Below are 57671 nucleotides of genomic sequence, written 5' to 3'. Positions count from 1 at the left end.
CGGTCGTACGTCATGCCGTTTCCGTTGCGGGTAGGGCACGCGACCTCGGTGACACCGGATTCGTCCCATCGACGGCGAACGTCTCCGGGTATGTCGGAGAAGAGCAGATAATGCTCGGTGGGGTGCCAGACCGGCCCCTCTACGAAGTGATAGCCGGCGCCCAGCGTCCGCACCGGCCCATCAAGGTCGAGCAGTAGCTCGAAGCGCGGCTCGATCGCTTCGTGGCGCTCGCGAGTGCTCAAGCCTTCTCCTGGAACCCCGTCAGTACAAATCGGCCCGGCCACTGATCCTCGATCTCCGAAACGCGGTGCTGGATGCGCCAGCGTCCGTCGGGATCCCGCTTCATTGTGTCCAGATACCGGCCCAGGCCCCAGATAAACGACCGCTCGCCGTCTCCCGCATCGAAACGGAACATGTAGCTCACCACGTTCGCGGTGTCGCCGTGCAGTTCGATGTGCGGGTTGAGCGCGAGGTGCTTGTGATAGAGGTCAGGAGCATGCGAGTGGCGGCTCGCGAAATCGATTGTGCCTGCGCGGCCTTCCCAGCGGTGGACCGAGCCATCCGGTCGCCTGTTTTCACGCACCGCGTCGTCTGTGAAGCAGTCCACCAGCCGATCGAAGTCGCCGTAGTCGAGGGCCTGGCCATACTGCGTCAGCGTGTCGATGATCGCGTTCCGGTCCTCCAAAGCCTGCATGCGCGCCTTGAGTGCCTCGAAATCGTCTTGGGACATTCCTGACTCCAGATCTGGTCGTGACAGGGACCCGGCTCACGCGGAGCTGAGCCGTTGCCAGCCTTGTGCAATCGTTTGCATTGTGCCACGAGCGCGAAGGAGAAGGCAATACCGTTCGGTGGGGGGTGTATCGGTGTCGATGGGACCTCGGTGCTAGGCCGTCCGCCGCGGAATCAGCCTCTGCAGCTGAGTCACGTGCGTGGGCGCGAGCTCCTGGAGTGTCGCGACGCCGAGCAGCTTCATCGTGCGCTCGATCTGGTCGCGCAGGATGTGAATCATACGGTCGACCCCCTCGCGGCCGCCCGCCATCAGCCCGTACAAGTAGGCACGGCCCACGAGGGTGAACTTCGCGCCAAGGGCGATCGAGGCGACGATGTCCGCGCCCGACATGATGCCGGTGTCGATCGCGATCTCGGTGTCGTTGCCGACCTCGCGCACCACTTCCGGCAGCAGGTGGAACGGGACCGGTGCGCGGTCGAGCTGGCGACCGCCGTGGTTGGACAGCACGATCCCGTCGACCCCGAGGTCGACGAGCTTCTTCGAGTCCGCGACGTTCTGCACACCCTTGACGACGATCTTGCCCGGGAACAGGTCCCGGATGACCGCGAGGTCGTCGAACGAGATCGTCGGGTCCATCGCGGCGTTGAGCAACTCGCCGACCGTGCCACCGGTCGAGCTCAGCGAGGCGAACTCGAGCTTGGGTGTGGTCAGGAAATCCCACCACCACCAGGGCCTCGGGATCGCGTTGACGATCGTGCCCGGGTTCAGCTGTGGCGGAATCGAGAAACCGTTGCGTTTGTCGCGCAGGCGTGCGCCCGCGACGGGGGTGTCGACCGTGAAGAACAGCGTGTCGAACCCGGCCTTGGCGGCGCGCTGCGCGAGGTCGTAGGAGATCTCCCGCTCACGCATGACATAGAGCTGGAACCAGTTGCGGCCGTTCGGGTTGGCTTCCTTGACCTTCTCGATCGAGGTCGTGCCGAGTGTGGAGAGCGTGAACGGGATGCCGGCGGCGGCCGCGGCCGCCGCGCCGGCGGTCTCGCCCTCGGTCTGCATGAGCCGGGTGAAGCCCGTCGGCGCGATCGCGAACGGCAAGGCCGACGGGCCGCCGAAGATCTCCGTCGACGTGTCGACCGTGTCGGACAGGCCGCGCAGAATCGAGGGGCTGAACTCGACGTCGAGGAAGGCCTGGCGTGCGCGGGCCAGCGAGATCTCGTCCTCCGCGGAGCCGTCCGTGTAGTCGAACGCGGCCTTGGGGGTGCGGCGCTTCGCGATCGTCCGGAGGTCGTTGATCGTCAGCGCGGCATCCAGCCGGCGCTTCTTGGCGTTGAGCTGCGGCTTCTTGAACTTCATCAGCTCGAACAGCTCGCTCGGCTTCGGAACCTGACGGGTCACCACGGTATGCCTTTCGGTGGGATTCGGGAGTCCACGTATGCGAGCAGGCGGTCGCGGCTGACGGCGATGTGTTCGGCCGTGAGACGGGCCGCGCGGGCGGAATCGCCGGCGAGAATGGCGTCGAGGATGCCTTGGTGCTGTTCCACCACGTCTTCGGCGCTGAGCAGGTGAGCTGCTTGCACCTGTCCGATGCAGAGCTCGACCTCGCCCATGATGAGCGCGTGCATGCGGGCGAGCCGTGAACTGGACTGGCCGGCGACGAGCGCGCGGTGGAACGCGATGTCGTGGTGGGCGAAATCGGCGCCGGCCTCGATCAGGGCACGGTGGGCGGCCAGCGCCGCGGCGGGGATGCCATCGAGGCGTGCGACTGCGGCCGACTCGACGACCGTGCGGCTCTCGTAGAGATCGGCGATCTCGGCCGCGCTGAGTTCGGGCACGCGTGCGGCTTTGTGCTTCTCACGGCGCAATAGCCCGTCCGCGACGAGCCGCTCGATCGCGGCCTTGGCGGTCTGGCGGGCGACCCCGAACCGTGTGGCAACGGCGGACTCGGTCACCGTCGAGCCGGGTGCGACATCCTGCGCGATGATGCTCGACCGCAAGGTCTCGTAGATCGCCTCCGGGAGCACACTCGCGTGCTGCTCTGCCGCCATCGCGCCTCCAGTTTCGTGACAGATTGGTTGACAATCTAGCGGATTGTCAACCAATTGCCAAGGACGCCTGCTCCGTGAGGCGCCTTCACCTAACATCAGCGCAAACGATTGCAAAACCGCGATGGCGAACGATACTCGCGTGCCTCAGCCGAGCCCTCTGTTGCTCTGTTTTCTCAATGATGAGGAGAAAGAACATGCTGCTGTCACATCGGAGGGGTGCGGTTGCCGCGATGACCGCCCTTGTCACGGCTGCGACGCTCACCCTGACGGCTTGCTCTTCGTCGGGCGGCTCGGGGTCGGCCGGTCCCATAGTCATAGCCAACTGGGGCGGGGCGCCGACCAAGGCGTATCAGTCGGCCTACCTCGACCCGTTCACCGCTGAGACAGGAATCGCGGGTCAGCAAGTGGATGCGCCGGGTGTGTTCGTCGCCCGCGCCGAGGCGCAGGCCAAGGCCTCGCGTGTGCAGTGGGACATTCTCGAATCGATCACGGGAGTGGACACCGCGCACCTCGCGAACGAAGGTCTTCTCGACCCGGTGCCGCCCGATGTCAAAGATCGGCTCGTGAGGACGGTTGGAAAAGAGAACGTCACAGATTACGGGTACCACAGCGGTAGTACGGCGATGTTGATCGTGTGCAATACCCAACGGGTCCCCGTATGTCCTCAGAACATGCAGGAGTTCTGGGATGTTCACAAGTTCCCGCAGAAGCGGGCACTCATCGGGATAAATCCCGTTTACCCGATCGCGCAGGCGCAGATCGCGCTGGGTGTGCCCAGGGACAAAGTCGCCTCAACGCCGATCGACGTGGATGCGACATTCGCGAAACTGAAGGAACTCCGCCCGTTCGTCTCCGTGTTCTACACCTCGTCCGACCAGGGCACCCAGGTGCTTCAGCAAGGAGAAGCCGACATGGCGATCTTCTACGCGACCCGCATCTACGACGAGCTCCTTCCGCAGGGCAATTACAAGGTGGTGTGGACCGACGGCGTTCTCGCGGACGGCACCAGCGTCGTACTCAAGGACGCGCCGAACAAGGCGGCCGCCTGGCAGCTGATGGAGTGGATCGCCGATCACCCCGAGCAACAGGCGAAGTTCGCCCTGGCCGCGTCGAAGGCGGCCGTGGACCCCAAGGCCCTGGACTACATGCCGGCGGACAAGCGAGAGCAATTCAGCAACGCGCCCGAACACAATGGACAGCTGGCAACCCCGAACATCGCCGACTTCACGGCGAAGTTCGACGAGATCAATCGACGTTGGCAGGAGTTCATCGCGGGTTGATCGGCGTCCTGAGGGGGAGGGGGCCGGCTCTTTCCGGAGCCCTCCTCGCCGGGGGCAACGCTCGAGAGAAGGGTGTCACCAGAATTGACCGTGTCAATGCAATTGCGACGTGAATGGACGCCGTTTATCCGGAAGCGCTACGCCCTGGTTGCGTTACTGCCGGCGGTGATATTGCTCAGCGTCTTCGTGCTGTATCCACTTGTGCTTCTGGTCGTGGAGTCGAGCACGAACGGCTTTGAAGCGTACGGACGAATTCTTGCGAGCGGGTCCGGACGAAAGGCGATTCTTACGACGTTCACGGCGAGCTTGATCGTGACAGCCGTCGTCCTCGTGGTCGGGAGCGTCATCGCGTGGACGATTCGCACGACGACTCGCCCATGGTTGCGCGGGGTGTGCTGGGCGTGCGTGTTGATCCCCTTCTGGATGGGAACAATCGTCAAGAACTACGCGATCATCCTGCTCATCTCGAAAGAAGGCGTGATCAACACCGCCCTGGGGTGGCTCGGTCACAAGCCCGTTCAGATGATGTACACCACGCCGGCGGTCGTGCTCGGTATCTCGTATTCACTCATCCCCTTTGCGGTGCTGACCGTTAACGCGGTATTCCAGACGATTGATCTGAACCTGCTCCGGAATGCCGAGGTGATGGGTTCGACGAGGTCGGGCGCGATCCTGCGGGTGATGGTTCCGCTGGCTATGCCGGGCCTGATAGCCTCCGGGGCCGTCGTTTTCGCGCTCGCGGTGGGTTTCTACGTCACGCCGGTCACGCTCGGGGGAGCCCAGGCGCCTTTCCTGGCGGGGCTCATCCAGACGAACATCCTGGAGTACTTCGACTATCCCGCGGCTGCCGCATTGGCGGTGATCCTCCTGGTGGTGGCACTTCTCGTGATGATCGTCGCGGTCGGGCTCGTCGGCACCGGAAGTATCCGTCGAGCGATCACGAGGTCGTGAAATGGCCGAGAAACTTGACAAACTGTCCAGGCTGTCCGTGCGGATCATTCTGGCTGTGGTGATTTTCGCTATCCTCGCCCCGGTCGCCGTGATACTCGTGATGTCCGTCTCGGACCAAGTCCGCTTCGCGTTCCCTCCAGACGGTTTCGGGTGGCGGCAATACCGGGAACTGTTCCGTAACCCGGTATGGATGCGCTCGATCAGGCTCTCCCTCTCTCTGGCGCTGCCCGCCGCCGCGCTCGCGGTGGGTGTCGCAGTGCCGGTCTGCCTTGTCGCGCAGCGCAGCAAAGTTCCCGGAAGGAATGTCCTGCAAGGCGTCGCGGTAACGAGCATCATCATTCCCATGTCCGCTCTGGCCGTCGGGCTGTTCGCGTTGTTCTCCCGGCTCGGACTCACTTCTTCGAATGCCGGTCTCGTCATTGCGGAGGCTGTCGTAGCCCTGCCCATTGTCGTGATCGGAATCGCTGCCGGACTGAGCAGGATTCCGCGCACTGCCGAGTTCGCGGCCATGACGATGGGGGCTTCCCTGTTCCGGTCTATCGTCGAGATTACTGGCAGGGCGCTCTTGCCCGCGATAGTGGCGAGCGCGGTGATGGGATTTCTCCACGCGTTCGACGAGGTGGTCATCGTCAACTTCGTGGGCGGGCCCGGCCAGGTCACGCTTCCCAAAGCGATTCTCGATTCTGTTCAGTACTCCATTGATCCGGTCATCACGGCGGCCGCATCACTTCTGATGCTCGGCTCCGCACTGTTGATGGTTGTCGCTGCGGTTGCCGGACGGCTTGTGATGAAGAGGCGGGAAGGGTGACGAACATGGCAGCGATCACGAACGACGATCAAGTGCTGGTGTTGGACGGCGTGGCAAAGCAGTACGGAGGGCTGGCGGCGCTCGCGCCGACAAGCTTCTCCGTCCAGCGGGGCGAGTTCTTGACTCTGTTGGGCCCGAGTGGTTCCGGTAAGAGCACGCTGCTCAAGCTCATTGCGGGTTTCGAGTCGCCCAGCAGCGGTGGGATCTGGCTTCGATCCCGCGACATCTCCGGTCTGAGTCCCGCCCAGCGTCAACTGGGAATGGTGTTTCAAAGTTATTCGCTGTTTCCCCACCTCACCGTGGCGAAGAACATCGAGTACGGACTCAAGCGCCGCAAATGGCCGTCGCACCGTCGTCGAGCGCGGGTGGCCGAGATCCTGGCGATCGTGAAACTCGAGCATCGGGCTCAAGCAGTACCGGCGGAGCTGTCAGGTGGCCAGCAGCAGCGCGTCGCGGTGGGACGTGCCCTGGCTTGCGACCCTGATGTGCTGCTGATGGACGAGCCGCTCGGGGCTCTTGACCGGACACTTCGGCTTGAAATGGAGTCCGAGATCAAACGGATCCACGGTGAACTCGGCACGACCTTCATATACGTGACGCATGATCAGCAGGAAGCGATGCACCTCTCGACCCGGATCGCCATCATGAACAACTCGCAGGTAGTCGCACTCGGCAGGCCGGACGACCTGTTCCGCAATCCTCCGAACGCGTTCACCGCGGAGTTCTTCTCCGATGCGACCACCGTCCCGGCGGAGATCGATTCGGAGAAACGCTTCCGGTTGGAGAACGACACGCAGGACTGGGAAGCGCCGGTAGGAATGTCGCCCGGCCGCTACATCTTCGGAATCAGGCCGCGTGTCGCGCGACTCGGAATCATCGAAGGCGCGCCGAGCCTGCGGGGTAGGGTGAGGAGCTCGATGCTTTTCGGGGACGAGGTCCGCTTGCTGATCGACTCGGATACCGTCAAAGGCCTTCGCGTGATCATCCCCACCCGTGCCAACGGTTTTTCCCCGGGGGAGCGCGTGGACGTATCCATCCCGTGGGAGGATGCGATTCTCCTGCCCAGGCAGACCTGAGTTCTGCGGGCGGCGCGTGCGATTCCGGCCGTCTCGCGCGGCCGGAATCGCGGTCAGTCCGGTATCTCGATCCGGAAACCTTTCGCCCACCTCTCGCGAATCGGCTGCTCGGGGATCAGAGAAAATCGGCGGCGAATCCCGGCCCGCGAACGCTCCAGCGCGGCCCGGATGCTCGGCCAATCGATACCCACCAACTTGCCATGCCGCTTCACGACCTGTCCGTCGACCATCACCGTGTCGACGAGGCTGGGGTGTCCGTAGGTCACGACCGCGGCGTAGGGATCTGACATCGGCGCCAATCCCAGCGAATCGGTTCTGAGCAGCAACAGATCCGCTTTTTTCCCGACGGCGAGGCTGCCTGTCACGTCGCCGAGTCCGATCGCTTCGGCTCCACACACGGTCGCGAGTTCAAGGACCTTCTTCTGGTGAACCTTGCGGGTCATCCTGAGAGGATTCCGCAGCGATCGCTCCAGCCGCCATTCGTTCAACAGGGCCCGCATCTGCCCGAACATATCGCCCGCAAAGTCGATCGTCGCATCGATCCCGATGCTCGACTGCCCGCCCATCGCGGTGAACCTGTTGACGACCGGATAAGCGCCATAGGTCATCTCGATTTCCACCGCGGAACTGATGGACGCACCACCATCGATGATCATCCGAAGTTCGTCGTCGGTGAGGTGGTTGCCGTGCACGAAGAGCAGGTCGGGACCTATCTTACCTGCATTGTGCAGCTCTCGTACCACGTTGAGCGGCTCGTTCGCGCTCATGCCGACGTGGACACTGATCCGTGCCGGCCCTAAGGTGCGGCTCCACCGCAGCTCCTCGAGCATCGAGTCGGCTTCGGACAGGGTTTCGAACTCGCGTGAAGCTATGCCAAAACGTACCCGGGCCGAATCGTCGGCGAAGAACTCGTCTCGGACGCGGGTCGCGTTCTGTTTGTGCCATTCGTTGAGCGGGCCGTTCACCTCGTGAAGCAGGCCAGGGAGCTCCGAGGGGTTTCGCCCCGGCGTGTAGGTGAGATTTCGATAGGTGCCGTAACAGAAGATTCCCCGGATTCCGGACCTGATGATTCCCTCTGCCAAAGCGTCCGAGTGGGCTTGCGACAACTGAAGGTGCGAGTGGTCAACCAATGTGGTGATGCCCGAATCGAGCGCCTCGAGTGCGCCGACCCAGTTTGCCAGGGCGGCGTCCTCGGGCTCGTAGCAAACGCAATACATGCCACGGATGTAGGTCATGTAGTCGAGAAGGTTCCAGTCGGTTCGCACACCATGCAGGGGTGTTTGCCACGTATGCCGGTGGGTGTCGACGAAGCCGGGGCACAGCACCATCCCCGACGCGTCGATGACCTCGGCGTCGTCGATAGTCAAATCCGGGGCGATGGCGGCGATGAGGTCGCCTTCGACGAGCAGATCTCCCGCCGGCAAGTCCTCGGACTCGCCGTTCATCGGAAGTATCGTCGCACCCTTGAACAGAATGCGTTGCTTGTTCATTCTCGTGACAGTATATGCAAACGATTGCATGGTCAAGGAGGGCGAGAGCAGGGATATCACTCAGGGCTCGAGGTCGGTCACTGCCTTACCGCTGGTCATGTCGAGCGGCACCGAAACATGGTCGTGTGTGATCAGCCAGTTCCCGTCGATCCTGCGGAAGCAGAAGGTCGCCCGGACCCACATCCCGCCCACCGCGACGCCGTTGTTCGCCCTGCCGCTGAGCCGTCCGAAGCAGTGTCCGAACGCGACACTTTCGTCCACGGTCAGTGTCAGGTCGCGGACCTCGTAGCTCACGGTCTCGAAGAGCGCGAACGCGGTCGCCCAGTTGTTCATTTTCGCGTCGATGCCGACGTGGTGCAGCGGCGGCTCGACGTCGAAGGACACGACGTTCTCCGCATAAAGCCGCCGAAGACCGCTCAGGTCCTTGGCTTCGATCCCTTCGACGAGGTCGCCGACGTGCTGCCTGAGCTCGGCTTCGTCCCGTTCGCGCATCATCAGTCCTTTCCGGGCGATCAAGCCGCCGTGACCGGCGCACCGGCACGCAGGCGACGCGACGGCGGTGCTCCAGGCGATGACCTGGTCCCGCCCGTGCTCGACCCCACCGCGACCTTCACCGCGGACGGCGGCGGGCTGGTCACCACCACGCTCCATCCGAGCAGACGACCGCATCGCCCGCATCTGCGCCGTCCGCAATCTCGAGGAACTTCGTCGATGGGCCAGCTAACCGTGTCCGGCTACGGGCGGTTCCGACTCGACGATGGCGACCTCGACGGGGCCGGAACGCACGCCGATGCGCATTCGTGGCGCGAAACCGTGCTCGCGGCGATGCTCCGCCATCAACTGCTGGATCCCGCGCGCGCAGCGCAGGGCTGCCGCGGAATCGTGGAAGCTCGCGGCGTAGCTGTGCTCGTCCTGCCATACGCGGTCGGCGCCGTGGTCCGCACAGCAGGAACGCAGGGTGCGGTCGAGCCAGCGGGTGAGGGCGGCCCAGGCCTGTTCGTCCAATACCGGTGACAGGCGTTCGATGTCGGCGTCGGCGTACAGGACCGTCACGCCTGCCGGGCCGGTCTCGACCGGGTCTGCGGCCCAGTCGAGCAGGTCGTCCGGGGAGGCCTGAGCACCCCGGCGGCACGCGCGGTCGAATTCCTCGGTACCGAGCTCGCCGTGCAGCCGGTCCAGTGCCGTGTCGAGGGCGCCTCGCGCCGTGGCCGGCACCGGGACACTGATGCGCTCACGCTGGGCTGCGGCCGCGCCCAGGAACGCGGCCGCGCGCCTGCTGTCACCGCACGCGAGCAGGGTGCGGCCGAGACCTTCCAGACTGGTGGCCATACCGGCGCGGTGTCCCGAGGCGGTGCACAGTGCGAACGCCGTGCGGAAGGAGTCGCGTGCGCGTTCCGGGTGGTCTCGCAGCGCCAGGTGGCCGGTGACCTGCAGGGCGGAGGCCTCGCCTTCGCGGTAGCCGATCGCCCGGTAGTGCTTCAGAGCCCGCGTGACGAGTTCGTCGGCGGATGTGAACCGGCCTTGCTGGGCGGCGATCGTGCTGCACACGTCCAGGCAGACCCCGAGGATCGTGTCCTCCCCGACGCGCCGCGCCACATCCAGGGCGGTCTGCGCGGTCGCTTCCGCGGCGGGCAGCTGATCGGCGTCCCGCAGCGTTCGCGCCAGGTGCACCAGCGCGATGGCTTCGCGCCAGCGGTCGGCGGATGCGCGCAGCGCCTGCACTGCCTGCTCGAGTGGAGCGTGCGCCGCCGCCGGATCGCCGCGAGCCCAGCAGACCATGCCGATTCTGGTCAATGCGTCGCCTTCCCAGCGGCGGTCGCGCACCGAGCGGGCCAGCGCGAGCTGTTCGCGGGCCAGGTCATGGGCGGCGTCGAGCTCGCCCAGCCCGAGGCGGAGCAGCGTCGCCGCGGCGAGCAGCCGCATCCGCAGACCGGCCTGGGACCGGTCGACGACCGCCAGCGCGGCATCGAGCCAGTGCAGTCCCTCCACGCGCGCGCCGGCGAGGTCCCACAGGTGCCAGAGCCCCGCCGCGAGCCTGGCGCCGAGTTCCGGGTCGCCCTGGCCGAACGCCCACGCCAGCGCGGCGCGCACGTTTTCGCCCTCCGCGCGAAGCCGGTCGAGCCGGCGTACCGAGCCTGCCCGGTAGAGCCACGGCTCCGCGTCCTCGACGACCGCCAGGTAGTGGCGGGCGTGGCGTTCGGCCATCATCGCGTCTTCCCCGCGTTCGGCGAGCCGGCGGCGGGCGTAGCGGCGCAGCGGTTCGAGCATCCGGTACCGGCCGCGGTCGGGGGAAACCTGTTCCAGCTGGACCAGGGAACGCGCGACCAGCCCGGACAGCAGGCTCACCACGTCCGTCCCGGGGAGGTGGGCGTCCCCGGCCACCGATTCGGCGGCGTCGAGGGTGAATCCGCCCGCGAACACCGACAGCCGCGCGAACAGGATCCGTTCCGGCGCACCGAGCAGGTTGTAGCTGCCGTCGCAGGCGGTGTCCAGGCCGCGGTGCCGTCCGCCGGCCGCGCCCTCGCGGGCGTCCAGGAGCCGCGACCGGTGATCGAGGTGGTCGAGGATGCGGCGCAGCGGCAGCGCGGCGACCTGCGACGCGGCCAGTTCCAGGGCGAGCGGCACCCCGTCCAGGCGGTGGCAGATGTCGCGGACCAGGCCGGCGTTGGCCTCGGTGACGCGGAATCCCGGCCGGGCCGTCGCCGCGCGCGCCCCGAACAACGACACCGCCTCGCCGGCCGCGACCCGTTCCCACGAGGCGTCACGGTCGGGTACCGCGAGCGGCGTCACGGTGCAGACGACCTCGCCGGCGATGCCGAGTGCTTCCCGGCCGGTGGCCAGGACACGCACCTCGGTGCCTGCCGCGGTGACGGCCTCGACCAGCGACCGGCAACCGCCGACGACGTGCTCGCAGTTGTCGAGGATCAGCAGGCCCTTGCGGTGGCCCAATGCCGCCGACACGGTGTCGAGCAGCTCCGGCCCGGTCTCGGCGCGAAGGCCGAGCACGTCGGCGACGGTGTGCGTCACCAGAGCCGGCGTCGTCAGCGAGGCCAGATCGACGAACCAGGTGCCTGCGGGAAACCGCGCTGCCACGGCGCGCGCGGTCTCGATCGCCAGCCGGGTCTTCCCGATACCGGCCGCGCCGAGCAGCGTCACCAGCCGGTGCCGGTCGAGCAGCGCGGTGACCTCGGCGCGTTCGCGGTCGCGACCCACGAACGCGCCGAGCGGCCGCGGTAGCCGGGCGCGGCGGCGGGGCGCGTCCGGCGGGTCGAGGGAGGGATGCTGTTGCAGCACGGCCCGCTGCAAGTCCCGCAGCGCGGGCCCGGGCTCGACGCCGAGTTCCTCGCGCAGTGCTCGGCGGGCCGCCGTGTAGGTCGCCAGCGCGTCGGCCTGACGGCCGCAGCGGTAGAGCGCGACCATGAGGTGCGCGCGCAGCCGTTCCCGCAGCGGGTGCTGTGTCACCAGGACCTCGAGTTCGCCCACGAGGTGCGCGTGCCTGCCGAGCGCAAGGTCGGTCTCCGCCTTCGCTTCCACGGCGTCGCAGCGCAGTTCGTCGAGCCGGTTGGCGGTCTCGGCCACGAACGGGGCGTCGATTCCGGCCAGTGCCGGGCCGCGCCACAGGGACAAGGCGTCCGCGAGTACGGCCGATGCCGTCGCCGGATCCGCCGGCAGGGCGTCGCGCGCCTGGCCGAGCAGGCGCTCGAAACGCGGCATGTCCACCTGGTCCGGCCGCGCCCGGATGGTGTAGCCGCCGGGCTCGGTCACCAGCAACCCGGTGGGTAAGGCCCGCCGGAGTCCGGCGATGGAGCCGTGCACGATCGTGGCCGCCGAGGCCGGCGCGGCCTCGCCCCACAGCAGATCGACCAGGCGGCCGACGGAGAGGTGAGTGCCGAGGTGCACCAGAAGAACCGCCAGCAGGGCATGCTGCCGCGGTGGCCCCAGTGGGATTTCGGCACCGTCGTCGCCGACCACGGTGACGGGCCCCAGGATCCGGAAATGCATGGGCCGGCCTCCTCGCCGTGTCCTCAATGGTGCCTCATGACCGGTATCCGTGGCGTGTAGCCGGCGTTTAGCCTCGCCGCGGAAGCTGGATGCGGTGGTACGACGACAGAACAGGAGCCCGGTCATGGATGCCATCGCAGACACCGCGCAAGCGGCACTGGACGCGGCCAGAGAGCTGCGCCCGGCCTTCCGCGGGGACCTCGTCCTCCCGCACGACCCCGACTACGACAACGCTCGACGGGTATGGAACGGGTGCATCGACCGGCGCCCCGCGCTCATCGCGCGCTGCCGCCGCACCGAGGACGTCGTCGCCGCGCTGGGCGCCGCGCGGGCGCGCGGACTCGAGATAGCCGTGCGTGGCGGCGGCCACAGCATCGCCGGGCTCGCGGTCGCGGACAAGGCGGTGACGATCGACCTGTCCGGCATGGGCGGCGTCCGCGTGGACCCGGGCACCCGCCGGGCGTCGGTCCAGGCGGGCAGCCTGCTGGCCTCGGTGGACCGGGAGACGCAGCGGCACGGGCTGGCCGTCACCAGCGGCTTCGTCTCACACACCGGGGTCGCCGGTCTCACCCTGGGCGGCGGATTCGGCTGGATGGCCCGCAAACACGGGCTTGCCTGCGACAATCTGCGTTCCGCCGAAGTCGTGCTCGCCGACGGCACCGTCGCCACGGCCGGCGAAACCCGCGACCGCGACCTGTTGTGGGGACTGCGCGGCGCGGGCAGCAACTTCGGAGTGACCACTTCCTTCGAGTTCGAGTTGCACCCGGTCGGGCCCATGGTCGCGACGGGAACCGCGTGCTACGCGCTCGACGACGGCGCGAAGGTGTTGCGGGCATTGCGTGAGCTCGCCGACGACGCCGGCGACGAAACCACGTGGGCGGCGTCGGTATGGGATGCCGATCAGGACGCCCCGCTGCCCGCCGAAAGCCACGGCAAACCCGTGGTGACACTGACATTCGTGCACGTCGGAGATGTGGACGAGGGACTGCGGCTCGGCCGGCGACTGCGCGCCGTGGCCTCCCCGTTGGCGGAGACGGTCGGCCCCGTCACCTACCTCGATCTGCAGTGCGGCAATGACGGTGCGTGGCGGCACGGGGTGCGGCGGTACTGGAAATCGCACTACCTGTGGGACCTGCCGGACGCGGCGATCGAGGCCTTCCTCGCGCGGGGAAACTCGGCGGGCAAGGGAAACTCGCCGATCACAGGATCGCTGCAGACCCGCGGCGGCGCCATCAGCCGCGTCGGGGAGCAGGCCACCGCGGTCGGCCACCGGGGCGCGAAGTTCGAGTTCCTCACCGCGAGCAACTGGACCGACGCGGGCGAGGACGACACCCGACGCGGCCTCATCCGGACGTACGCCGACGCGATGGCGCCGTACTCCCGTGGCGTCTACGTCAACAACCTCGGCACGGAAGGGGAGGACAGGGTGCGCGCGGCCTACGGCGAGGAGAAGTTCACGCGGCTGGTCAGCCTGAAACGGCGGTATGACCCGGAAAACGTGTTCCACCTCAACCAGAACATCCGCCCCTGACTCCGTGCGCCCCGACGTGGCTGGTCACCGCTGGTTTCCGTGCTGTTCCTGGCCCGGTTCGGGGACGCGCCCGACGGCGCCGAGCTGGACGGCGAGTGCGTGGGAGGAGTCGATGCCGTTGCCGGCCGCGTGCGTGCGGGGCGTGTGGGCGCGGTCGGGGCGCCAGTCGGCGACGGGCACCAGGCCGGGGTCGACGAGCGTGGTGCGGTGGAAGAGGTCGCGGATTTCCTCGCGGGTGCGCAGGGTCATGGTGCCCCGGACGTCGGCGTTGTACCGGTCGCATGCGGCGACTTGCTGCCGGCGAACGTGTTCGTCGTCGGCGGCCGTGGCGTGGCTGACCGCGAGGTAGCTGCCGGGGGCGAGGTGGGCGAGGTAACGGTCCACCAGGTCGGTGGCGTTGCCGGGAACGAAGGGCAGCACGGACACCATCAGCAGCGCGACGGGCCGGTCGAAGTCCAGCAGCTCGCGTACCTCGGGGTGATTCAGGATCGCGTCGGGGCTGCGCAGGTCACCCTCGATGCAGGTCGCGGTGGCGGCGGCGGCGAGCATGGTGCGCCCGGCCTGGACGGTGGCGGGTTCGCGGTCGACGTAGACCACGCGCGCCCCGGGCGCGTGCTCATGGGCGATCTCGTGCACGTTGCCCGCGGCGGGGTAGCCGGAGCCGATGTCGAGGAACTGGCGGACGCCGCCTGCGACCAGGAAGCGCACGACGCGCTGCAGCCAGTCCCGGTTGGCACGCGCGACTCCGCACAGGAAGGGAAAGGTCTTCAGGGCGGTGATCGCCGCGTCGGCGTCGGTGCGGGTGTGGTGGTGTCCCCCGAGCAGCCAGTCGTAGATGCCGGCCGGGGTCGCCGTATCCTGGTGCTGTTGCGACTGCATCCGCGCCTCGTTTCGCTGGGCCTTTCCTGCATTTCCCTGCTGCCGCTGGAAATGCAGTCGACGGTAGCCCAGAGCGGGTGGTGATCGGCAGAGGCCAGCAGCCTGGGGTGGCCCGCGCCCCGGCGTGGGGGTCACACCGGGACGCAGGACCTCGGCCACTCTAGCGCGAACCGATAGGCGAATCCAGTGTTTCATTTATGAACCGGTTCGCGTGCCGCTCACCGAGAGCGTACGGACGGCGTCTCTTTGGATGAAATTTCTGTTCTATCGAGTGTAACGGGTTCACCATGGCCGTATGACTGACCCGGCACGGTCCACAGTGGATCTTTTCGCCCCGGATGTCGCGGCGGAGCCCTACCCGGTCTACCGGGAGCTCCGCGACGCGGGACCGGTGGTGTACCTGGAAAAGCTCGGCGCCTACGCCCTCACCCGGTATGTGGACGTGCGCTCGGCGTTGCGCGACTGGGAGACCTTCGGCTCCGCCGAGGGGACGGCGTTCAACCCCGCGATGAACCAGAACGTGCAAGGCGTGATCCTCACCGCGGAGCCGCCCGAGCACGGCGCATTGCGTTCGGCCCTGCTCGAACGGCTGCGGCTGTCCTCGGTACGCGAGCTCGCCGCCTGGATCCAGGAAAGCGCGGACGCGATGGTCGTACCGCTCGTGGACAAGGGCGAGTTCGACGTGGTGACCGAGCTGGCGCGCCCGTTCCCGGCCAAGATCGTCGGCGAGCTGATCGGCCTGCCACCCGAGCTGACCGAGCGGTTCGTCCTCGGCAGCGACGCGGTGTTCGCCGCGATGGGCCCGATGAACGCGCGGACCGAGCAGGCCCTCGGGGTCATCGCCGACGTGCTCACCACGATCGGCGGGATCACCGCCGCCGATCTCGCGCCCGGCAGCATGGGCGAAGCCCTGTACCGGGCCGCCGAACGTGGCGAGATTCCGCCGGAGCACGTCGTGAAGCTGCTGTGGAACTACGCCGGCCCCGCCTTCGACACCACGATCCACGCGATCAGCAACCTCATCTGGGCGCTCGCACGCGACCCGGCCCAGTTCGATGTCCTGCGCGAGGATCCTGATCTCGTGCCGAACGCGGTCGACGAGGGGCTGCGGTACGAGCCGACCATCCAGATCTGGGGCCGCTTCTGCCGCACGGACGTCTCCTTCGACGGCGTCGTCCTGCCCGGCGGCTCACGGGTCGCGGTGCTCTTCGGCGCGGCGAACCGAGATGAGCGGCATTATCCCGAGCCCGACCGGTTCGACGTCGGGCGCAACGCGCGGGACCACCTCGCCTTCGGCTACGGCATGCACCGCTGCACCGGCGCCTCCCTGGCACACCTGGAAATCGCGTCCGTAGTCCGCGCACTGACCACCCGCGTGCGCGGGCTCGAACTGGGCGAGACAAGGCGGCATCTCAACCACACCGTGCGCGGCTTCGAACGCCTGGAGGTCCGGCTCAGCTAATACACGACCCGGCGGGCCGCGCGCGGCCTGCCGGTAGGCGCTCCCGCCGGGCCCGGCGCGGGCGGCGTTGGCCCCGGGCCCGCCGTGGACGGCGCCGCCGGGGTGCGCCGCCCCCGTGACCCGGGCCGAGGTCGGCGTGCATGGCGTTGCCGGCGAGCAGGAGGCGGGCGCCCTCGCCGGCGAAAAGGTCCTCGCCGAAGGCCTGGGTGGACATCGTCGTCATGCGGGCGAAGCGCAGCATCTCCGCCCCACCGTGCCGGCGCAGGAGCCGCAAGCCCGGGCGTACCGGCGGGAACGGCGTGAACAGGGCGTCGAGCAGGTCGTCGCGCAGGCGGGCGTAGCCGTCGTACTGCTGGCGCCAGGCGTCGCCGTCGCCGCGGGCGAAGCCGGCCACGGAGGCGGCAGTGCGGTCGAGGTCGCGGGAGAGCAGGGCGCACCGATCGTCGGGCAGCAGATGGGCCAGCACCGCCGGGGCATGCGACCACCGCAGCCCGTACCGGTCGAGTCCGAGGCCGGTCAGGATCGGGGACGCCGCGCCCAGTGGGTAGAAGGCGCTGCAGACGTCGTTGACGAAGCCGGGTTGGGTCAACTCCTCGCTGCGGACCGATCCGCCGGGGCGGCGGGCCGCTTCCAGGACGGTCACGTCCCAGCCCGCGTCGGCGAGGAGGTTCGCGGCGACGAGACCGTTCGGCCCGGCACCGACGACGACCGCGTCAGCGGCCTCCACACCGTTCATGACCAAGATCTACCCCGAATTCCCGCTGGTACACGCATGGGCAGGGCCTGGCGCGGGTAGGTGGAAGGCGATGGCTCACAACGGATTTCGGGAGTGACGATGACCAGCGGGCGCGGTAACGACGTGGCGGGCGAGCTCGGCGCGAACATCGGCGAGCTGGTGCGGCGGGAGCTGCGGGTCGCGGCTCGCGAGGTGCGCGCGAAGGGGGAACAGGGCGGCCTCGGTGTGGTGCTGCTGGGCGCGGCGGGCGTGTCGGCCCTGTACGCCGGGGGCTTCGCACTGCGCGGGCTCGTGCTGACGCTGGAGAAGGCGCTGCCGGAGTGGCTGGCGACGTTGTGCGTGGCCGGGACGCTGTCCGTGGGCGCCGGTGTGGCCGGGATGTTCGGATTGCGGCGGTTGCACGGCGCGTTGCCGCTGTTGCCGGAACAGGCATCCGCGGAGGCGAGCGAAGCCGTGCAGGCCGCGGTGCGCGACGGCGACAACCCGGCCAAGTACACCTAGGACATCCGCTCCCGTTGCGGGACCACGGTGTAGCGGGGGTCGTCGGCGGAGTGCTTGCCCGCGTGGAAGATTCCCCAGCGGGTCGCCGCTGACGCCGCGACCAGTGCGGCGCCGGACAGGCGGCGGATCACCCGGTTCCCGCCGAACAACGAGCCCGCCGCGCCCGCGACCGACAGGATCTTGCCGGCCCGGATGTACCTGCCGCCCTTGCCTTCGCGATACGGCTCCGCGACCATTCCCAGCCGCTTTTCCATACTCTGGAACGCCGCGAGCTCGACCCCGGTGCCCAGCAGAGCGAGGTTGCGGGCGGGCCCGCATTCCTTCTCCGGCGCGGTGAGCAGCCCGAGCCCGCCCGCCGCGGTGGCACCGGAACCGACGAAGACGTACGGCATTTCGCGGTAGCCGTCGTGCCAGGCGGGCACCGCGGTGTCGCTGATCAGTGCCGCGGTGTAGGCGGCCACACCGGGACCGAGCAGCGCGGAGCCCGCGGTCGCGGTGGCGCCGATGCGCGGCAGTTTCCCCGTCAACGCGGAGAAAGCGGACGCACCGGCGAGCGGGCCGTACGCGGCCAGCAGCCACGACCCCACGTTCATCGGTGAGCTGGTCTTGAGCACCCGGAGCATGTTCAGAAACCGCGCAGGCCGGCCGAGGTCGTGGATCAACGCGGCCAGCGACAGGCTGACCGCCGAGAACGCGCCCGTCTTCGCGGCCCGCGCGAGCTTGGGCCGTCCCGTGGCGTGCGCGCCCGCCCCGAGCAGCGACGAGGCACCCGCGAGACCGCCGAGGAAGAGGTAGCCCGGAATGTCGGGGGAGTGCCAGACGGGCCCGTTGATGACCGGTTTGCCGTAGTACGACGTGAATTCCGAATCCGGCACCACCGGTTGTTCGCCGCGCTTGCGGCGCCCGGTGGCCACGCCGGTGAGGGCCTCGCGTCCGGGCCGGGAACTTTCGCTCATGTCCGCCTTCCGATCACCGAACCCGCGAACGCCGCGAGTGCGCCACCTGCGAGCATCGCCGCGGCCTTGGTGACGTGCCGCCACATCGCGGGCAGGTCGCGGGTGGTGACCACCGGATCCGGTGGCAGGCCGTACACCTCGGGTTCGTCGAGCAACAGGAAAAACGCGCCGTCACCGCCGACGCCGTCGTCCGGGTCGTCGCCGTAGAGCCGCGCGTCGCCGATCCCGGCCTCGTGCAGTTGGCCGACGCGATGCCGGGCGCGTTCACGCAGTTCGTCCAGCGGTCCGAACTGGATCGAGTCGGTGGGGCAGGCCTTGGCGCACGCGGGTTCCATGCCCTGGCCGAGCCGGTCGTAGCACAGCGTGCACTTCCACGCGCGGCCGTCGTCCTTCCGCTGGTCGATCACGCCGTACGGGCACGCGGGAATGCAGTAGCCGCAACCGTTGCAGATGTCCTCCTGGACGACGACGGTGCCGAACTCGGTGCGGAACAACGATCCCGTCGGGCAGACGTCCAGGCATGCCGCGTGCGTGCAGTGCTTGCAGACGTCGGAGGCCATGAGCCAGCGGAAATCGCCGTCTTCGCCGCCCTGCTCGGCCATCGCCAGGACGTCGGTGTCGTGGTGCAGCCCGGGATCCTGCCGCGCGAGCGGTTTGCGTTGTTCGATGAAGGCCACGTGCCGCCAGGTGTCCGCGCCGAGGCCGACGGTGTTGTCGTAGGACATCCCGGTCAGTTCGAAACCGTCGTCAGGGATCGCGTTCCACTCCTTGCACGCGACCTCACACGCCTTGCAGCCGATGCACACGGTGGTGTCGGTGAAGAAACCCATGCGCGGCGGCGGGTTTTCGTACCCGAGCGACACGTCAGACCTCCGTTCCGGTCTCGTCGGTGATGCCTGCCCGCTGCTGGTACTCGCGCACCAGCTCCAGCCGCGCGGGACCCCGCGGACGCCGTCCGGGCCTGATGTCGCAGGTCAGGGCCTTGACCTCCTGGATGTGGGTGTTCGGGTCCAGCACCATCGAGGTCAGCTCGTTGACCGCGTCACCGGCGGACAGGCCGTTCGGGCCCCAGTGGTAGGGCACGCCGACCTGCTGGATCGTCCGGCCCTGCACGCGCAGCGGGCTCATCCGTTCGGTGACCAGCACCCTGGCCTCGATCGCGGTGCGCGCGGTGACGATCGTCGCCCAGCCGAGATGGTCGAGCCCGCGTTCGGCCGCGAGTTCGGGGGAGACCTCGCAGAACAGCTCGGGCTGCAGCTCGGAGAGGTAGGGCTGCCACCGCGACATGCCGCCTGCCGTGTGGTGCTCGGTGAGCCGGTAGGTGGTGAGCGGGTACGGGAAAACCTCGCTGCCGGGGGCGTTTCCGCTGGGCTGGAGCCGGTTGTTCTTGTGCGGCAGCAGGTGCCGCACGGGGTTGTGCTCCTGTGCGTAGAGCAGGTTGGAAAACGGTGACTCCTGCGGTTCGTAGTGAGTGGGCAGCGGGCCGTCGGTCAGTCCCGCGGGCACGTAGAGCCACGCCTTGCCGTCGGCCTGCATGATGAACGCGTCGGTGCCGGTCAGCGCGTCCGGTCCGGTCGCGCCTTCCTCCGGCGTGAAGTCCGGCGGCTTGGTGGCCTTGAAGTCGGCGACGTCATGCCCGGTCCAGGTGCCCTTGTCCGCGTCCCACCACACGAGCGCCTTGCGTTCGCTCCACGGTTTCCCGTCCGGATCGGCCGAGGCACGGTTGTAGAGGATGCGCCGGTTCGCCGGCCACGCCCAGCCCCACTCGTTCGCGACCCAGTTCTGCTCGCTCGTGGGCTTGCGGCGGGCGGCCTGGTTCACGCCGTCTTTGTAGACACCGCAGTAGATCCAGCAGCCGCACGCGGTCGAGCCGTCCGGTTCGAGCTGTTCGTAGCTGGACAACGGTTCGGCCTTGGCGTTCCAGCCGTTGATCTCGGCCAGCACGGCTTCGGCCTCGGGCTCGTCGAGTTCGCCCTTCGTGGGGTAGTCCCAGGTCAGTTCCAGCACCGGCCGGTCGCGCTCGCGTTGTTCGTCCGAAGTGGACTCCGCCATCGTCGCGGCGAGCAGTTTCTCCCGGATCTTGCGGCCGAGATGGTAGGTGAACCACAGATCGCTGCGCGCGTCGCCCCGCGGTTCGATCGCCTGATGGTGCCACTGCAGCATGCGCTGGGTGTTGGTGAAACTGCCGTCCTTCTCGGTGTGCGTGGCCGCGGGCAGGAAGAACACCTCCGTGCCGATGTCCTCGGTACGCAGCTCCCCGGACTCGATCTCCGGGCCGTCCTTCCACCACGTCGCGCTCTCGATGAGCGAGAAGTCCCGCACGACCAGCCAGTCGAGCGCGGCCATGCCCAGCCGCTGCATCTTCGCGTTCGCCGAGCCCACCGCGGGGTTCTCGCCGAGCAGGAAGTAGCCGGTGCACGTGCCTTCGAGCTGGGCCATGACCGTTTCGTAGGTGCTGTGGCTGCCGGTCAGCCGCGGCAGGTAGTCGAAGCAGAAATCGTTGTCCGGGCGCGCCGCGGGACCCCAGTACGCCTTGAGCAGGCTCACCAGGTACGAGCGCAGGTTGCCCCAGTACCCCTTGCGCGTGCCCTCGGCCTCGACGAAGGTGTCCAGGTCCTCGTTGGTGTGCGCGTGCGGCATGGGGATGTAGCCGGGCAGGAGGTTGAACAGCGTCGGGATGTCCGTCGAGCCCTGGATCGAGGCGTGCCCGCGCAGAGCCAGGATCCCGCCGCCGGGACGGCCGATGTTGCCCAGCAGGGCCTGCAGGATCGCGGCGGTGCGGATGTACTGCACCCCGACCGTGTGCTGCGTCCAGCCCACCGCGTAGGCGAACGCGCTCGTGCGGTCACGCCCGGAGTTCCCGGACAGCAACGCGCACACCTGCCGGAACTTCTCCTGCGGCACCCCGCAGATCTGCTCGACCGCCTCCGGCGTGTACCGGGCGTAGTGGCGCTTGAGGATCTGGAAGACACAGCGCGGGTGCTGCAGTGTCTCGTCGGTCCTGGGCTCGCCGCCGATCTCGGCGCCGCCGGAACCGTGGGCCTCGCCGCGCCCGGCCTCGCGAACCGACGCGCCGCGGCGCGTGCGCGCGTTCCATTCCTGGTCGCGCTGGCCGGAGGCGGCCTGCATCTCGGCACCGTCGTACTGCCACGTCTCGTGGTCGTAGCTGCGGTGCTCGCGGTCCAGGCCGGAGAACACCCCGTCGAGGTCCTCGGTGTCGGCGAACTCCTCGCCGACGATCGTGGCGGCGTTGGTGTAGGCCAGCATGTACTCCCGGAAGTACTTCTCCTCGCTGAGCACGTGGTTGATGATCCCGCCGAGGAACGCGATGTCACTGCCCGCGCGCAGCGGCACGTGGATGTCGGCCAGCGCGCTGGTGCGGGTGAACCGCGGATCGACGTGGATCACCTTCGCGCCCCGGGCCTTGGCCTCCATCACCCACTGGAACCCGACCGGATGGCATTCGGCCATGTTCGAGCCCTGGATGAGGATGCAGTCGGCGTTGGCCAGGTCTTGCTGGAACGTCGTGGCCCCGCCACGACCGAAGGAGGTCCCCAAACTGGGAACCGTGGAGGAGTGTCAAACACGCGCCTGGTTCTCGATCTGCATCGCCCCGAGCGCGGTGAACAGCTTCTTGATCAGGTAGTTCTCTTCGTTGTCCAAAGTGGCCCCGCCGAGGCTGGCGAAGCCCAGCGTCCGGCGGGTGCGGGCCCCGTCGACCTCCCACTGCCAGCCCTTGGCGCGGCTGGCGATGGTGCGCTCGGCGATCATGTCCATCGCCGTGTCCAGGTCGAGGCGCTCCCACTTCGTCCCATGTGGACGGCGGTAGAGCACGTGGTGCTCGCGCGCGGAGCCGGTGGTCAGCTGCAGGCTCGCCGACCCCTTGGGGCACAGGCGGCCACGGCTGACCGGAGAGTCCGGGTCGCCCTCGATCTGGGTGACCGCACCGTTTTGCACATAGACGTTCTGCCCGCAGCCGACGGCGCAGTAGGGGCAGATCGATTTGACCACCTTGTCCGCCCCGGCGGTGCGCGGCGTCAGGTTCGCGCTCACCCGGCTCTGGGCGGCCGCGCCGTGCCCCGTGGGATCGTGCCGGGTCCATTGCCGGTAGACCGGCCAGCCTTCGATCCAGCGCCGCACGCCCATGACCACCTCCGTCTCGCTGCCGCGGCTCTCGCTTACCCCGGATTGGCCGCGCTAACCGCCCGCGGCGCGCATTTGCCCGTCGAGACGGACTCGTTCGCCGATCCACGCGTGCACCACGCCGCGGCTCGTGGGGTTCTCGTGCGCGGGATCGGCCAGGTCCTGGCTCGCGGGGGCGAGCCCGCGCGCCTCGCGCTCCTCGGGGCTGGGCGTGTCCCCGCCGTCGGCGGGCAGTCCGGTGCCGATCAGGTAGGCCAAACCGGCGGATATGCCGAACCGGCGGCCGATGTCGCGGTAGTCCATCCCGCGCGCGGCCAGGTCCTGGATCTGCGCTTTCGTCGGCATCGATTCCTCCTTGCACAGCAGTATCACGCCCAGTGGTGCGCGCTGCAAAACTTGTAGTAGGCAAATGTTTCGTGGGTTTGGGAAGAAGGAGAAGGGGGTAGGTCCGGGCGGACCAGCAGCGCGCGGAAAAACCGGGAGGCCGGGTGGAGTTCCGGGACGCCTTCAGCCGGATGATCAGCTTCGAGGGGCTGATCGCCGGGATCGTGTTCGTCGTCGTGGCGGTCGCGGTGACACTGGCGCTGATGCTGAGCCGAAAGCGTTCGGGCGACACCCGCCGGCGCAGCTCCCACCCCGTGGTGGAGCTGACCTATGCGATCCTGCTGGCCGGCGTGGCCGGGGTGCTGGCCTATGTCACGGCTTCGGCGAACAACTCCCTGCAGGGCCAGGTCAAGCCCGCGGCCGCGGCACCCGCCGCCACGCGGGTCGACGTCGATGCCTTCCAGTGGTGCTGGCGCTTCCACTATCCGCAGAACGACCGCTCCGTCACCGGTGTCTGCGGGGAGAACGACACGCAGATCCCGACGCTGGTCGTTCCCGTGGGTCAGCCCGTCCGGCTGGACATCACCTCCAGCGACGTCCAGCATTCGTTCTGGGTGCCCGATCTGCGGGTCAAGGTCGACGCGTTCCCGGCGCACGACAACAGTGTGACGCTCACGTTCGACCACGAAGGACAGTGGCTGGGCCGCTGCGCCGAGTTCTGCGGCTCCTACCACACGACGATGCATTTCTGGGTCCGCGCGGTCTCACCGCAGGAGTACCAGCGCTGGCTCGCCCAGGGCGGCCAGGCATGACGGCGACCGAGACCCGCGAATCCGGGCTCCAGCCCGAGCGCAGGCCCTGGCTGACCACCACCGACCACAAGCGCATCGCGATGCTGACCATCGCGACCGCGCTCGTGCTGTTCTTCCTGATGGGATCGCTCGCGCTGCTCATGCGCGCGCAGCTCGCCCAGCCCGGCGAGCGGATGATGAGCAACGAGACCTACAACGAGCTGTTCACCATGCACGGCTCGGGCATGATCTACCTCGTCATCACGCCGATCGCGCTGGCCTTCGGGCTGTACCTGGCGCCGCTGCAGGTCGGCGCGCCGACCGTCGCGGCGCCGCGGCTGACGATGCTCGGGTTCTGGCTCTACCTCTTCGGCGCGATCACCGTGCTGTCCGGGTTCCTGCTCACCAGCGGGCCTGCGGCCGAAGGCTGGACCGCCTACACCCCGCTGTCCAGCGCCCGGTTCTCCCCGGGTTTCGGCACCGACCTGTGGATCACCGGGAACTTCGCCGCGAGCCTCGGCATGATCCTCATCGCGGGCACGGTGCTGTGGACCGTGCTGCTGCGGCGCGCACCCGGCATGACGATGCTGCGCATCCCGGTGTTCAGCTGGTCGGCCGTGGCCACGAACCTCATGGTGCTGGCCGCCTTCCCCTCCCTGCTGGCCGCGCTCGGCATGCTCGCGATCGGGCGCATGGCGCCCGACGTGTTCGCCAACGACATCTGGAACATCGGCTACCAGCATCTGTTCTGGTTCTACGGCCATCCCGTGGTCTACGTGATGTTCTTCCCGTTCGTCGGGGCCGTGGCCGAGGTGCTGTCGACGTTCGCGCGCCGCCGGTTCTTCGGGTACAAGCCGGCGGTGCTCTCGCTGCTGGCCTTCGCCGCGTTGTCGATGAGCGTGTGGGGCACCACATGTTCACCACCGGGCAGGTCAGCGACAACTACTACTCGCTCACCTCGATCTTCCTGCTCGTGCCCGCCGGGCTGGAGTACCTGGGGATGATCGGCACGATCGTCGGCGCCCGGATGCGCTTCACCGTGCCGATGTTGTTCGCGCTCGCGTTCATCCCGCAGTTCCTCGTCGGCGGGCTGACCGGGATCATGGTCGGCACCCCGGTGCTGGACTACCACATGCAGGACAGCTACTTCGTCGTCGCGCACTTCCACTACACGCTGGTGGCGGGCAGCCTGTTCGGGCTGTTCGCCGGGTTCTACTTCTGGTTCCCCAAAGCCACCGGCGTGCTGCTGGACAAGGGCCTGGGGCAGCTGCACTTCTGGCTCATGGTCGCCGGCACGAACCTGACGTTCCTGCCGATGTTCTGGCTCGGCGTGGCCGGGATGCCGCGCCGGGTCGCCTCCTACCTGCCCAACGACGGTTTCGGCACGGCCAACCTGCTGGCCACCATCGGGGCCGGGCTGCTCGGCCTGGCCATGGTCACCTTCGCGGTCAACCTGGTCGTGTCGTACCTGCGGCGGCACACGCGCCGCGCGGGCGACAACCCGTGGGACGCGTTCACCCTGGAGTGGGCCACGTCCTCGCCTCCGCCGGTCCTCAACTTCGACGAGAAGCACCCGATCCCGAAGGTGCGCGGCTTCGCGCCGCTGCTCGATCTCGCGGAGGAACGGGCATGAGGCCGGGCCTGGTGGTGCTGGGGTGGGCCGCGTTCAACGCGGTTCTGGCCTCGATCATGTTCGCCTACGGGGAAAGTCTCGAGTTCATCGGGCTCTACGCGGCCGCGGTGCTGATCACGGTCGTGGTGGGGCTCGTGGTCATCGCGGCCTCGCGTCCGCGCTCGCGCCGTCGGATCCGGACGGCGGCGGGCAGCCGGTCGGCCGGGTTTCTCGCGCTCGCCGCGATCCTGTTCGCGCTCGGATTCCTGTTCACCCACTGGATCAGCTACCTCGCGCTCTTTCCCTTGCTGGCAGGGGGATTCTCGTATCGCCGGGAGCGGCTGCCTGCCGGGGTGGTACCGGCCAGGACCGGTGTGCGCAGCACGCCGGTGGTCCCGCAGGAGGAACACCCGGCGGCCGACCGGGTCGCCCGCATGGTCACGGCCGGCGCGCTCGCCGCCCGCGCCTTCTCGGCGCTGCGCCCGGGCAGGAGGCGGTCGTGATGGTGCACATGGCGATGATGGGCCTGCTGACTTCGGTGCTCGCGCCGGTACTCGTGCTCGCCGGGCAGCGGTTCGTGCCGTGGCAACGCGTTCCCGCTTCCGCGCTGATCACGCTGCCGGTGTTCCTCGTGCTCCACGGCGCGCTCACGATCGTGATGGCCCGGCAGGAGTTCCCGGTGGTGGTGGACACCGCGCTGCACGCCGTGTTGCTCGCGGGTGCGATGTGGTTCTGGCTGCCGGTGCTGCGTCCCGGTCCCGGCCTGCCGGAGCCGGCGCGCGCGGTGTACCTGTTCCTCGCGGCCCCCTCACTGGACCTCGCGGCCGTCGTCCTGATCATCCTCGGCGACGAGACCGGCGGGCTGGCGATGATCGTCGGCATGTTGCCGCTGGGACTCGTCGCCATCGCGGTGACCTGGCGCTGGATCACCCGTGAGGAACGCCTCGCGCAGCAGCAGGAGGTGGGTGCGTGAAGCAGAAGATCGCCGACGCGGCGGAGGCGGCCGACGAGCGCTATCTCGCCGCGAAGCTGTTGCGCCCGCGCCTGAACAAGGTGTTTCCCGAGCATTTTTCGTTCCTCTTCGGTGAGCTCGCGCTCTACAGCTTCGTCACGCTGTTGCTGACCGGCACGTATCTGGCATTGTTCTTCGACCCGTCGATGAGCCAGTTGACCTACCACGGCCCGTATTCCGCTTTGGACAATTCGGAGATGTCCAAAGCCTTCGCGAGCACGATGCGCCTGTCGTTCGAGGTGCGTGGCGGGCTGCTGGTGCGCCAGATCCACCACTGGGCGGCCAACGTGTTCGTCGCCGCGATAGTGGTGCACCTGCTGCGCGTCTTCTTCACCGGTGCGTTCCGCAAACCGCGCGAGGCGAACTGGGTCATCGGCATCTTCATGCTGCTCATCGCGATCGCGGAAGGGTTCTGCGGTTACTCGCTTCCCGACGATCTGCTCTCGGGCACCGGCGTGCGCATCATGTCCGGCATCATGCTGTCCGTTCCGTTGATCGGGACGTGGGCCAACTGGCTCGTTTTCGGCGGCGAGTTTCCCGGTGAGATCATCATCTCCCGTCTCTACACGCTGCACATCCTGCTGCTGCCCGGGATTCTGCTCGCGCTGGTCGCCGTGCACCTGGCCGGTGTGTGGTACCAGAAGCACACGCATTTCCCGGGCAAGCGCGGCACCGAGCGCAACGTCGTGGGTACCCGCATGTTCCCGCCGTTCGCGCTCAAGAGCATCAGTCTGTCGATCATGACGACCGGCACCCTCGTCGTGATGGGCGGGCTGCTCCAGATCAACCCGATCTTCCACTTCGGGCCCTACCTGCCGGGGGAGGCGTCGATCAACTCCCAGCCCGACTGGTACCTGCAGATGATCGACGGGGCGATGCGGCTGTGGCCCGAACTGCGCATCGACCTGGGACACAGCTACACGATCCCCTCGGTTTTCTGGCCCGCGGTCGTGCTGCCGCTGCTGCTGTTCGGCGGCATGCTCGGGTATCCGTTCGTGGAGCGGAAACTGACCAGGAGCCGCGGCATGCACAACGTCGCCCAGCGGCCCCGCGACGTGCCGGCGCGCACGAGTTTCGGCGTCATGGTCCTGACCTTCTACGCCCTGCTGATCGTGGCCGGTGTCGACGACGTGATCGCCTACGCCTGGCGTATCCCGATCGAGCGCATGGTGTGGATCGGCCGGATCGGGGTGCTCGTGCTGCCGCCGCTGGCGTACCTGATCACCCACCGGATCTGCCGGCTGCTGCAGCGCGCCGACCGCGACGTGCTGCGCCAGGGTGTGCACACCGGCCTCATCGAACTCCGCGACGGCGGCTACTACGTGGAGCTCAACCAGCCGCTGGAACCGGAGCCGGGCGAGGAGTCGATGCGCTACGCCCGCTACCGCGGCAACCCCGTGCCGCATCTTCCCGGCGACCTCGAGACGAGCGGCGCCGACCAGGCGCGGCGCCGGTGACGAGACCGATCATGCGAAGCGCAAAGTTTGCACACAGCGGATGTTTCTCGCCGGAATGCCCCGGGTAGCACCTCAGCACACGCCGAAGGCTCGCGAACGGGAGCAGCCGATGAAGGTCGCCGACTACGTACTGGACAGGATCCGCCACTGGGGCGTGCACCGGGTGTACGCCTATCCGGGCGACGGCATCAACGGGATGCTGGGCGCCTTCGAACGGGCGAAGGGTGATCCGGAGTTCATCCAGCCCCGGCACGAGGAGATGGGCGCGTTCATGGCCTGCGCCCACGCCAAGTTCACCGGCGAGGTCGGGTGCTGCATGGCGACCTCCGGGCCCGGTGCCATCCACCTGCTCAACGGCCTGTACGACGCGAAGCTGGACCATCAGCCCGTGGTGGCCGTGGTGGGGCAGCAGAAGCGGATCTCGCAGGGCACGCACTACCAGCAGGAGGTGGCCCTGGAGCACCTGTTCGCCGACGTGTCGGAGTTCGTGCAGGTGTGCATGCACCCGGCGCAGGTGCGGCACGTGATCGACCGCGCGTTCAAGACCGCGCTGACCACGCGCAGCGTCGCGACCGTCATCATCCCGGAGGACATCCAGGAGGAGAAGGCCCAGCCCGCGCCGCCGAAGACGCACGGCGCCGTGTACTCCAGCGTCGGGTGGAGCCGGCCGCGCATGCTGCCCAACGAGAACGAGCTGCGCGTGGCGGCGGACGTGCTCAACGAGGGCAAGAAGGTCGCCATCCTGGTCGGGCAGGGTGCCGCGCACGCGGCCGACGAGGTCGTGGAGGTGGCCGAGAAACTCGGCGCGGGGGTGGCCAAGGCGCTGCTCGGACGTGAGGTGCTGCCGGACGGGCTGCCCTTCGTCACCGGGCCGGTCGGACTGCTCGGGTCGAAGGCGAGCGACGAGATGATCATGAACTGTGACACGCTGTTCATGATCGGCACCAGCTTCCCCTACAGCGAGTGGCTGCCCGACGAGGGCAGTGTGCGCGGTGTGGAGATCGACATCGACGGCCGCATGATCGGCATCCGCTACCCGATGGACGCGCACCTGGTCGGCGACTCCAAGGAAACGCTCAAGGAACTCCTTCCGCTGCTGGAGCAGAAGACGGACCGTTCGTGGCGGGAGAAGATCGAGAAGAACGTCCGCACCTGGAACAGGATCCTGGACGACCGCGCGAGCCAGCATTTCAACGGTCTGGTCAATCCGCAGACGGTGGCGCACGAACTGTCGCCCCGGCTGCCCGATGATTGCATCCTGACCGCGGACTCGGGATCGGCGACCAACTGGTGGGCGCGCTATCTCAAGCTCCGTGCGGGCATGCGGGCATCGTTGTCCGGGACGCTGGCCACGATGGGCCCTGGCACGCCCTATGCGATCGCGGCGAAATTCGCCTACCCGGACCGTCCGGTGATCGCGTTCATCGGGGACGGTGCGTTCCAGATGAACGGGATGAACGAGATGATCACCGTGAAGCGCTACGCCGACCGGCTCGGCGGACCGCCGCTGGTGTTCTGCGTGTTCAACAACCAGGACCTCAACCAGGTCACCTGGGAACAGCGTGCCATGGCCGGTGAGCCGAAGTTCCCCGGTTCGCAGGACATCCCGGACGTGCCCTACGCCCGCTATGCCGAACTGCTCGGGCTGCGGGGCGTCTACTGCGACCAGCAGGAGCGGATCGGGCAGGCCTGGGACGAGGCGCTCGGCGGCACCGGCCCGGTCGTACTGGAGTTCAAAGTGGACGCCGACATCCCGCCGATCCCGCCGCACATCATGTACCAGCAGGGCAAGAAGGCCGCCAAGGCCGAGCTCAAGGACCCGGACAAGGTCGGCATGGCCGTGCGGGGCTTCCGGCAGAAGCTGGCCGAGTTCTACGAACAGCTTCCCGGCCGAGACTCGTGACCGACGGGGTACGCATCGACCGGCTGGAGGCGCACGCCTTCACGATCCCGGTCGACGGACCCGGCGGGCAGGAGCAGGACGGCACCCTGTCCTGGAAGGCCACCACGGTCATCCTGGTCCTGGTGCACGCCGGGGGTGAAACCGGACTCGGCTACACCTACGGCGCTCCCGCCACCGCCGCGTTCGCGCAGCACAAGCTCGAGCCGGCCGTGCGTGACGGCGACGCGATGGCCCCGCCCGCGCTCACCCGGCGCATGTTCGCCGAGATCCGCAACGCCGGCCGCCCCGGGCTGGGCGCGATGGCGGTGTCCGCTGTGGACATCGCGTTGTGGGATCTGAAGGCGCGGCTGCTCGGCGTCGCGCTGACGACGCTGCTGCCGGCGTGTCACGACCGCGTGCCCGTCTACGGCAGTGGCGGTTTCACCAACTATCCGGACGAGCGCCTCGACGCGCAGTTGTCGCACTGGGCGAGCCAGGGGATCGGCAGGGTGAAGCTCAAGACCAGCCGTGACCCGGCCGCCGACCCGCACCGGCTCGGCGTCGCACGGGCGGCGGTGGGCGAGGACGTCGAGCTCTTCGTGGACGCCAACGGCGCGCTGACCCCGAAAGAGGCGCTGTACTGGGCGGAACGTTTTCACGGCGAGTGGGGCGTGACCTGGTTCGAGGAGCCGGTCAGCTCGGCCGATCTGGAGGGACTGCGCAGGGTGCGTGACCACGGCCCCGCCGGCCTGGAGATCGCGGCGGGGGAGTACGCGTTCGTGGCTCGCGACTTCACGAATCTGATCGGCGCCGTCGACTGCCTGCAGGCCGACGTGACGCGCTGCGGCGGCATCACGGGTGTGCTCACGGTGTCCGGGCTTTCCGCGGCCCATCAGCTCGACCTGTCCGCGCACTGCGCCCCGGCGGTGTCGGCGCACGCCTTCCGTGCCGCGGAACGGTTGCGGCACCTCGAATACTTCCACGATCACCTCCGCGTCGAGTCGCTGGCCTTCGACGGACTGCCGCACCTCGACGGTGGCGCGCTGCGGACGGATCCCGCGTGCCCCGGCCATGGCCTGACGGTGAAATGGCCGGACCTGGAACCCTACCGGGAGACTTCACGATGACCACTTTCCGCGACGTCCCGGCCAAGACCGAGCCCGCGATCCCCGGGCCGCCCCGGGGCAGGCAGAAGATCGACGTGACCTCGCTGGAGCGCGCCCTGCGGGAAGCGGTCGCCGGGGAGGTCCGGTTCGACCGGGGCTCAAGGGCCCTCTACGCCAACGACGCGTCGAACTTCCGGCAGGTGCCCATCGGCGTCGTCGTCCCGCGGACGCTGGACGATGTCGTCGCCACCCACCGCGTCTGCCATTCCCACGGCGCGCCCGTCCTGAGCCGCGGCGGCGGCACCAGCCTGTCGGGCGAGACCGTGAACTACGCCGTCGTGATCGACCACTCCAAGTACCTCACGCACGTCGGTGAGATCGACGGCGCGCGGGGGACCGTGGTGTGCGAGAACGGTGTGATCAACGAGGACCTCAACCGGGTGACCGGCGAGCACAACCTGGTCTTCGGCCCCGATCCGTCGTCGCACTCGCGGTGCACGATCGGTGGCAACGTCGGCAACAACTCCTGCGGCATCCATTCGGTGCAGTCGCAGCTTTACGGCCCCGGCCCGCGGACCTCGGACAACGTCGAGGCACTGGAGATCGTCACCTATGACGGTGCCCGGTTCTGGGTCGGCGTCGGCGAGGAGCCCGATGTGGACCGCATCATCGCCGAAGGCGGCCGCAAGGGCGAGATCTACGCCCGGCTGCGGGATCTGCGGGACCGCTACGCCGAGCACATCCGCCGCGGTTTCCCGTCGGTGACGCGGGTTCCGCGCCGCGTGTCGGGCTTCAACCTCGACGAGCTGCTGCCGGAGAACGGTTTCAACGTCGCCCGCGCACTGGTCGGCACCGAGGGCACCTGCGCCACGGTGCTGCGTGCCGAGCTCAGGCTCACTCCCGCGATGCTGCAGCGCACGCTGGTCGTCGTCGGTTTCGACGACCTCGCCGACGCGGCCGACGAGGCCATCGAGATCGTGGAGAAGTGGCAGCCGATCGGGCTGGAGGTGTTGGACCGGGAGCTGATCGAGGATCAGCGGGAACTGAACATGCACGTGGAAGATCTGGCCGAGTTGCCGCACCGTGAAGGCAACGCGTGGCTGCTCGTGCAGTTCGGCGCGGACAGCACCGATGTGTCGCTGCAGCACGCGCAGGACTTCCTGCGCTGGCTGGAAAAGAAGAAGAAGTTCCCGCCCGAGCGGATGCTGGTGTCCAGGAGCGTGCAGGAGGGCGGCAGCAGCGAGGACCTGTGGACGATCCGGGAAGGCGGGCTGGGTGCCACGGCGTTCGCGCACGGCCGGGACCAGTGGCCGGGCTGGGAGGACTCGGCCGTGCCGCCCGAGCGAATCGGCGAGTACGTGCGGTCGCTGCGTGAGCTGATGCACCAGCACGGGCTGCACGGAGCGATGTACGGCCATCTCGCGCAGGGCTGTATCCACTCGCGCATCGACTTCGATCTGCGCACCCGCCACGGCGTGCTGGCCTACCGCCGGTTCCTGGAAGCGGCCGCCGACCTCGTCTGCTCGTTCGGTGGCTCGCTGTCCGGGGAACACGGCGACGGACAGCAGCGCGCGGAGTTGCTCGACCGCCAGTACGGACCGGAACTCGTCGAGGCCATGCGCGAGTTCAAGCTGATCTGGGACCCCGCCGCGAAGATGAATCCGGGCAAGGTGGTCGATCCCTATCGGCTCGACGAGAACCTCAAACTCGGGCCGGACTACAACCCGCCGCGCGGCGACACGAAGTTCGCCTACGAGCAGGACGGCGGCGATTTCGCGCACGCGGCGCTGCGTTGCGTCGGGGTCGGCAAGTGCCGCGTCCCGCATGCCGAAGGCACGATGTGCCCGAGCTATCAGGTGACCCGCGAGGAGAAGCACACCACGCGCGGCCGCGCGCGGCTGCTGTTCGAGATGCTCCAGGGCGAGGTCATCACCGACGGGTGGCAGTCCCGCGAGGTCGCCGACTCGCTGGATTTGTGCCTGGCGTGCAAGGGATGCACCAACGACTGTCCGGTCAATGTGGACATGCCGACGTACAAGGCCGAGTTCCGGCGCCACCACTACCGGTCGTGGCGGCGGTGGCGTCCGCGGCACGCCTACGTCTTCGGCTTCATCGATCAGGCGGCGCGGCTGGCGGCCCGGATGCCGGAACTGGCCAACGCGGTCACCAGGGCACCCGGGCTCGCGCGGCTCGCCCGCTTCGCCGCGGGCATCGACCCGCGCAGGCCGTTGCCGGAATTCGCCCCGATGACGCTGCAGCAGTGGTTCCGGCGGCGCGGTGGCACCAGGAGTCCGCACGGGCGGCCCGTGGTCGTCTTCCCCGACACGTTCACCAACCACCTGCACACCGACGTCGGCGTGGCCTGCGTCGAGGCGATCGAGGCCGCGGGCTGGCGCGTCATCATGCCCGAGTCCCACGTGTGCTGCGGCCGGCCGTTGTACGACTACGGTTTCCTCGACACGGCCGAGCGGTACCTGCGCCGTGTCGTCGCAGAGCTGCGCGAATACGTCCGCGACGACGTGCCGGTCGTCGGCATGGAACCCAGCTGCCTGGCCGTGTTCAAGGACGAGCTGATCAAGATGCTTCCGCACGACGACGACGCCCGCCGGCTGAGCGGAAACGCCTACCACTTCGCCGAGTTCTTCGGGGCCTTCGACATCCCGGTGCCCCGCGCCACGGGGCGCGCGCTGCAGTGGACGCACTGTCACCAGCGCGCGACCGGCGGGCCGGGACCCGAGCGGCGGCTGCTGGAGCGGATGGGCCTGCGGGTGGACGGTCTCGACGGCGGCTGCTGCGGTCTGGCCGGGTCGTGGGGTTTCGAGGACGGCAAGTACGGCATCTCGATGGACTGCGGCGAGCAGGCGCTGCTCCCGGCGGTTCGCGCCGCTGACCCCGAGACGCTTCTCGTGGCCGACGGGTTTTCGTGTTCGACGCAGATCGCCGACGCGGACACCGGGCGCACCGCGCTGCACACCGGGCAGGTGCTCGACATGGCCGGGCACGGTCGCCGTGCGCCGCGGCACAAGCCCTCGCCGTCGAAGGCGCGGCGCGCGGCGCGCACCGCCGGTCCGGTGGCGGGTGGTCTGGCGTTCGCCGCGGCCGCGGTCTGGACCGTGCGGGGTGTGCGTTAGGCATGTCGGCGGTACTGGAGGATTACGCGCTCATCGGCGACACCCACACCGCGGCGCTGGTCAGCCGGGACGCCTCGGTCGACTGGCTCTGCCTGCCCCGCTTCGATTCCGGGGCTTGTTTCGCGGCGTTGCTGGGTGATCACCGGCACGGCTACTGGTCGCTGCGGCCGAGGGGCGAGGGCTGGCACGTGCGCCGCCGCTACCGCGGGGACAGCCTCGTCCTGGAGACGACGTTCAGCCGTGGCGGGGAGGCGGTCCGGGTCGTGGACTGCATGCCGGTCCGCGGTGAGCGCCCCGAACTGGTGCGGCGGGTGGAGGGCGTGGCCGGCCGCGTCGCGATGCGCTGTGACCTGGTGCCGCGCCCCGACTACGGTTCGATCACGCCGTGGCTGCGTGCCGACGGCCGCGCCTGGACCATGATCGCCGGACCGGACCGGCTCACGCTGGACGCCGGCCCGCCCGTGACGGAGTCCACTGAGGACACTCTCGCGAGCGAGTTCGCGGTGGGCGAAGGCGACGTGGCGGACTTCCGGCTGTCCTGGCGGACCGGCCCGGATTCCGGCACCGCGTGGCAGGGTGCGGGAGCGGTCATCGACGACACCGAACGGTGGTGGCGCGACTGGGCCGCGCGGTGCGCCTACGACGGCCCTTACCGGGACGCGGTCGTTCGTTCACTGCTCACCCTCAAGGCACTGACCTACGCGCCCACCGGCGGAACCGTGGCGGCGCCCACGACGTCCCTGCCGGAGCGGCTGGACGGGGTCCGCAACTGGGACTACCGGTTCTGCTGGCTGCGCGACGCGACCTTCACCCTGCTGGCGTTGCTGGATGCCGGGTACGAGCGGGAAGCGGGGGAGTGGCGTGAATGGCTGTTGCGGGCGGTCGCCGGCCGCCCCGAACAGATGCAGGTCAGCTACGGGATCGACGGCAGGCGCCGGCTCCCGGAGCTCGAGCTCGACTGGCTGCCCGGCTACGCGGGTGCGCGGCCGGTCCGCGCCGGGAACGCGGCGGCCGGGCAGTACCAGCTCGACATCTACGGCGAAGTGATGGACGCGCTGCACCAGGCCCGCGCCCACGGCATTCCGCCGGACGAGGACGCGTGGCGGCTGCAGCGCGGCTTGATGGACTTCCTGGAGGGCAACTGGCGCGACCCCGACAACGGGATCTGGGAGATGCGCGGGCCCCGGCGCCAGTTCACCCATTCCAAGGTGATGGCCTGGGCCGCCGCGGACCGGGCGGTGCGCGCGGTCACCGACTTCGGGCTCGACGGGCCTGCCGACCGCTGGCGCCGGCTGCGTGAGGAGATCTTCGACGAGGTGTGCGCGAAGGGCTACGACCCCGGGCGCAACACCTTCGTGCAGCACTACGGCTCCACATCACTGGATGCCGCCCTGCTGACGATCCCGAACGTCGGCTTCCTGCCCGCCGAGGACGAGCGGATGCGCGGCACGGTCGCGGCGGTGGAGAAGGACCTGGCCGCAGGACCGCTGGTGTGGCGCTATCGCGGCGGCGGCGGTGAGAGCGACGGCCTGCCCGAGGGCGAGGGCGCCTTCCTGGCGTGCAGCTTCTGGCTCGCGGACAACTACATCCTCCAGGGCGAGCGCGACCGGGGACGCGAGCTGTTCGAGAGGATTCTCGGGCTGCGCAATGACGTCGGGCTGCTTTCCGAGGAGTACGACCCGCACGAGAGGCGGCTGCTCGGCAACTTCCCGCAGGCGCTGTCCCACATCCCGCTGATCACCACCGCGTTCAACCTCGCGGGGCCGGGCGGCCCGGTGCAACGCCGGGCCGTCACCGGCGAGGACTGAGCATCCGCCGGCGTTTCCGCGGCGCGGCCGCGCCGGCGGCCATCCCGGTTCCCAGCGTGCTGCCGCCGACCCAGTACTCGCGACGGCGAGGTGGGCCGGCGGCCACGCCATGGCTGAGAAGGGAGAATGGCGTGGTCGCCGGTCGGTTCACCGCTCTGGGCGGTGGTCTGTTCGCGCCGGGCTCACTGCCCGACCTTGATTCCGGGTTCGCCGTACTCGTACTGGATGACCTGCTTGGGGATGCGGCCCGGGATGTTGGGTTCGGCACCGATCTTGCCCATCGGCAGCACCACCCGCTTGTAGGTGGCTTCCAGCACCATGGCCGAGCCCGTGTACCAGGCCAGCACCGCGGAGGCGAGCAGGAAGTACGCGGCGATCGTGCGCAGGGTGCCGACGTCGGCGATCAGCGCGATCGCCAGCAGGGTCGACCCGGTGGCCAGCGCCAGGAGCACGAGCATGACCGCGGTGTTCTCGGCCAACGCGGCGAACACCCCGGTCCAGGTCACCGCGGCCAGCCCGATGAACCAGAACCCGAACGCGGTCGCCGCGAGCGTGCTGGTCGAGGTGCCGGGAAGCCCGCCGAGACCGACGAACAGCTGGTAGATGCCGTAGCCGATCCAGAACGAACCCCACGCGCCGTGGATGCCGGTGGCGAGCGCATCGCGGGCACGGAAGGACCACATCGCCGCGAGCAGCTGGGCGATCCCACCGAAGGCGAACGCGAACGGCGCCAGGATCAACGGGGTCGTGGTCTCGTCACCGAACCAGCCCGCCATGTTCGCCGCGACCATGAAGGTGGAGACGGCGAAGCCGAACAGCCCGAGGATCGACGGTGCCGCGATGGGGCTGAGGTTGATGTGGGTGTGGTCGCGCCAGAACCCGAAGTCGGCCCCGCCGCCGTTTCGTTGCCCCGCATCGGGGGTGGTGGGTGTCATGATGTGCACTCCTTTCTCTGTCCCGGTTTTCTTGGCCGGTCACATGGCTTCCTTGATGCCCCGCCGGATCAGCCGGGTGTTGACCGGCCAGGCGGTGAAGAAGCCGACGATCATCCCGATCTGCATCAGGAACCAGTAGGCCGCGTCGCTGGGGTGCAGGTGGTGCGGGGCGGGGAAGAACACGAACGCCGTCAGTGCCATCCAGCCGAACAAGCCCACCTGGAACGCCGTCAGGGACAGGAAATCGGCCTTGACGGCCTCGACGAGCCCCTTGCGCAGGCTGAGCCCGCGCATGGGGGCGATCGCGAAATACTGGAACACCACGCCCAGCGCCAGCGCCAGGATGTAGTCGCCGATGTAGGAGGCGTAAACGGCCTCCCCCGCGACGGTGGCGCCGATGCTGAACAGCGCGAACTCGGAGACGATGTCACCGAGGGTGCAGCCCGCACCACAGTGTGAGACGCCGACCGCCGTGGTCGCGTAGCCGGGCTTGTCCGGCGGGTCGCCGTGTTCACGCTGCCAGCGGCGTGATTTCGGGCGGCCCCACCGGTGGTAGCCCACGGCCGCGGCCGGCCCGAAATACAACGCCGTGACCGGCCAGACCGCTTCCATCACCGGCATCCGCTGCCGGTAGCGGCGGACGTAGATGTCGAGCAGGATCCAGATCGCGCTGGCGAAGCCCAGGCCGAGCCCGCACCAGGCCAGCACGGTCAACCACCGCGGTGCCACGATGCACCCTTCGGCACCGGCCGCCACACCACTGCATCCATGTCACGCCCCGTTTCGACGTCGACTGCCTTCACCGCGCACATACCCGGTGGGGGAGCGCCTGACACGGGGATCGGAGAAATTTGTGCGCCACGCAAAAGTTGTCCAGGGCGGATGTGGTGGGCTGGGCTGCGACGAAAGGCCGGATGCTCTTGTGCGGCGCTGGGTCATTGCCCCGCCGCCGCTCCCTGTTCGGTGCGGCTCTGGGAGCCCTGCACCAGCGGTGATCGCGACAGCAGGACCATGCCCGCGGCGACGGCCGCGGCGCCGGCGAGCTCCGCGACGAGCCGTCCGGCGCGCAGCGCGTTCTGCAGTGGGAAGATTCCCGCAGACGCAGCCGGGCGCGGAACACGACCCGGGACAGCAGGAGGGTGAAGCCGACTTCCAGGATGAGAATCGGCTGCACCAGCAGGATCGGTCCGCCGGCCAGTGCCGCGACCTGCAGGGCGAACCCGAGCAGGATGGTGGCGATCCCACGTGAGCGTCACGCGCCACCTCCATCCACCCCGGTGGTTTCCCCGGCAGTGGCGATCACGCGTGGCCGGCTCGGAAGGCCGCTACGCGATGAGCCTTCCTGCCCGGTCACAGAAGCCGAGCTCGTCGACGGCGGTCTCGATCACCTGGTAACCGCCGGCACGGCCTTCGTTCCAGTGCGCCATGTCGGCAGGCCCGAGCACCCGCTGGATGTGGTCGGACGAGGGCATGGCCAGCAGCAGGGTCGCCAGGCGCGACACCAGATGCGCGGGCGCGACATCGGTCACCATGATGTGGCCGGCGTCGTACCGCCCGGACCGGGCGAGCACGCGCACGGTGCCAGGGGGAATGGCGCCGCTGACGGTCCACCGTCCGTAGTGCCTGCGGTCCAGCGCCATCGCGTCCAGCTCACCCCTCAGCAGTGACTGGACCGGTTGTTCGCCGACGGCGGGGCCCGCCCGGAGATCGACCGTGTTGCCGGGGACCAGTCCGGCTTTGCGGAGCATGAGCTCGGGTACGAGTGCCGCCACGGGTGGGCCTGGCTGGCCGACGCCGACCGACTGGTCGCGCAGGTCGGTGAGCCGGCGATGCGCCGAATCCGCGCGCACGAGGATCAGGGACGCCTCGTCGCGATCACACTCGCGCATGACCAGGGGACGCACGCGTCTTCCGAGGACCTCAGCCCTCCGGCGCGTCCGGACCCACGTCAGCGGTAATACGAACGCCAGGTCGATGCGCCCGTCGACGGCGTCCTCGATCAGCCGTTCCTCGGTGAGGTAGAGGACGAACTCGAACAGCAGCCCGTGGGTCAGCAGCCATCCCTCGAGCGTCGTCCAGGCGGAGAGGGTCTGCGCCCCGCGGGCGACGAGGCCCAGCCGGAGCTTCATCGGTGTCGTCCCATCACGTGCGCCAGCCCGGGTTCCGGTGCCACGGTCAGCCGAGGTAGCTGCCGAGCCTGGCGGCGAGTACGTCCTCGGTCATCTCGTGCGGCGGTGGTGATACCGGTCCGCTCCAGTGGCCGGCGACGAGGTCGTCGACGAAAGCGCGCACCACGGATGGTTTCGGTAGCGGGTCCGGGCCGCCGAGGTAGCCGATCACGCGCGGAGTGTGACCGGGGTCGGCGTCCAGGCCCACGAACCAGCCCTCGCGGTCGTTCCAGGCCAGCATCAGGTCCTCGTCCGGGAAGCGGGCGCTGCGGCGTGCCAGCGGTATGTACGCGCCGGCCGTGTCGGCGACCTCCGTGACCGCGGCGGTAGGAGGCAGTCCGAGCTGTGCCGATACCGCCCGCACGTAGCACTCCAGGCCTCGTTCCACCCGTGACCGTTCCTCGGGCTTCGTCAACATCATTTTGGGCACCGCTTTTCCTGGTGACGCGAAGGGCCGACCTTCTGATATCCGTTGCGGCACCCGCCGAAACCCATCACCTCTCATGCGGGCTTGTTTTGTTGCATGAGACAAATGTTGCTCATGCCCGTTTGCGGGCGTTCGATTCGGGGAAGGCCGGAGCGGGCAGGGATGCCGGAGGAGACCGCGGTCGCGAGCCCGCGGTGACGACGACGCGGAGGTGGTCGTGAACCCCGACCGGAACGGCAGGTGTCAGCCGTGAACATGCGGACCTTCATCAGGGAGTTCCCGACCGTCCACTTGGTGATCGGTGTCATCGGGAACGTCATCTTCTTCGTCGGCAGCGTGCTGTTCCTGTGGTCGTGGTCGGAGATGCCGGCCATCTGGCTGTTCATCGTCGGTTCGTTCGGCATGATGCTCGGTGCCATCGGGCAGGCCGTCTACATCCACGAGCGGCACCGGCTCAACGGCGCCCCCGGCCGGCCCGCCCCACAGCGGAATCCGGTCTACAGCGCCGATCCGGAAAGCGGCTGAGTTCGCATGTCCTGGCTGACCGGGCACTGGCCGGAGATCGGTGTGGTCTGCGGCAAGACACTGCTGCTCGCGCTGACGGCGCTGATCGGGCTGCGGCTCGCGCCGCGGCGTGCGCTGGCCGAGATGAGGATCTTCGACTTCGTCACCGCGGTGGCGATCGGGGCCGTCATCGGCCGGAACGCGACCTCGAGCGACACCTCGTTCCTGCTGGGGTTCGCGGCACTGGTGACGCTGCTGCTCACGCACACCGTGCTGGCGAGACTGCGGTTGTTCGCGCCGGTCGGGCGCGTCATGGATCATCCGGTGCGCGTGCTCGTCACCGACGGGGTGATCGACCGGCGGCAGCTGCGCAGGTGCCGCCTCACCGAGGACGACCTGCGCGCCGCGCTACGCCAACGAGGCGTGCGCTCGCTCGGCGATGTCCGGTTCGTGCTGTTCGAATCCCAGGGCGGCCTGACGGTCGTGCACGGGGCCGGCGCGGAAAGCGACCTCGTCAGGCCGGTGGCTCACTGACCCGGTCCTCATGCGACACCCGCCCGGGACGCGCTCGCACCGCTGTCGCGGAAAGAGGCCGCCACCCTCCTGCGCGAGTCGGCACAGGCCCTGCTGGCCGCGGCGTTGACGACGGGCTGATCGTCTTGGGCGCCGTCGCTCACCGTGCGGGCAAAGCTTCAGAGGTGGTGATCGGGTTCGCCCCGGCGGTGATCGCCTCGCGGGCGTGCCTCGCGTCCTCGGCCGACAACGCCATTTCGGCCAGCGCCTGGCATTCGGCCAGTGTGTGCGCGGCCAGTGCCAGCCGGACGGCGGCGAGGGAGGCCGGTGCCATCGACAGGCTGGTCACGCCCACACCCGCCAGCACGAGCGCGAGGTAGGGATCGCCGGCCGCCTCGCCGCAGACCCCGACCGGTTTCCCGGCCCGGCGTCCCGCTTCGGCGGCGTGCCGCACCAGCTCCAGCAGCGCGGGCTGCCAGGGATCGAGCAGGTCCGCCAGCTCGCCGGCCATCCGGTCCGCGGCATAGGTGTACTGGCCGAGATCGTTGGTGCCGATGCTGGCGAAATCGCATCCGGCGAGCACCTGCTGGGCACGCAGCGCGGCCGCCGGGACCTCGATCATGGTGCCCGCGACGCCGAGCCCGTGGGAGCGCGCCCGCGCCGCGAACGCCGCGGCCTCGGCCGGGGTGGACACCATCGGCGCCATGACCCAGACCTCGGCGTCGTGCTGGTCGCGCGCCGTGGCGATCGCCGCGAGCTGCTCGTCCAGGATGCGTGGCTGCCGCCGGTCGAGCCGCAGCCCGCGCACGCCCAGCGCCGGGTTCGGTTCCTCGCCCTGGCCGAGGTAGGGCAGCGGCTTGTCCGCGCCCGCGTCGAGTGTGCGGACCACGACCTTCCGGCCGCTGAACGCGGCGAAAACCTTGCCATAGGCCGCACACTGCTCGTCCCGCGCGGGAGCCTCGGTGCGGCCCAGATACAGGAACTCGGTGCGCAGCAAGCCGACGCCTTCGCTGTCCGCGGCGGCCGCGGCCGACAGATCGGCGGCCCCGCCGAGATTGACCAGCAACGCCACGGACGTGCCGTCTTGGGTGCGGCCGGGCCCGCGGGCGGCCGACAGGGCGTCGCGGTGCGCGGCCCAGGCGCTGAGGGCGCGTTCGACCTCCTCCGCCGGCGGGGTCACCACGACGGTGCCCGTGGTGCCGTCGACGAGCAGTTCCGTGTCGTCGGTGATCCCTCCGGCGCGGTGGCAGGCGACGACGGCCGGGATGCCCAGCGATTTCGCGAGGATCGCGGTGTGGCTGGTGGGCCCGCCTTGTCCGGTCACGATGGCCAGCACCCGCGAGGGGTCGAGGGTGGCCGTGTCCGCGGGTGCGAGATCGGTCGCGACCAGCACGAACGGGTGACCCGGATCGGGTATCCCCGGCATGGGCAGGCCGAGCAGGCACGCGAGGGTCCGCCGGCACAGGTCGGCGAGGTCCGCGGTGCGTTCGGCGAGGTAGCCCCCCGCGGCCTCCATCGCCGACCGGAACACGTCGAACGCGGCGGCCACGGCGTGCGGCAGGGATTTCCCGCCGGCGAGCGCGGCCGAGACCTGCTCGGTCAGCGCCGGGTCACGGACCATCATCGCCTGGGCGAGCAGCACGTCGGCGGCCTCACCCGTGGCTCGCGCCGCGCGGGATTCGAGATCCGCAGCGACCGCGGCGAGCGCCTCCCGTGCCCGGCCGGCCGCCGCGTCGGCGTCGGGCTCCGGCCCGGTGTCCGCGGGCAGCGCGGGCGGCTCGGCGAGCCGTGCCACCGGCCCGGCCGCGACGCCGGGGCTCACGCCGATCCCCGTGACCACGCTGTCGTCGACCGCCGTGCTCATGACGCCGGAGCCGTGTCGTGGTCGTGGGCGATCACGGCGGCGACCGCGTCGAGCGAGGCCTCGGCGCCCGGGCCTTCGGCGCGGAGCACCACCTCGTCACCGCAGCGTGCGCCCAGGCCGAGCACGGACAGGATGCTGCGCGCGTCCACGAACTCCGTGGCGGGAGCCTTGGCGATGGAAACGGCGGCGGGCTGCTTGCCGGCCTCGGAGACCAGCAGCGCGGCGGGACGGGCGTGCAGGCCGACCGAGGAGGCCACGACCACCTTGCGTTCTGCCATGACTGTCATTCCTTTCTTGTGTCCACAGTGGACCTCAGGCGGTGACGGGACGGGCGTCCGCGGCGGTTTCGCTGGGGGAGACGGCATTCGTGCGCGCCGCGCCGACGTGCTTGGCGACGATCACGCACAGGGTGGTGACCAGCGAGCCCGCGACGATCGCGACCAGGTAGCCGAGCGGGTGGCCGATCAGGCCGATGACCCAGATTCCGCCGTGCGGGGCGCGGGATGTGGCGCCGAGGGTGACCGACAGCGAACCGGTCACCGCGCTGCCCGCCATGAGCGAGGGGATGACGCGCAGCGGGTCGCCCGCCGCGAACGGGATCGCGCCCTCGGTGATGAACGACAGCCCCAGCAGCCAGGCGGCCTGGCCGGCCTGCTGCTCGGCCCTGGTGAACAGCTTGCGGCGCAGCACGGTCGCCAGTGCCAGCCCCAGCGGCGGTGTCATGCCCGCGGCCATGACCGCGGCCATGATCGTCAGGTTGCCGGAGGCGAGTGCGGCCAGGCCGAACGAATAGGCCACCTTGTTCACCGGCCCGCCCATGTCGAACCCCATCATCAGGCCCAGCAGCCCGCCGAGCATCCAGGCGTTGGTGCCGGACAATCCGTTGAGCCAGTGCGTCATCCCGGTCTGGGCGGCCGCGATCGGCTGGCCGACCACGACCAGCATCAGGAACCCGACGGCGAACACCGAGATCAGCGGAATCACCACGACGGGCATCACGCCGGCCACGCCACGCGGCACCTTGAGCTTCTTCAACGCCGCGGTCACGGTGCCGGCGAGCAGGCCCGCGACGAGCCCGCCGAGGAACCCGGCGTTGATCGCGACGGCGGCGAGGCCGCCGACGACGCCGGGGGCGATGCCGGGACGGTCGGCCATGGCGAAGGCGATGAACCCGGCCAGGATCGGCACCATCATCTTGAACGCCAGCGACCCGAGTTCGAACATCACGCCCGCGACGCCGGCGGTGTGCAGCAGCTGCGACATGTCGGTCACGCCGGGGTAGTGCACGCCCTCGAAGGTGCCGCCGCCGACGACGGCGCCGACCTTCGCCCCGCCGATGATGAAGGACAGCGCGGTGAGGATGCCCCCGGCCGCGACGAACGGGATCATGTAGCTGACGCCGGTCATCAGCCACTGGCGCAGGCGTGTGCCGAACCCGGCGCCCGGGTCCACCTTCGTGCCCGGCGCCGGCCCCGGCGCGACGCTCTTCACCGTGTCGGGCCGGGACTTCGCGGCCGCGACGGCCTCCTCGATGAGTCCGGCCGCGTTGTTGATGCCGCGTTTCACATCGGCGGTGACGACCGGCTTGCCCGCGAACCTTTCCTTGTCCCGGACCTCGACGTCGGCGGCGAACACCACCGCTTCGGCGTCGGCGATGCGCCCGGCCGGCAGCGGTTCCGAGCCCGCGGCGCCCTGTGTTTCCACCAGGATCTCGTGGCCGGCGGCCTTCGCGGCCTGCTCGAGTGCCTCGGCGGCCATGTAGGTGTGTGCGATGCCCGTGGGGCACGACGTGACGGCGACCAGCTTCATCGGGCCAGCACCTCCTTCCGGACCAGTTCGACGACGGCGCCGGCATCGGGCGCGCCCAGCAGTGCGTCCCGGAACGACTGGTGCACCAGCCTGCGTGCCAGCGACGCGAGGATCGTCATGTGTTCCGAGCCGCCGCCCTCGGGCGCGGCGATCAGGAAGACGAGGTGCGCGGGCCCGTCGGACGCGCCGAAGTCCACGCCCGACGCGCACCGGCCGAAGGCCAGGGTCGGTTCGGTGACGTGACGCGAGCGCGCGTGCGGGATGCCGATCCCGCCTTCGATGCCGGTCGGCATCTGCTCTTCGCGAGCCTTGACGTCGGCGAGGAAGCCCTCGGCGTCGGTCACGCGCCCTGCCTTGACCATGCGTTCCGCGAGGCTCTTGGTCACCTCGTGCCGGTCGGCGCCGGCGAGGCCGAGGTCGACCAGATCGCCGTTGATCAGCTGACTCATGTGCGGTTCCCTTCTGTTGCCTCACGCCCCGGCGGGCTTGCCGCGCCCGCCGAGTACCCTGTCCGGGCTGATGTCGGAGTTGATGACGACGGCCGTGCGGTCGAGATCGGCCGGCCCGGGCAGATGGCTGCCCGGGAGCGCGGCCGCCGCGGCGCCCCAGGCGAGTGCCTCGCGCAGGGCCTTCTCCCCACGGCCACCGGCGGCGAGGAACCCGGCGAGCATGGCGTCGCCCGCCCCCACCGTGCTGCGCACCCGTGCCACCGGAGCCTCGCCGTGCACGACGCCGGTGCCGTCGACCAGGAGAGCGCCGTCCGCGCCCAGGCTGGCCAGTACCGCCCGCGCGCCGTGGTCACGCAGCTGCTGCGCCGCTTTGACCGCGTCGCCGAGCGTGCGCACCTCGATGCGCGCGTACTCGGCCAGTTCCGAGCGGTTGGGTTTGACGACCTCGGGCGCGGCGGGCAAGCACGCGGCCAGCGCCGCGCCCGAGGAGTCGATCGCGGCGTTGACGCCGCGCGCGTGCGCGATCTCGACCAGCCGCGCGTAGAAGGCGGCCGGCATGCCTGGTGGCAGGCTGCCGCAGCCGGCCAGCCAGCCCGCGCCACGCTCGAGCGCACGCGTGGCGGCCTCCAGCAGCCGTTCCGCCTCCTCGGCGGAGAGCGCCGGGCCTGCCTCGTTGAACTTGGTGATCGTGCCGTCGGCCTCGGCGACCGCGATGTTGGTGCGCACCGGTTCGCCCACGCTCACCCGGCTGGTGGCCACGCCGGCGGCCGCGAGCAGGCCGGTCAGCTCGCTGCCTTCGGCTCCGCCCGCCACCAGTACCGCCGTGGTCGGATGTCCTTGTTTCGCCAGCGTGCGGGAGACGTTCACGCCCTTGCCGCCGGGATGAACCAGCGCGCGTGGCGCGCGATGCACCCGGCCGCGGGTCACCGCGGCCACCTCGACCGTGCGGTCGATGCTCGGATTCGCGGTCACCGTGACGATCACGCGCGCACCACCCTCGGCCCGGCGGCGGACAGCTCGGCCGCCGCGTCCTCGTCCAGCCCGGCGTCGGTGATCAGAACGTCCACATCGGACAGAGAGCCGAAGCGGGCGAGGCAGTCGTTGCCGAACTTGGTGTGGTCGGCCAGCACGACCACCCGGCGGGCCGCGGCGATCATGGCTCGTTTGACGGCCGCCTCCCCGGTGTCCGGTGTGGTCAGTCCGCGCTCGGCGGAGACGCCGTTCGTGGCGATGAACGCGACATCGACGTAGGTGTCGGCCAGTGACCGCAGCGCCCAGTCGTCGACGGCCGCCATCGTGCGGCCGCGAACCTTGCCGCCTGCCATGAGCACGGCGGTGTTCGGGCGCGTGGCCAGACTGCTCGCGATCGGCAGCGCGTTGGTCACGACGGTCAGTTCCCGGTCGGCAGGCCAGACCTCGGCCAGGCGAGCCGTGGTGGTCCCCGCGTCGATGAGCACGGCGCCCTCCACCGGCAGCTCGGCCAGCGCGGCCTTGGCGATGCGTTCCTTCTCCGCGGTCATCACGGCGTCACGGGCGGCCAGCGCGGGCTCGAAGCCGAGCCGTTCCACCGGGATCGCGCCCCCGTGCACCCGGCGCAGGACGCCGTGCCGCTCGAGCACGGTCAGGTCACGCCTGATCGTCTCCGTGGTCACCCCGAACTCGGCGGCCAGTTCGGTGACCTCCACCCGGCCATCGGCCCGCGCGCGTTCCACCACGCGCTGCTGACGCTCCTCTGCGTACATGATGTTTCACCGCCGTTTCATGTTGATTTATTTGGTTATACGTTGATGTGTGTGGCAGTGTCAAGGGTCACGAGAGGAGCTGCTCGCCGATGCCGGGCATCGGGCCACGGTGGGGGGATGAAACGCGCAGACGCCGGCACTCCGTCCACAAGGGACAGGGTGCCGGCGTCCGGGTACTGGTGCGGGCGGGGTCTAGGGGATTCCGCCCATCGCGGCCGGCCGCACGCGCCTCACGATTTGCCCGCCGCGGTGTCCGCGAGCTGTGCCGCTTTGTGGTCGGCGATCCGGGTGAGTGCGTGCTGTGCCGTTCCGAACAGCACGGCCAGCGACACCACCTGCGCGGTGTCGTTGAGCGGGACGTCCGTCGCGACCAGCGCCAGTCCGGCGACCGCGGTGAGCGGCCCCGCGCACAGCTTGAGCAACGCCTGCTGCACCGGCAGCGAGTAGGGGTTGCGCCGGTAGCCGGTGGGCATCGACGCCATCACGGGCAGCGCACTGATGACCGCACCGATCAGGCCCGCCAGTGCGACGAGCGCGAGCAACGGCACGCCGCTGGGAGCGGTGCCCTCGGTGTGGATCAGCACCTGTCCCCGCGGCAGGAGCACGACCTGGGCGGCGAACGCGACGCCCACGGCCAGCAGGCTCACCAGGCTCGCGCCGAGCATGCGGTTGCGGAGGGCCCGGGACTGCCGGTAAAGCATGTCGGAGGCCTCGTGCGTCACGGCCAGTACCGCGATCGTGGCGGCACGCAGTGTGCGTGTGTTGGGCGGCGGGGCGGCGGACGCACGAGCCCGGGTGAGTTCGTCACGCAGGTAGCGCAGCCGTTCGTCGTCGGGTTTGAGGAACTGGGGCGCGTGTTCGAGGGCTTTTCCGGCTTCGCTGATCAGTTCCTCGTCGCCGGTGAGGCCGACCAGCCGTTCCTCGATGTCGTGCAGCAGGCCCCAGGCGGCTTCGATCGGTGTCGCGCTCCACCACAGCCGCATCCGCCGGCCCCACCACACGGGCTCGATCTCGGAGACGGTCGCGGCCAGGATCTCCTTGATCCGCTCGAGTTCGCCCCACGACGTCTCGCTACCCGGCGAGGCGGTGCCCATCCGGTCCGCCTGCCACCACAGGGCCTGCGCGCGCACGTAGATGTCCAGCCATCGGCCGGGCGCGTTCGGCGGCAGCGGCGGGAAACCGGTCCCGCGCGTGGTCCGCACCGGAGACAGGGCCAACCGGACCGTCATCACCGGTACCTTCTTTCCGTTACCGCGCAGCCGGTCTCCCCGCCGCGAGCGGGGAGACCGGACCGGTGGCCTGCTCAGGCCTTCGCCGGTGGCTGCTGCTGTTGTTGTTGTTCCTCAGTCCGGGTGACGGTGAGGAACGGTTGCCCGCATTCGGTGCAGAAGTGCGCCTCGGCGGGATGAGGGCTGCCGCAGTTGGGGCAGTAGCCGAGGTGGCTGACGGCCACCTGTGGCTCGTGCCCGTCGCCGGTCGCCTGATGCTCGGACTCACGCGGCCCGGGCACGGTGGTGACCGGCGGCTCCACCGGCGGCATCGCGGGAGGCGGGCCGAACTGCGGAACGGGACCCGTCGGCGTCGTCCCGGGAAAGGTCCCGGGCTGTCCAGGGGCCGCGTTGCGACGGCGCCTGCTCAGCAGGAGCGGAATGGTGATCGCCGCCGCGATGAGCACCGCCGCGCCGAGGCCGATGCCGCCCCACAGCAGCCAGCCCTTGTTCGAGGCGGCCGGCTCCTCGCCGAAGGCCGCGATCGCCTTCGAGCGGTAGGCCTGCGCCTGAGCCTGGTTGGGTTCCTGGGCCAGGACCTTGTCGAAGTCCGCGGCCGCGGCGTGGTACTTGCCCGCGAAGTACTCGTTCAGCCCCTGGCGGTAGGCCTGGTCGGGCGCGCTCAGCGTGGTCGACACGCCATGGGAGACCAGCATCGACCGCAGGATCCCGGTGTCGGTCATGAAGTTGAACGCCTGCGTCTCCTGGGTCGGGCCGAAGCTGACCGTGCCGAGCACGCGGCCGTCGAGCCCGATCACCGGACCGCCCGACATACCGGGCGTGCTGGCCGCCGACGTTTCGGTGAACGGGACGCCGTTGCGGGTCTGCTTGCTGCTGATCGTGCCGGTCTTGAACGAGGGCTGCAGCTTCGGGTCGACCACCTGGCTCACCGTGCCGGGGTAGCCGGCCGCGATGACTTCGGTCCCGTCCTCCTGAGTCGCGTTCGCCGCGACCTCGATCGCGGGCATCGGCGTGCTCGGCTGCACCTTCAGCAGCGCGACGTCACCGTTGTCGAGCGCCTTGTAGTCCACGACCGACGCCTGCATGGGGGTGGTCACGGTGACGCCCGAGGCGGCGCTGGTCTGGTACACGGCGACAGCGCGGTCCGGGTTGGAGTCCGCGACCTGTCCCTCCACCTTCCAGTTGGTCAGCCCGTAGGTCAGCAGGCTGCTGGCGTCGGAGGAGCTGATCTCGCCCGCCTGAACCCACTCGGCGAGCAGGGTCTGGATCAGCGCGCTCTTGCCGCCCTGGCCGCTCTGGTCGTCGACGCAGTGGCCCGCGGTGACGACGAAGCCCGTGGAGTCGGCCACGAACCCGGAGCAGGACGCCTGCGCGGTGATCTCGGTGGTGCCGTCCGGCTGGGGCAGCAGTTTCCCGGTCTCGTCCCGGACCCAGCCGTGCCAGGTGGTCTCCAGGTACACGAGGCTCGGGGTGAGCACCGCCTCCGCTTTGGTCTGCGGGGTGGCCGCGGGCGGTGCGGCCGCGGCCGGGCCCGTGGCGAAGGCCGCCGTGGCGGCCAGGGCCGCGCCGGCCGTGGCCGCCACGAGTACCCGTCTGGTCTGGTTGGTCATGATGGTTCCCGGCTTCAGTAGAAGACGTAGTACGACGTGTCGTTGGTGACGGCGATCAGCAGCAGGATCAGGGCCAGCGCCGCCGCGACGATGCCCGTGATCAGGCCGGTCATGGCCTGAGCGTTGTTGGTGGCGGTACCGGCCTTGACCTTGCGGATGCCCAGCACGCCGAACACGACCCCGACGACGCCGAGCACGAGGTTCACGAACGGGATCCAGAACAGGGCCACGCCGGTGATGCCGGTGACCATCGCGGTGATGCCGAACCCGTTCTGCGGGCGCTGCTGTTGCTGTGCCGGCGGCGGGTAGCCGTAGCCCGGTGCCGGTGGCTGGGGATACTGCGGCGGTTGCTGGTACTGCGGGTACCCGTACTGCGGCTGTTGCGGTTGCTGCGGTTCGCCCTGCGCCTGCGAGCCCGGACCCGTCTGTGGCAGCTGCGTCATGACGCACTTCCTTCCCAAGGTGGAACAGATACCTGAACATCGCTGTTCGGAACGGAAATGTGCGCTGCCGAAAGTCCTCGTGTGCGAGGTCTGCGGCCCTCGATTCCGGTGAGCACAAAGGACGGAGCGCGACACCCTGACGAAAGTCGCCGCGCGGAGGGTCTTTGGTCCCTTTCGCAATCGCGCTGCGTGCGCGGACTCTGCATTCATGTGTGAGTACTGCGGCTGCCAGGCAGTGACCGCGATCGCGGAGCTGACCGCCGAGCACGACCACGTGGTCGCCCTGATCAGCCGGGTGCGCACCAGCACCGGCGTCGCCCAGATGGCCGAGCTTGCCCGCGAGATCGCCGCGGTGCTCGGGCCGCACACCGTCGTCGAGGAGCAGGGGTTGTTCCCCGCGCTTGCCGGGGAGTTCGCCGAGCACATCGACCGGCTGACCGCTGAGCACCGGCGGATCGAGTCGGTGCTGGACGAGGCGGCCGGTGGTGTACCGGAGGATCCGGACTGGCCCGGCCGCCTGCTCGCGGCGCTGCACGTGCTGCGCGAGCACATTCTCGCCGAGCAGGACGGGGTTTTTCCCGCCGCGCTGGGATTTTTGAGCACCGACGAATGGGCGGCGGTGGACGCGGCACGTGCACGTGCCGGCAGCGCGTTGCCCGAGAAGGCTGCGAGCGGCGGCTGAGGCTGTTAGCGTCGGATTCGGCTTTTCGCGATCAATCGATGGCGGGGGGACAGCGTGATGGCAGGCACGCCTCGAACCACGGGCTTGGACTCACCGCTCGTGGATGCCCTGGTCGGCACCCGGCGGTTCTTCACGCGGGGCGAGGTCTCCGCCGATCGGCGGACGCTGCACCAGATCGGCGGCAGGCAGGCCGACGAGTTCTACCGGGACCGCTGGAGTCACGACAAGGTCGTCCGGTCCACGCACGGGGTGAACTGCACGGGCTCCTGTTCGTGGAAGGTCTACGTCAAGGACGGGATCATCACCTGGGAGGCGCAGCAGACCGACTACCCGTCGGTGGGCCCGGACAGGCCGGAGTACGAGCCGCGCGGATGCCCGCGCGGCGCCGCGTTTTCCTGGTACACCTACTCGCCCACGCGGGTGCGGTATCCCTACGTGCGGGGTGTGCTGCTGGAGATGTACCGCGCGGCGCGGGCGCGCACGGGGGATCCGGTCGCGGCGTGGGCGGAGATCGTGTCCGATCCGGAGCGCGCGCGGCGCTACAAGGCCGCGCGCGGCAAGGGCGGCCTGGTGCGGGCGAGCTGGGACGAGGCGGTGGAGATGATCGCCGCCGCGCACGTGCACACGATCCGGGAGTACGGCCCGGACCGGCTCGCCGGATTCTCGCCGATCCCCGCCATGTCGATGGTCTCGCACGCGGCCGGCGCGCGGTTCTACTCGCTGCTGGGCGGCGCGATGCTGTCCTTCTACGACTGGTACGCGGATCTGCCGGTGGCCTCGCCGCAGGTGTTCGGCGACCAGACCGACGTGCCCGAGTCCGGGGACTGGTGGGACGCCGGGTACCTGATCATGTGGGGCTCCAACCTGCCGGTGACCAGGACCCCGGACGCGCATTGGATGGTGGAGGCGCGCTATCGCGGGCAGAAGGTCGTCGCGGTGTCGCCGGACTACGCGGACAACGTGAAATTCGCCGACGAGTGGCTCGCGGCGCAGCCGGGTACCGACGGCGCGCTGGCGATGGCGATGGGGCACGTCATCCTGACGGAGTTCTTCCTCCGCCGTCAGGTCCCCTACTTCCTCGACTACGTCAAGCACTACACCGACCTGCCCTTTCTGGTGCGCCTCGACCAGGACGGGGACGCCTTCGTGCCGGGCAAGTTCCTCACCGCGGAGGACCTGGGGCAGCAGGTCGAGAACGCGGCGTTCAAGCCGGTGCTGCTGGACGCGGTGACCGGCGAACCCGTGGTGCCCGGTGGTTCGCTCGGATTCCGGTACGGCGAGCAGGGAGCCGGACGGTGGAACCTCGACCTCGGTGGCGTGGACCCGTTGCTGTCCGCGGCCGGCGGGGACGCGGTGGAAATCGAGTTGCCGCGGTTCGACACTCCCGACGGTTCGGCCGTGTCGCTGCGGCGCGGGGTGCCGGTGCGCCGGATCGGCGGGCAGCTGGTGACGACGGTGTTCGATCTGCTGCTGGCCCAGTACGGGGTGCGGCGAGACGGGCTGCCCGGTGTGTGGCCCGCGGGGTACGACGACGCCGCCGAGCCGTACACCCCGGCGTGGCAGGAGCCGATCACCGGGGTCCCCGCGGCCGCCGCGGCCAGGATCGCGCGTGAGTTCGCGGCCAACGCGGAGCAGTCCCGGGGCCGGTCGATGATCATCATGGGCGCGGGCACGAACCACTGGTTCCACTCGGACACGATCTACCGGGCCTTTCTGGCGCTGACGACGCTGACGGGATGCCAGGGAGTCAACGGGGGCGGCTGGGCGCATTACGTCGGTCAGGAGAAGGTGCGCCCGCTGACCGGCTATTCGCTGCTGGCCACGGCGGCCGACTGGCAGCGGCCCGCACGGCAGATGATCCAGACGGCGTACTGGTATCTGCACACCGACCAGTTCCGCTACGACCCGTTCAGCGCGGACGCCTTCGCCACCGGGAAGGGCCCGATGACGGGCAAGAGCACCGCCGACCTGCTCGCCCTGTCCGCCCGGCTGGGCTGGATGCCCTCCTATCCGACCTTCGACCGCAACCCGCTCGATCTCGCCGACGAGGCGGGCGAGACACCGGCCGGGGAGCACGTGGTGTCCGAGCTCCGCGCCGGGAGGCTGCGGTTCGCGGGCGAGGATCCCGACGCCCCGGAGAACTTTCCGCGCGTGCTGACGATCTGGCGGGCGAACCTGCTGGGTTCCTCGGCCAAGGGCAACGAGTACTTCCTCAAACATCTGCTCGGCACCGAATCCTCGGTACGCGCACGCGAGGCCCCGCCCGGCGCGCGGCCGCAGGAGGTCGTGTGGCGGGAGCAGGCGCCGACCGGGAAGCTGGATCTGCTGCTGACACTGGATTTCCGGATGACCAGCACGACCATCTTCTCCGACATCGTGCTGCCCGCCGCCACCTGGTACGAAAAACACGACCTGTCCAGTACGGACATGCATCCCTTCGTGCATTCGTTCAATCCGGCCATCGCGCCGCCGTGGCAGACCCGCACCGACTGGGACGCCTTCCACACCATCGCCCGCGCGTTCAGCAAACTGGCCGAAACGCACCTCGGCGTGCGCAAGGACGTGGTAGCGGCTCCGCTGCTGCACGACACCCCGGACGAGATGGCCACCCCGCACGGACGGGTCGCGGACTGGAAGACCGGGGAGTGTGAGCCGGTTCCGGGCAGGACGATGCCCAAACTCGTGGTGGTGGAGCGCGACTATCCCGCCGTGGCGGCGAAGATGGCCGCACTCGGCCCGCTGGCCGATTCGCTGGGCGCGACCACGAAGGGGGTCACCTTCGAGCTGGGCCAAGGGGTGGAGTACCTGCGCCACAAGAACGGCATCGTCCGAAGTGGACCCGCCGCCGGCCGTCCCGCACTGGTGCGCGATCTGCATGCCTGCGAGGCGATCCTGACGCTGTCGGGCACCACGAACGGGCACCTGGCCACGCAGGGCTTCCACCAGCTCGAGCAGCGCACGGGAACCCGCTTGGCGGATCTGGCGGCCGAGCACGAAGGCAAGCAGATCACCTTCGCCGACACGCAGTCCGCGCCCACGCCCGTCATCACCTCGCCGGAATGGTCGGGCTCGGAGACCGGCGGGCGCCGCTACTCGCCGTTCGTGATCAACGTCGAGCGCCGCAAACCGTGGCACACGCTGACCGGCAGGCAGCATTTCTTCCTCGACCACGACTGGATGGCCGAGCTGGGGGAGACGATGCCGGTGTTCCGCCCGCCGCTGCGCATGGACGAGCTGTTCGGCGAGCCCGGCGTGGGGGAGCGGGGTGAGCTGGGGGTGGCCGTGCGCTACCTGACCCCGCATTCGAAGTGGTCGATCCACTCCGAGTACCAGGACAACCTGTTCATGCTCAGCCTTTCCCGCGGCGGACCCACGATCTGGATGTCCAAAGAGGACGCGAAAAAGATCGGGGTGGCCGACAACGACTGGATCGAGGCGGTCAACCGCAACGGCGTGGTCGTGGCACGTGCCGTGGTGTCGCACCGGATGCCCGAGGGCACCGTGTACATGTACCACGCGCAGGACCGGCTGATCGACGTGCCGCGTGCCGAAACCTCGGGCAAACGCGGCGGGATCCACAACTCGCTGACCCGGCTGCTGATCAAACCGAGCCACCTGATCGGGGCCTACGCCCAGCTGTCGTTCGCATTCAACTACCTCGGCCCGACGGGCAACCAGCGGGACGAGGTGACCGTCATCCGACGCCGCTCCCAGGAGGTGGAGTACTGAATGCGTGTCATGGCTCAGATGGCGATGGTGATGAACCTCGACAAGTGCATCGGCTGCCACACCTGTTCGGTCACCTGCAAGCAGGCCTGGACCAACCGCAGCGGGGTCGAGTACGTCTGGTTCAACAACGTCGAAACCCGTCCCGGGCAAGGCTATCCCCGCTCCTACGAGGACCAGGAACGCTGGCGCGGCGGCTGGACGCTCAACCGGCGCGGCAGGCTCAGCCTCAAGGGCGGAGGGCGGTTGCGCAAACTGCTGACGATCTTCGCGAACCCGAAGATGCCCAGCATCGACGACTACTACGAACCGTGGACCTACGACTACGACACCCTCACCAGCGCTCCCGCGCAGGAGCACACCCCGGTCGCGCGGCCGCGTTCGCTGATCTCCGGTAAGGACACCAAGATCTCCTGGTCGGCGAACTGGGACGACGACCTCGGCGGTGCGCCCGACCACGGGCAGAAGGATCCGCTGCTGCGCGACATCGCGGACAAGGTGCGGTTCGAGTTCGAGCGCACGTTCATGTTCTACCTGCCGCGGATCTGTGAGCACTGCCTGAATCCCTCCTGTGTCGCCTCGTGCCCGTCGGGTGCGTTGTACAAGCGCAGTGAGGACGGGATCGTGCTGGTCGACCAGGACCGCTGCCGCGGTTGGCGGATGTGCGTGACCGGCTGTCCGTACAAGAAGGTGTACTTCAACCACCGCACCGGCAAGGCGGAGAAGTGCACGTTCTGCTTCCCCCGCGTCGAGGTCGGCATTCCTACCGTGTGCGCGGAAACCTGTGTCGGCAGGCTGCGCTACATCGGGCTGATGCTCTACGACGCCGACAAGGTGCTCGACGCGGCGTCCACAGAGGACGAAACCGGGCTGTACGAGGCCCAGCGGCAGGTGTTTCTCGACCCGCACGACCCCGAGGTGATCCGGGAAGCCGAACACGCCGGGATTCCGCGCGACTGGGTCGAGGCCGCCCAGCGTTCCCCGGTGTACGCGTTGATCAACACCTACCGGGTGGCGCTGCCGCTGCATCCGGAGTACCGCACGATGCCGATGGTCTGGTACATCCCGCCGCTGTCGCCGGTGGTGGACGTGGTGCGCGACACCGGGCACGACGCCGAGGACCACGGCAACCTCTTCGCCGCCATCGAGGCGCTGCGCATCCCGGTCGAGTACCTGGCCGAACTGTTCACGGCCGGAGACACCGGGCCGGTCGAGGCCGTGCTGCGCAGGCTTGCCGCGATGCGCTCGTTCATGCGGGACATCAACCTCGGCCGCGAACCCCGCGAGGAGATTCCCGCCAAGGTCGGCATGAGCGGCGAAGCGGTCTACGACATGTACCGGCTGCTCGCGCTGGCCAAGTACGACGAGCGGTACGTGATTCCGCCGGCGCACAGCGAGCAGGCGCACGGCCTGGAGGAACTGGCCACCGAATGCAGCCTCGACTACGACGGCGGCCCCGGCATGGGCGGCTCCGGCCCGTTCGGCGAGGCCTCCGGCGGCGCTCCGCCGCTGGCCGTGGAGAACTACCACGCGCTCCGGCAACGGCAGACCGCCGACACCGTGGCCGCACCCGTGGACAAGGGCAGTCGTGTCAACCTGCTCAACTGGGACGGCAAAGGCAGGCCCGAGGGCCTGTTCCCGCCTCCACGCGAATCCAGCGAGCCCGGCACGGAGCCCAAGCCATGACCGCGGACGAACACGCTCTCGCGTGGCAGGCCCAATCCCTGCTGCTGGACTACCCGGACGAGGAGCTGCTCCACCGGCTTCCGTTGCTGCGCAAGGTCAGCACGGCGGTGCCCGGGCCCGTCGGCCAGCCGCTCGCGACTTTCCTCGAGCACGTGTTGCGCACCCCGCTGATGGACCTGGCCTCGGACTACGTCGAGACCTTCGACCACCGCAAACGTGGCAGCCTCTATCTCACCTACTACACCTACGGCGACACCCGCAAACGCGGCATGGCGCTGCTGCGTTTCACCCACGCCTACCGGGCGGCCGGGCTCGACCTGGCCCCCGGTGAACTGCCCGACCACCTCGCGGTCGTTCTCGAATTCGCCGCCGGGCACCCGGAAGCCGGTTCGCGGCTGATGTGCGAGCACCGTGCCGGGCTCGAACTGCTGCGACTGGGCCTGCGCGAGGCCGGCTCGCCGTGGGCTCGTGTGCTCGACTCGGTCGCGGCGACCCTGCCCCGGCTGCGGGGCCGGGAGGAGGACGCGCTCGCCCGGCTCATCGCCGAGGGGCCACCGGAGGAAGAGGTCGGACTCGAACCGTTCGGAGGACTGCGATGACCATTGTGGACGCTCTGCTGTGGGTCGCCGTGCCGTACGTGTCCATCGCGATCTTCATCCTCGGCCATGTCTGGCGTTACCGCTACGACAAGTTCGGCTGGACCACGCGGTCCTCGCAACTGTACGAGAGCAGGCTGCTGCGCCTGGGCAGCCCGCTGTTCCACTTCGGCATCCTCGTCGTCGCACTGGGGCACGTGGGCGGGCTGCTCATCCCGCAGTCGTGGACCAACGCCATCGGCATCAGCGAAACCGCCTACCACGTCGGTGCCGTGGTGCTCGGCACCATCTCCGGGGTGTGCACGCTGTGCGGCGCCGCGCTGCTGATCTACCGGCGCCGCACCGTGGGCCCGGTGTTCTCCGCCACCACCCGCAACGACAAGATCATGTACGTGCTGCTGATCGGCACGATCGTGCTCGGCCTCGGCACCACCGTGCTCGGCAACCTCACCGGCCACCCGCACAACTACCGCGAAACCGTCGCACCGTGGTTCCGCTCGATCTTCTACTTCGATCCGGCGACGGCGCTGATCAAGGCCGCGCCCTGGGGCTTCCAGGCACATGTCCTCGCCGCCTGGGTGCTGTTCGCGTTCTGGCCGTTCAGCAGGCTGGTGCACGTGTTCTCGATGCCGCTGGGCTATCTCACGCGCCCCTACATCGTCTACCGCAGCCGCGACACCCAGCTCGGGGCGCGGGCACCCCGGCGCGGGTGGGAGCGGGTGCCCTGAGCGGAACCCGGCGGCGATGACGAACGTGGGACTTCGGTCCCCGCGGTCCGGGGCCTTCGGGCTCCTGCCCCGAGGCGTGCTCCACCGTAGCGTCGAAGACGTCCGGCCCCGGCCCGATGAAAGGGAACATGTCTTGTCTGCTTCCACTTCCACCCACCGCGACAGTCGCGTCACGGCTTCCCGGACCAGCCACGGCGTCGAGGACACGCCGATGACGGCATCGAATGCCGGCTGGTGGCTGCCGGAGGAGCCCACTCGCGCCGGGAACGACGCCCACTTCACCCCCGCCGCTCTCGGCATGTGACCCGGACGCCGTCCCAGACGCGCCGGCCGCGAGCTCACGGCAGGGGCGCGCTCCAGGTCAGCCGGGTGCCGCCGGTGTCGCGGCGGGCGAGGTCGAGCTGGCCGCCTGTTTCGTGGGCGCGTTCGGTGAGGTTGTGCAGTCCGCTTGTGGCGACGGTGTCGGGGATGCCGATGCCGTCGTCGGTGACGTCGATGATCAGGTCGTCGTCGATGGAGACCGTGACGGTGATGGTCTTGGCGTGGGCGTGGCGCACCGCGTTGGACATGGCTTCGCGCAGGACGGCTTCGGCGTGTTCGGCTAGGTCGTCGGGTACGACGCCGACGGGGCCGGAGATCCGGACGGTGGTGCGGATGTCGGTGGTGTCGGTGAGTTCGGCGACGATGTCGTGCAGGCGTTTGCGGAGCTGACCGGTGCCCGCCATCCCGCCGTGCAGGTCGAAGATGGCGGTGCGGATGTCGCCGATGATGCCCTGGGCCTCGTTGATCATGTCGCCCAGCCGGTCGCGGATCTGCGGATTGCGGGCGCGGGTCATGGTGCTTTGGAGGT

The 57671-nt window shown here is 69.2% G+C and carries 48 protein-coding genes and 2 pseudogenes (1 of these 50 running past the window's edge); 23 read left to right on the top strand and 27 right to left on the bottom strand.

The genetic code is table 11. From position 1 onward, the window contains the following. The 4 genes from HFP15_RS33655 to HFP15_RS33640 form a co-directional block, all read right to left on the bottom strand. On the bottom strand, positions 1–242 hold the start of the coding sequence (locus HFP15_RS33655) for an SMP-30/gluconolactonase/LRE family protein (protein WP_210718203.1). The gene continues 283 nt to the left of window position 1, outside the view; 242 of the gene's 525 nt are visible here — the first part of the coding sequence; it begins with the start codon at positions 240–242; its stop codon lies beyond the left edge, outside the window. Further along, positions 239–730 (bottom strand): nuclear transport factor 2 family protein, encoded by a 492-nt coding sequence (locus tag HFP15_RS33650; protein WP_168521048.1) that lies wholly within the window; start codon positions 728–730, stop codon positions 239–241. The genes HFP15_RS33655 and HFP15_RS33650 overlap by 4 nt, the downstream gene beginning before the upstream one ends. A gap of 153 nt (positions 731–883) precedes the next feature. Next, positions 884–2125 carry an alpha-hydroxy acid oxidase gene (locus tag HFP15_RS33645; RefSeq protein ID WP_168521046.1) on the bottom strand — a complete coding sequence of 414 codons (1242 nt, stop codon included), beginning with the start codon at positions 2123–2125 and terminating at the stop codon, positions 884–886. Then, a complete protein-coding gene (locus tag HFP15_RS33640; RefSeq protein ID WP_210718202.1) occupies positions 2119–2748 on the bottom strand; it encodes a GntR family transcriptional regulator in 630 nt (209 codons plus the stop codon). The genes HFP15_RS33645 and HFP15_RS33640 overlap by 7 nt, the downstream gene beginning before the upstream one ends. Positions 2749–2966: 218 nt before the next feature. Here HFP15_RS33640 and HFP15_RS33635 point away from each other — a divergent pair, with 218 nt between their 5' ends. The 4 genes from HFP15_RS33635 to HFP15_RS33620 all read left to right on the top strand — a co-directional run bounded on the left by HFP15_RS33635 (position 2967) and on the right by HFP15_RS33620 (position 6887). Next, positions 2967–4052, top strand: coding sequence for an extracellular solute-binding protein (locus HFP15_RS33635; RefSeq protein WP_168521043.1), 1086 nt, complete (start codon positions 2967–2969; stop codon positions 4050–4052). Between the two features lie 90 nt (positions 4053–4142). Beyond that, positions 4143–5003, top strand: a complete 861-nt coding sequence (locus HFP15_RS33630; RefSeq protein WP_312871878.1) for an ABC transporter permease — start codon at positions 4143–4145, stop codon at positions 5001–5003. Between the two features lies 1 nt (position 5004). After that, positions 5005–5811, top strand: coding sequence for an ABC transporter permease (locus HFP15_RS33625; RefSeq protein WP_168521039.1), 807 nt, complete (start codon positions 5005–5007; stop codon positions 5809–5811). A 5-nt stretch (positions 5812–5816) separates the two neighbouring features. Continuing rightward, a complete protein-coding gene (locus tag HFP15_RS33620) occupies positions 5817–6887 on the top strand; it encodes an ABC transporter ATP-binding protein (protein ID WP_168521037.1) in 1071 nt (356 codons plus the stop codon). 53 nt (positions 6888–6940) lie between these two features. On the opposite strand, the gene HFP15_RS33615 is transcribed toward HFP15_RS33620, so the two are convergent. Genes HFP15_RS33615 through HFP15_RS33605 form a run of 3 tightly spaced genes read right to left on the bottom strand, consistent with a single transcriptional unit; the run spans position 6941 to position 12379 of the window. Next, positions 6941–8377, bottom strand: coding sequence for an amidohydrolase family protein (locus HFP15_RS33615; protein WP_168521035.1), 1437 nt, complete (start codon positions 8375–8377; stop codon positions 6941–6943). A 60-nt stretch (positions 8378–8437) separates the two neighbouring features. Next, a complete protein-coding gene (locus HFP15_RS33610) occupies positions 8438–9046 on the bottom strand; it encodes a YybH family protein (RefSeq protein ID WP_246272269.1) in 609 nt (202 codons plus the stop codon). A 51-nt stretch (positions 9047–9097) separates the two neighbouring features. Next, a complete protein-coding gene (locus tag HFP15_RS33605; RefSeq protein ID WP_168521027.1) occupies positions 9098–12379 on the bottom strand; it encodes an ATP-binding protein in 3282 nt (1093 codons plus the stop codon). A 124-nt stretch (positions 12380–12503) separates the two neighbouring features. Between HFP15_RS33605 and HFP15_RS33600 the strand changes: the two genes are divergently transcribed. Further along, on the top strand, positions 12504–13910 hold the full coding sequence (locus tag HFP15_RS33600; RefSeq protein WP_168521025.1) for an FAD-binding oxidoreductase: 1407 nt from the start codon (positions 12504–12506) through the stop codon (positions 13908–13910). A gap of 24 nt (positions 13911–13934) precedes the next feature. Here HFP15_RS33600 and HFP15_RS33595 read toward each other — a convergent pair whose 3' ends face one another. Beyond that, on the bottom strand, positions 13935–14789 hold the full coding sequence (locus HFP15_RS33595; protein ID WP_168521023.1) for an SAM-dependent methyltransferase: 855 nt from the start codon (positions 14787–14789) through the stop codon (positions 13935–13937). A 295-nt stretch (positions 14790–15084) separates the two neighbouring features. Here HFP15_RS33595 and HFP15_RS33590 point away from each other — a divergent pair, with 295 nt between their 5' ends. Next, positions 15085–16251, top strand: coding sequence for a cytochrome P450 (locus HFP15_RS33590; protein WP_168521021.1), 1167 nt, complete (start codon positions 15085–15087; stop codon positions 16249–16251). 103 nt (positions 16252–16354) lie between these two features. Here the strand turns inward: HFP15_RS33590 and HFP15_RS33585 are convergent. Beyond that, positions 16355–16987, bottom strand: a pseudogene (locus HFP15_RS33585) (phytoene desaturase family protein); the annotation flags it as partial. Between the two features lie 99 nt (positions 16988–17086). Here HFP15_RS33585 and HFP15_RS33580 point away from each other — a divergent pair. Next, the gene (locus HFP15_RS33580; RefSeq protein ID WP_168521017.1) at positions 17087–17488 is read left to right on the top strand and encodes a phage holin family protein; all 402 of its coding nucleotides are present in this window, start codon (positions 17087–17089) and stop codon (positions 17486–17488) included. Here HFP15_RS33580 and nrfD read toward each other — a convergent pair. The 4 genes from nrfD to HFP15_RS33555 are packed head-to-tail and all read right to left on the bottom strand — an operon-like array spanning position 17485 to position 22932. After that, positions 17485–18444, bottom strand: a complete 960-nt coding sequence (gene nrfD, locus HFP15_RS33575; protein ID WP_168521015.1) for an NrfD/PsrC family molybdoenzyme membrane anchor subunit — start codon at positions 18442–18444, stop codon at positions 17485–17487. The genes HFP15_RS33580 and nrfD overlap by 4 nt on opposite strands. Continuing rightward, positions 18441–19274 (bottom strand): 4Fe-4S dicluster domain-containing protein, encoded by an 834-nt coding sequence (locus HFP15_RS33570; protein WP_168521058.1) that lies wholly within the window; start codon positions 19272–19274, stop codon positions 18441–18443. The genes nrfD and HFP15_RS33570 overlap by 4 nt, the downstream gene beginning before the upstream one ends. Positions 19275–19308: 34 nt before the next feature. Further along, the gene (gene fdh, locus HFP15_RS33565) at positions 19309–22590 is read right to left on the bottom strand and encodes a formate dehydrogenase (RefSeq protein ID WP_246272268.1); all 3282 of its coding nucleotides are present in this window, start codon (positions 22588–22590) and stop codon (positions 19309–19311) included. A 51-nt stretch (positions 22591–22641) separates the two neighbouring features. Continuing rightward, the gene (locus HFP15_RS33555) at positions 22642–22932 is read right to left on the bottom strand and encodes a hypothetical protein (protein WP_168521009.1); all 291 of its coding nucleotides are present in this window, start codon (positions 22930–22932) and stop codon (positions 22642–22644) included. A 143-nt stretch (positions 22933–23075) separates the two neighbouring features. Between HFP15_RS33555 and HFP15_RS33550 the strand changes: the two genes are divergently transcribed. From HFP15_RS33550 to HFP15_RS33510, 9 genes and pseudogenes are all read left to right on the top strand, one after another. After that, positions 23076–23723 carry a cytochrome c oxidase subunit II gene (locus tag HFP15_RS33550; RefSeq protein WP_168521007.1) on the top strand — a complete coding sequence of 216 codons (648 nt, stop codon included), beginning with the start codon at positions 23076–23078 and terminating at the stop codon, positions 23721–23723. Continuing rightward, positions 23720–25335 (top strand): annotated as a pseudogene (locus HFP15_RS44220) (cytochrome c oxidase subunit I). The gene HFP15_RS33550 and the pseudogene HFP15_RS44220 overlap by 4 nt, the downstream one beginning before the upstream one ends. Then, positions 25332–25817, top strand: coding sequence for a hypothetical protein (locus HFP15_RS33540; RefSeq protein WP_168521005.1), 486 nt, complete (start codon positions 25332–25334; stop codon positions 25815–25817). The pseudogene HFP15_RS44220 and the gene HFP15_RS33540 overlap by 4 nt, the downstream one beginning before the upstream one ends. After that, on the top strand, positions 25817–26287 hold the full coding sequence (locus tag HFP15_RS33535) for a cytochrome c oxidase assembly protein (protein WP_210718207.1): 471 nt from the start codon (positions 25817–25819) through the stop codon (positions 26285–26287). The genes HFP15_RS33540 and HFP15_RS33535 overlap by 1 nt, the downstream gene beginning before the upstream one ends. Further along, entirely contained in the window at positions 26284–27783 is a 1500-nt protein-coding gene (gene qcrB, locus HFP15_RS33530) for a cytochrome bc1 complex cytochrome b subunit (protein ID WP_312871877.1), read from the top strand. The genes HFP15_RS33535 and qcrB overlap by 4 nt, the downstream gene beginning before the upstream one ends. Before the next feature lie 109 nt (positions 27784–27892). After that, the gene (locus tag HFP15_RS33525) at positions 27893–29686 is read left to right on the top strand and encodes a thiamine pyrophosphate-requiring protein (protein ID WP_168521003.1); all 1794 of its coding nucleotides are present in this window, start codon (positions 27893–27895) and stop codon (positions 29684–29686) included. Continuing rightward, complete coding sequence (locus tag HFP15_RS33520; protein ID WP_168521001.1) at positions 29683–30792, top strand: enolase C-terminal domain-like protein; 1110 nt, start codon at positions 29683–29685, stop codon at positions 30790–30792. The genes HFP15_RS33525 and HFP15_RS33520 overlap by 4 nt, the downstream gene beginning before the upstream one ends. Beyond that, positions 30789–33902, top strand: coding sequence for an FAD-binding and (Fe-S)-binding domain-containing protein (locus HFP15_RS33515; protein ID WP_168520999.1), 3114 nt, complete (start codon positions 30789–30791; stop codon positions 33900–33902). The genes HFP15_RS33520 and HFP15_RS33515 overlap by 4 nt, the downstream gene beginning before the upstream one ends. A 2-nt stretch (positions 33903–33904) precedes the next feature. Beyond that, positions 33905–35710, top strand: coding sequence for a glycoside hydrolase family 15 protein (locus HFP15_RS33510; protein WP_168520997.1), 1806 nt, complete (start codon positions 33905–33907; stop codon positions 35708–35710). A gap of 182 nt (positions 35711–35892) precedes the next feature. Here HFP15_RS33510 and HFP15_RS33505 read toward each other — a convergent pair whose 3' ends face one another. The 4 genes from HFP15_RS33505 to HFP15_RS33490 form a co-directional block, all read right to left on the bottom strand. Further along, positions 35893–36645 (bottom strand): acetate uptake transporter, encoded by a 753-nt coding sequence (locus HFP15_RS33505; protein ID WP_168520995.1) that lies wholly within the window; start codon positions 36643–36645, stop codon positions 35893–35895. Positions 36646–36684: 39 nt separating this feature from the next. Next, on the bottom strand, positions 36685–37374 hold the full coding sequence (locus HFP15_RS33500; RefSeq protein ID WP_312871876.1) for a DUF4396 domain-containing protein: 690 nt from the start codon (positions 37372–37374) through the stop codon (positions 36685–36687). Between the two features lie 596 nt (positions 37375–37970). Beyond that, a complete protein-coding gene (locus HFP15_RS33495) occupies positions 37971–38774 on the bottom strand; it encodes a phosphate/phosphite/phosphonate ABC transporter substrate-binding protein (protein WP_168520993.1) in 804 nt (267 codons plus the stop codon). A gap of 46 nt (positions 38775–38820) precedes the next feature. Next, positions 38821–39234 carry a DUF6292 family protein gene (locus HFP15_RS33490; RefSeq protein WP_168520991.1) on the bottom strand — a complete coding sequence of 138 codons (414 nt, stop codon included), beginning with the start codon at positions 39232–39234 and terminating at the stop codon, positions 38821–38823. A gap of 261 nt (positions 39235–39495) precedes the next feature. Here HFP15_RS33490 and HFP15_RS33485 point away from each other — a divergent pair, with 261 nt between their 5' ends. Beyond that, a complete protein-coding gene (locus tag HFP15_RS33485) occupies positions 39496–39765 on the top strand; it encodes a YrhK family protein (RefSeq protein WP_168521050.1) in 270 nt (89 codons plus the stop codon). Positions 39766–39771: 6 nt separating this feature from the next. Then, positions 39772–40278 (top strand): DUF421 domain-containing protein, encoded by a 507-nt coding sequence (locus tag HFP15_RS33480; protein WP_168520989.1) that lies wholly within the window; start codon positions 39772–39774, stop codon positions 40276–40278. Positions 40279–40417: 139 nt separating this feature from the next. Here the strand turns inward: HFP15_RS33480 and ptsP are convergent, their stop codons facing one another. The 9 genes from ptsP to HFP15_RS33435 all read right to left on the bottom strand — a co-directional run bounded on the left by ptsP (position 40418) and on the right by HFP15_RS33435 (position 49403). Next, a complete protein-coding gene (gene ptsP / locus HFP15_RS33475) occupies positions 40418–42121 on the bottom strand; it encodes a phosphoenolpyruvate--protein phosphotransferase (protein ID WP_168520987.1) in 1704 nt (567 codons plus the stop codon). After that, positions 42118–42399 carry an HPr family phosphocarrier protein gene (locus HFP15_RS33470; protein WP_168520985.1) on the bottom strand — a complete coding sequence of 94 codons (282 nt, stop codon included), beginning with the start codon at positions 42397–42399 and terminating at the stop codon, positions 42118–42120. Before HFP15_RS33470 ends, ptsP begins: the two co-directional genes overlap by 4 nt. Before the next feature lie 34 nt (positions 42400–42433). Beyond that, a complete protein-coding gene (locus tag HFP15_RS33465) occupies positions 42434–43930 on the bottom strand; it encodes a PTS fructose transporter subunit IIC (RefSeq protein ID WP_168520983.1) in 1497 nt (498 codons plus the stop codon). Continuing rightward, positions 43927–44379: a PTS sugar transporter subunit IIA gene (locus HFP15_RS33460; protein ID WP_168520981.1), complete on the bottom strand. Its 453-nt coding sequence runs from the start codon at positions 44377–44379 to the stop codon at positions 43927–43929. Before HFP15_RS33460 ends, HFP15_RS33465 begins: the two co-directional genes overlap by 4 nt. 21 nt (positions 44380–44400) lie before the next feature. Beyond that, the gene (gene pfkB / locus HFP15_RS33455) at positions 44401–45363 is read right to left on the bottom strand and encodes a 1-phosphofructokinase (RefSeq protein WP_168520979.1); all 963 of its coding nucleotides are present in this window, start codon (positions 45361–45363) and stop codon (positions 44401–44403) included. After that, complete coding sequence (locus HFP15_RS33450; protein WP_168520977.1) at positions 45360–46121, bottom strand: DeoR/GlpR family DNA-binding transcription regulator; 762 nt, start codon at positions 46119–46121, stop codon at positions 45360–45362. The genes pfkB and HFP15_RS33450 overlap by 4 nt, the downstream gene beginning before the upstream one ends. 230 nt (positions 46122–46351) lie before the next feature. Continuing rightward, entirely contained in the window at positions 46352–47350 is a 999-nt protein-coding gene (locus HFP15_RS33445) for a hypothetical protein (protein WP_168520975.1), read from the bottom strand. 74 nt (positions 47351–47424) lie between these two features. Continuing rightward, positions 47425–48960, bottom strand: coding sequence for a trypsin-like peptidase domain-containing protein (locus HFP15_RS33440; RefSeq protein WP_168520973.1), 1536 nt, complete (start codon positions 48958–48960; stop codon positions 47425–47427). 14 nt (positions 48961–48974) lie between these two features. Next, complete coding sequence (locus tag HFP15_RS33435) at positions 48975–49403, bottom strand: DUF4190 domain-containing protein (RefSeq protein WP_168520972.1); 429 nt, start codon at positions 49401–49403, stop codon at positions 48975–48977. A gap of 208 nt (positions 49404–49611) precedes the next feature. Here HFP15_RS33435 and HFP15_RS33430 point away from each other — a divergent pair, with 208 nt between their 5' ends. The 5 genes from HFP15_RS33430 to narI are packed head-to-tail and all read left to right on the top strand — an operon-like array spanning position 49612 to position 56821. Beyond that, positions 49612–50085: a hemerythrin domain-containing protein gene (locus HFP15_RS33430; RefSeq protein WP_168520970.1), complete on the top strand. Its 474-nt coding sequence runs from the start codon at positions 49612–49614 to the stop codon at positions 50083–50085. A 57-nt stretch (positions 50086–50142) separates the two neighbouring features. Then, positions 50143–53814, top strand: coding sequence for a nitrate reductase subunit alpha (locus tag HFP15_RS33425; RefSeq protein WP_168520968.1), 3672 nt, complete (start codon positions 50143–50145; stop codon positions 53812–53814). After that, complete coding sequence (gene narH, locus HFP15_RS33420; RefSeq protein ID WP_168520966.1) at positions 53815–55497, top strand: nitrate reductase subunit beta; 1683 nt, start codon at positions 53815–53817, stop codon at positions 55495–55497. Beyond that, positions 55494–56096 (top strand): nitrate reductase molybdenum cofactor assembly chaperone, encoded by a 603-nt coding sequence (narJ, locus tag HFP15_RS33415; RefSeq protein ID WP_168520963.1) that lies wholly within the window; start codon positions 55494–55496, stop codon positions 56094–56096. Before narH ends, narJ begins: the two co-directional genes overlap by 4 nt. Next, on the top strand, positions 56093–56821 hold the full coding sequence (gene narI, locus HFP15_RS33410; RefSeq protein WP_168520961.1) for a respiratory nitrate reductase subunit gamma: 729 nt from the start codon (positions 56093–56095) through the stop codon (positions 56819–56821). The genes narJ and narI overlap by 4 nt, the downstream gene beginning before the upstream one ends. 338 nt (positions 56822–57159) lie before the next feature. Here the strand turns inward: narI and HFP15_RS33405 are convergent. After that, on the bottom strand, positions 57160–57671 hold a 512-nt coding region (locus HFP15_RS33405), incomplete at its 5' end, for a sensor histidine kinase (protein WP_246272265.1).

Origin of the sequence: Amycolatopsis acididurans, assembly GCF_012328925.1 — a bacterium.
Lineage (GTDB): Bacteria > Actinomycetota > Actinomycetes > Mycobacteriales > Pseudonocardiaceae > Amycolatopsis_E > Amycolatopsis_E acididurans.
The sequence above is the reverse complement of the archived record's forward strand: the minus strand, read 5'-3'. Positions and strand labels throughout refer to the sequence as shown.

Bases quoted from the DNA above. Each gene is read 5' to 3' on its own strand.
- HFP15_RS33650 (WP_168521048.1), bottom strand. From the start codon at position 730: ATGTCCCAAGACGATTTCGAGGCACTCAAGGCGCGCATGCAGGCTTTG.
- HFP15_RS33635 (WP_168521043.1), top strand. From the start codon at position 2,967: ATGCTGCTGTCACATCGGAGGGGTGCGGTTGCCGCGATGACCGCCCTT.
- HFP15_RS33625 (WP_168521039.1), top strand. From the start codon at position 5,005: ATGGCCGAGAAACTTGACAAACTGTCCAGGCTGTCCGTGCGGATCATT.
- HFP15_RS33620 (WP_168521037.1), top strand. From the start codon at position 5,817: ATGGCAGCGATCACGAACGACGATCAAGTGCTGGTGTTGGACGGCGTG.
- HFP15_RS33615 (WP_168521035.1), bottom strand. From the start codon at position 8,377: ATGAACAAGCAACGCATTCTGTTCAAGGGTGCGACGATACTTCCGATG.
- HFP15_RS33610 (WP_246272269.1), bottom strand. From the start codon at position 9,046: ATGCGGTCGTCTGCTCGGATGGAGCGTGGTGGTGACCAGCCCGCCGCC.
- HFP15_RS33605 (WP_168521027.1), bottom strand. From the start codon at position 12,379: ATGCATTTCCGGATCCTGGGGCCCGTCACCGTGGTCGGCGACGACGGT.
- HFP15_RS33600 (WP_168521025.1), top strand. From the start codon at position 12,504: ATGGATGCCATCGCAGACACCGCGCAAGCGGCACTGGACGCGGCCAGA.
- HFP15_RS33595 (WP_168521023.1), bottom strand. From the start codon at position 14,789: ATGCAGTCGCAACAGCACCAGGATACGGCGACCCCGGCCGGCATCTAC.
- HFP15_RS33590 (WP_168521021.1), top strand. From the start codon at position 15,085: ATGACTGACCCGGCACGGTCCACAGTGGATCTTTTCGCCCCGGATGTC.
- HFP15_RS33580 (WP_168521017.1), top strand. From the start codon at position 17,087: ATGACCAGCGGGCGCGGTAACGACGTGGCGGGCGAGCTCGGCGCGAAC.
- nrfD (WP_168521015.1), bottom strand. From the start codon at position 18,444: ATGAGCGAAAGTTCCCGGCCCGGACGCGAGGCCCTCACCGGCGTGGCC.
- HFP15_RS33570 (WP_168521058.1), bottom strand. From the start codon at position 19,274: ATGGGTTTCTTCACCGACACCACCGTGTGCATCGGCTGCAAGGCGTGT.
- HFP15_RS33555 (WP_168521009.1), bottom strand. From the start codon at position 22,932: ATGCCGACGAAAGCGCAGATCCAGGACCTGGCCGCGCGCGGGATGGAC.
- HFP15_RS33540 (WP_168521005.1), top strand. From the start codon at position 25,332: ATGAGGCCGGGCCTGGTGGTGCTGGGGTGGGCCGCGTTCAACGCGGTT.
- HFP15_RS33535 (WP_210718207.1), top strand. From the start codon at position 25,817: ATGGTGCACATGGCGATGATGGGCCTGCTGACTTCGGTGCTCGCGCCG.
- HFP15_RS33525 (WP_168521003.1), top strand. From the start codon at position 27,893: ATGAAGGTCGCCGACTACGTACTGGACAGGATCCGCCACTGGGGCGTG.
- HFP15_RS33515 (WP_168520999.1), top strand. From the start codon at position 30,789: ATGACCACTTTCCGCGACGTCCCGGCCAAGACCGAGCCCGCGATCCCC.
- HFP15_RS33510 (WP_168520997.1), top strand. From the start codon at position 33,905: ATGTCGGCGGTACTGGAGGATTACGCGCTCATCGGCGACACCCACACC.
- HFP15_RS33505 (WP_168520995.1), bottom strand. From the start codon at position 36,645: ATGACACCCACCACCCCCGATGCGGGGCAACGAAACGGCGGCGGGGCC.
- HFP15_RS33495 (WP_168520993.1), bottom strand. From the start codon at position 38,774: ATGAAGCTCCGGCTGGGCCTCGTCGCCCGCGGGGCGCAGACCCTCTCC.
- HFP15_RS33490 (WP_168520991.1), bottom strand. From the start codon at position 39,234: ATGATGTTGACGAAGCCCGAGGAACGGTCACGGGTGGAACGAGGCCTG.
- HFP15_RS33485 (WP_168521050.1), top strand. From the start codon at position 39,496: ATGCGGACCTTCATCAGGGAGTTCCCGACCGTCCACTTGGTGATCGGT.
- HFP15_RS33480 (WP_168520989.1), top strand. From the start codon at position 39,772: ATGTCCTGGCTGACCGGGCACTGGCCGGAGATCGGTGTGGTCTGCGGC.
- ptsP (WP_168520987.1), bottom strand. From the start codon at position 42,121: ATGAGCACGGCGGTCGACGACAGCGTGGTCACGGGGATCGGCGTGAGC.
- HFP15_RS33470 (WP_168520985.1), bottom strand. From the start codon at position 42,399: ATGGCAGAACGCAAGGTGGTCGTGGCCTCCTCGGTCGGCCTGCACGCC.
- HFP15_RS33465 (WP_168520983.1), bottom strand. From the start codon at position 43,930: ATGAAGCTGGTCGCCGTCACGTCGTGCCCCACGGGCATCGCACACACC.
- HFP15_RS33460 (WP_168520981.1), bottom strand. From the start codon at position 44,379: ATGAGTCAGCTGATCAACGGCGATCTGGTCGACCTCGGCCTCGCCGGC.
- HFP15_RS33450 (WP_168520977.1), bottom strand. From the start codon at position 46,121: ATGTACGCAGAGGAGCGTCAGCAGCGCGTGGTGGAACGCGCGCGGGCC.
- HFP15_RS33445 (WP_168520975.1), bottom strand. From the start codon at position 47,350: ATGACGGTCCGGTTGGCCCTGTCTCCGGTGCGGACCACGCGCGGGACC.
- HFP15_RS33440 (WP_168520973.1), bottom strand. From the start codon at position 48,960: ATGACCAACCAGACCAGACGGGTACTCGTGGCGGCCACGGCCGGCGCG.
- HFP15_RS33435 (WP_168520972.1), bottom strand. From the start codon at position 49,403: ATGACGCAGCTGCCACAGACGGGTCCGGGCTCGCAGGCGCAGGGCGAA.
- HFP15_RS33430 (WP_168520970.1), top strand. From the start codon at position 49,612: ATGTGTGAGTACTGCGGCTGCCAGGCAGTGACCGCGATCGCGGAGCTG.
- HFP15_RS33425 (WP_168520968.1), top strand. From the start codon at position 50,143: ATGGCAGGCACGCCTCGAACCACGGGCTTGGACTCACCGCTCGTGGAT.
- narH (WP_168520966.1), top strand. From the start codon at position 53,815: ATGCGTGTCATGGCTCAGATGGCGATGGTGATGAACCTCGACAAGTGC.
- narJ (WP_168520963.1), top strand. From the start codon at position 55,494: ATGACCGCGGACGAACACGCTCTCGCGTGGCAGGCCCAATCCCTGCTG.
- narI (WP_168520961.1), top strand. From the start codon at position 56,093: ATGACCATTGTGGACGCTCTGCTGTGGGTCGCCGTGCCGTACGTGTCC.